This is a genomic window from Pontibacter sp. E15-1 (genome assembly GCF_022601975.1).
In the GTDB taxonomy this organism is placed as follows: domain Bacteria; phylum Bacteroidota; class Bacteroidia; order Cytophagales; family Hymenobacteraceae; genus Pontibacter.
Genome location: NZ_JAKVIR010000010.1, coordinates 115,344 through 167,315 on the forward strand (window position 1 = coordinate 115,344; position 51,972 = coordinate 167,315).

The following is a 51,972-nucleotide window of genomic DNA, read 5'->3' on the forward strand; positions in this document are numbered from 1 at the left end:
TTGTAGTGAAATCCTATATAGAAAGCAAAAATACTTCTCCCCAAAATATGAACCCATGAATGTGGATAATGTGGATAAGTGGGGTGGATAACCATAATTTATCCACAAAGTGGTAAAAAGTGGTAGATTGTGGTTGATGGATTTTGCTGAATCGCTACATTTGTACAGTCCGAAATCCATACGGTCTAAACCTCTAAGCCTATGAACTTCCTCTCTGGCGAGTATGAGTGCAAGATTGACCCTAAAGGAAGATTGGTTTTACCTGCAAAGATAAAAACCAATCTGCCGGAGGAGTCTGGCAATCATGTGGTGCTGATGAGGGGGTTTGAGCCGTGTCTGGTACTGTACCCGAAGGCGGAATGGAAAGTGATTTACGACAAGGTGGCCGGGCTGAATGAGTTTAACGAGGAATACCGCCACTTTCAGCGGAACTTCTTCCGGGGGAACACCGAGATTGAGCTGGATGGGACCGGGCGTTTTATCGTGCCCAAAACCATGGCGCGTTTCGCCTCGCTGGAGAAAGAGGCCATTGTGGTGGGGCTGGGCAACCGCGTCGAAATCTGGAACCCAGAGCAGTACGAGGACTTCCTGATCAAGGACCAGCAGAATTTCTCACAACTCGCCCAGAAGTTTCTGGGCGATAAACCGGCTGAAGAGCCTTTGATTTAAGCATGGAATACCACCGTCCTGTCATGTTGGAGGAGTCTGTAGCGGCGCTGGCTATCAAGCCGGACGGGGTATACGTGGACGTGACCTTTGGCGGCGGCGGGCACTCGGCGCTTATCGCCAGCAAGCTCACCACCGGCAAGCTGTATGGCCTGGACCAGGACCGCGACGCGGAGGAAGAGTCGAAGAAGCTGGACAGCGGAACTTTTCAGTTTGTGCGCGCCAACTTCCGGGACCTGAAGAAATACCTGCGGCTATACCGGGTAACAGCGGTAGACGGCGTGCTGGCCGACCTGGGCGTGTCGTCGCATCAGTTTGATGTGCCGGAACGCGGCTTTTCCACCCGTTTCGATGGCCCTTTGGACATGCGCATGAACCCGGAAGCGGGCATCACCGCCCGGGAGGTGCTGGAAACCTACTCTGAGGAGCAGTTGCACCGCATTTTCGGGATATACGGCGAGGTGAAAAACGCAAAGACGCTGGCCCGCACCGTGGTGGAGAACAGAAACAGGCTGCCGCTGCACACGATCAGCGAGTTTAAACAAGCGATACGCTCCTGCACGCCCAAGGGCAAGGAGAATAAATACCTGGCGCAGGTCTTCCAGGCGCTCCGCATCGAAGTGAACGATGAGATGAAAGCGCTGGAGGAATTGCTGGAGCAGGCCACCGAGCTGCTGAAGCCCGGTGGGCGGCTGTCCGTCATTTCCTACCACTCGCTGGAAGACAGGCTGGTGAAGAACTTCATTGCCAAGGGCAAGTTTTTCGGGGAAGTGGAGAAAGACCTTTTCGGCAACGAGATAAAGCCGCTGGAGGCGGTGCACCGCAAACCGATAACACCAACGGAGGCCGAGCTGTTGCAGAACAGCCGCTCCAGGAGCGCAAAGCTAAGGGTGGCAGAGAAGAAGGAGGAGAGCGAAAGAAAGTAAACCTACGATTAGCTAACGAAAACATAGCACTATGGCTTCAAATGTATTAACGAAGAAGAAAGCAGACGCACCCAAGGGCAACCTGGCGCGTGTGAAGCCACAGCCTGAGAAGACGCCAAAGGCCAAGAAAGGCAGGAGCTTCAGTATTTTTGCCCTGCTAGACAAATACGCAAACGTAGATGCCCTGTTCGAGCACGGCGTGCCGCTCAAGTTCATGCCGCACGTGCTTTTCCTGACAGGCATCACCCTTTTCTATATCGGCAACACCCACTTTGCCGAGAAAACCATCCGCAGGATAGACAAGATTAAGGTAGAGACAGAAGACCTTCGCGCAGATTTCACGACGCTCAAGTCCGAATATATGGAGGCCAGCAAGCAATCGGAGGTGGCGCGCAACGTGGCGCCCCTTGGCCTGATCGAAAGCTCATCTCCGCCTTATCAAGTAATTGTGCCTGCCGATGAATATTAAGAAATCCATACTGGTGCGGGTGCGGGTGGCCTTTCTGGTCATCTGCCTTTTTGCGTGCGCGATCCTGTATAAGATCGTGCAGATTCAGTTTATGGACGGGCAGAAGTGGAAGAGCATCTCCAAGGAGCGCCGCATCTACTACAAGCCCGTGGCCGCCACGCGCGGAAATATCTTCTCCGACAACGGCAGTATCCTGGCCACCTCGCTTCCGTTCTACCGCGTGGCCATCGACCCTACTGTGGCGAAGGCAGAAGTGTTCAACAGCGGCGTGGACTCGCTGGCAGTAATGCTCGCGAAATTCTACGGCGACCGGTCCGTGGACTACTACAAGCGCAAGATCAAGAACGCGCGGCACTCCGACCGCCAGTACATCCGCCTCAACAGCCGCCAGATTAATTACCAGGAAAAGAAGATGATGGCCAAGTGGCCGATTTTCCGGGAAGGCAAGGGCCGTGGCGGCGTGATTTTCGAGAAGGTGGAGAAGCGCTTCAAGCCGTTCGGCATCCTGGCCGACCGCACCATCGGCTTCATCAACGAAGACAAGAACGGGGCGGGCCTGGAGTACAGCTTTAACCCCAACCTGGCAGGCACAGACGGTGAGGCACTGTTCGAGCGTATCGCAGGCGGCAGCAAACCCATCTACGACGGCACCGACGTGAAGCCGCAGCACGGCTACGACATCAAAACCACCATTGATATCAACTTGCAGGACGTGGCGGAGAACGCACTGTACAAGGCGCTGGAGAAAACCAACGCGGAGTATGGCTGTGTGATTATGATGGAGGTGAAAACCGGAGAAATCAAAGCCATTGCGAACCTGGGTAAAACCAAGGGCGGATATATAGAAGATTACAATTACGCGGTCGGAAACCAGGGGCGCACCGAGCCCGGCTCCACGTTTAAGCTGGCCTCGATGATGGCGCTGTTCGAGCACTCCCCGCACATCAACCTGACCGATACGATTGACACGGGCAATGGCCGCTACCGCATCAAGAACACCTACATGACCGATGCCAAAATCAATGGGTATGGCAAGCTGACGGTGCAGCAGGTGTTTGAGAAATCGTCGAACATCGGCGTGGCCAAACTAATGGAGGCGAACTTCAGCCAGGACCAGCAGGCCTATATAGATTACCTGCACAAGTTCGGCCTCAGCAGCACGCTTGGTTTCCAGATGGATGGGGAAGCTCGCCCCTACATGAAGAGCCCGCAGGACAAGAATTGGTATGGCACCACGCTTACGTCCATGGCCATTGGGTATGAGCTGAAGCTTTCTCCCCTCCAGACGCTGGCGCTATACAATGCGGTGGCCAACGACGGCGTGAAGATCCAGCCAATCATCGTGAAGGAAATCCGGAAGGCAGACAATGTGATCCAGTCGTTCAGCACACGGGTGCTGAACGAGAAGGTATGCTCCGACGAGACCCTGAAGAAATTGAAGGCCATGCTGGAAGGCGTGGTGGAACATGGCACGGCCAAAAACATCCATAGCAACGACTACAAAGTGGCCGGCAAGACTGGCACGGCGCGCAAAGTGAAAGACGGGCGCTACGTACGCGAGTACTCTACTTCCTTCGCAGGCTACTTCCCGGCAGACGACCCCAAGTACTCCTGCATCGTGATCATAGACAGTCCGCATGGCGTGAACGTGTATGGCGGCGATGTGGCAGCGCCCGTGTTCAAGGAACTGGCCGACAAGGCCTATGCCCGCGACCTGGCCATGCACAAGCCCATGCAGGCGCGCGTGGTGCCGAACAAAGACAGCCTGCCGCCGGTGTACACGGGCAATTTTGACGATCTGTCGGTAATCCTGAACAGGATCGGCATCAGCAACCACGGCGCTGTGGGCGCAGACGAAGAGTGGGTGAAGGTAGAGCAGCAACGCCGCTCCCTCAACTTCACGGCAAACCCGATGCTGGAAGGCAAGATTCCGGACGTGACGGGCATGACGCTCCGCGATGCCCTGTTTATACTGGGCAACCAGCACCTGGAAGTGCGTGTGGAAGGATCGGGCAAGCGGGTGCAGAAGCAGTCTGTCGCGCCTGGCACGGATATCATCAAAGACAAAAACATAACCATTACCCTTAGCTGATGCAGGTACTGCAAACCATACTCCGAGAGGTAGAAGTGTTGAGCACCCACGGTTCGCTGGAGGTGCCGGTTGCTGGCATTACGTTCGACTCGCGCCAGGTGCGTGAGGGCGTGGTGTTTGTGGCGGTACGCGGAGTGCAGACAGACGGGCACGACTATATAGCCAAGGCAGCGGAGGCCGGGGCGGTGGCCATTGTGTGCGAGGAACTGCCCGCCACTGTGCCGCAGGGTATACCCTTTGCGGTAGTGCAGAACACTGCGCAGGCTCTGGGGCAGATGGCCTCCGCTTTCTACGGCAACCCATCTGCCAAACTGAAGCTGGTAGGTATAACCGGCACCAACGGCAAAACCACTTCTGTCACACTATTGCACAAGTTGTTCCGGGAGCTGGGCTATCACGTGGGGCTGCTCTCCACCGTGCAAAACCAGATAGACGAGACGGTTATACCTGCCACCCATACCACCCCGGACGCGATGAAACTGAACGAGCTGTTGGCGCAAATGGTGAAAGCCGGATGCACCCACTGCTTTATGGAGGTGAGCTCGCATGCCATGGTGCAGCAGCGCGTGGCAGGCCTTACGTTTGCGGGCGGCGTGTTCACCAACATTACCCACGACCACCTCGACTACCACGGCACCTTCGATGAGTACATCAAAGCCAAGAAATCCTTTTTTGACATGCTGCCGAAAGGGGCCTTCGCGCTGATAAACGCAGACGACAAACGCGGGCCTGTGATGGTGCAGAACACCAAAGCCGACGTCCGCTACTTTGCCTTGCGCAAGGCCGTGGACTTTAAGGCCCGCATCATCGACAACACTCTGCAAGGGCTGCACCTGGAGGTGGACGGCCAGGAGATCTGGTGCAAGCTGATCGGGGCCTTTAATGCCTACAACCTGCTGAGTGCCTACGGCGTGGCGGTGCTGCTGGATGAAGACCCGGTGGAGGCGCTCACCGTACTCTCGAGCCTCGACTCCGCCGCGGGCCGTTTCGACTACCTCGTGTCGGAGGGCCAGATAACCGGCATCGTGGACTACGCCCATACCCCTGACGCGCTGGAGAACGTGCTGACCACCATTCAGCAAATCCGCAACCCGACGCAGCAGGTGATCACGCTGGTGGGCTGCGGCGGCAACCGCGATGCGGCGAAGCGCCCGATAATGGCCGACATCGCCTGCCGCTACAGCGACAAGGTGATCCTGACCTCCGATAACCCGCGCTTTGAGGAGCCACAGGCCATACTGGAAGAAATGCAGAAGGGCGTAAAGCCTCTCGACTATAAAAAGACCCTGACGGTGGTGGACCGCCGCGAGGCGATTAAAACCGCCTGTATGCTCGCCGAGCCGAACGACATTATCCTGGTGGCAGGCAAGGGCCACGAGACTTATCAGGAGGTAAAGGGCGTGCGGTATGATTTTGACGACAAGCAAGTGCTCAGGCAAATGCTTGCGCAGCTAGGGAAATAAACAGGAAGCCAGCATAAAAACTAAGCAATAGAAACCGAACACGATTAAATGCTCTACTACCTCTTCACATACCTCGACCGCGAATACGATTTTTTCGGAGCAGGTGTATTCCAATACATCTCTTTCCGGGCGGGTATGGCTACGCTGGTGTCGCTGCTGATTGCGATGATTTTTGGCGGGAAACTGATAAAAGTCCTGCAGCGCAAGCAGGTGGGGGAGAGCATCCGTGACCTTGGCCTGGAAGGGCAGTTGGAGAAGCGCGGTACCCCGACCATGGGCGGCCTCATCATCCTGTTTGCCATCCTGGTGCCGACGCTGCTTTTCGCAAGGCTCGATAATATCTACATTCTCCTGATGCTGGTGTCCACCGTCTGGTTGGGGCTGATCGGGTTTCTGGATGATTATATCAAGGTGTTCAAGAAGAACAAGGAGGGGCTAGCCGGGCGTTTCAAGATTCTGGGGCAGGTCGGCCTCGGGCTGATCGTGGGCCTGACGCTGTACTTCAGCGACGACGTAACGGTGCGGCAGTACGTGTTCTCCGACGGCTCGACCTCGGCGGTAAACGCAACCAGCAAGTTTATGGACGTCAAGTCGATGATCACCACCATCCCGTTCCGGAAGAACAACGAGCTGGACTACTGCAACCTGTTTGCGTTCGCAGGGCCGCTCTTTCAGGATTGGTCCTGTTATTTATACATCCCTTTCGTGATCCTGATCATCACGGCGGTATCGAACGGAGCCAACATCACCGACGGCATCGACGGCCTGGCGGCAGGCACCTCGGCCATTATCGGCATGACGCTGGCAATCTTCACCTACGTGTCGGGTAACACCATTTTCGCGGACTACCTCGACATCATGTTTATACCCAACTCCGGCGAGCTGGCCATTTTCTGTCTCGCCTTTGTGGGGGCCTGCGTGGGTTTCCTGTGGTATAACACCTATCCGGCCCAGGTATTTATGGGCGACACAGGCAGCCTGGCCATCGGGGGCATTATCGCCGTGCTGGCTCTGATCGTGCGGAAAGAACTGCTGATTCCGATCCTGTGCGGCATCTTCCTGGTAGAAAACCTGTCGGTGATGCTGCAGGTGAGTTACTTCAAGTACACGCGCAAGAAATACGGCGAGGGCCGGCGGATATTCAAAATGTCGCCGCTGCACCACCATTACCAGAAATCGGGCTATCACGAGTCGAAGATCGTGGGGCGCTTCTGGATCGTGGGCATCATGCTGGCCATCCTGACCTTGGCGACTTTGAAACTGCGATAAGCGTGGTGTTTCGTTTTTCGGAATTCGTTTTTAGATAAAACTCAAGTTTGAGCTATGGTGAATTTTACTGAATTGGATGTATGGAAAAAAAGCCGCGAATTGGCCAATGACATCTACAGTATTACGAAATCATTTCCTAAAGAAGAGTTATTCGGTTTGACGAATCAGATGAGGCGAGCAGCTGTATCGGTAGTGTCAAACATAGCAGAGGGCTGTGGGAGACAGCATACGAAAGATGCGATACAGTTCTTTTACATTGCCAGAGGCTCTGCTTTTGAACTGGAAGCTCAGGTGCTGATTGCTTATGACCAAAAATACCTGGCAGAAAGTATACTGGAGTCGACTCTGGAGCAGCTAGCTAAATGCAAGCAATTGCTAAACGGCTTCATTAATTACTACAAGAATCGTTCAGCGAAAAACGATACACGAAACACGAACAACGAACAATGAGAATAGCGATACTAGGAGCAGGAGAGAGTGGAGTAGGGGCCGCTTTGCTGGCAAAGGCAAAGGGGCTCGATGTGTTTGTGTCGGATATGGGGGAGATAAAGGAGCAGTATAAAGCCAAGCTGGCCACGGCGGCCATACCCTTTGAGGAGGGAACGCATACGCTCGAAAAGATCCTGAGTGCAAAAGAGATCATCAAGAGCCCGGGCATTCCCGACAAGGCTTCGATTATACAGGAGGCGATGAAACGCGACATCCCGATCATCTCGGAGATTGAGTTTGCCGGGAGGTATACCGATGCCAGGTTTATCTGCATCACGGGCACCAACGGCAAAACGACGTCCACGCTCCTGACATACCATTTGCTGAAGAGCGCAGGCATCAACGTGGGTCTGGCCGGTAATATCGGCGAGAGCCTGGCGGAGAAGGTGATCGACAACAAGCACGACTATTACGTGGTGGAGCTGAGCAGCTTCCAGCTGGATAACATGTACCAGTTCAAGGCGCACATCGCCGTGCTCACCAACATCACCCCCGACCACCTTGACCGCTATGAGTATAGTATGGAGAAGTATGCCGCGTCTAAAATGCGTGTGGCGCAAAACATGACCGGTGCCGACTTCTTCCTCTACAATGCCGACGACGAGAACATCGCCAGGGCGTTTGATGGCGCGTCGTTTGCCGGCACAGCGGTGCCCTTCACCTTAAAAGGCGCCGACAAAGGCAAAGTATACCTCGAGGGGCAAAATATAAAAGTGGATGTGAAGTTTTATGAGGGGACGGTAGACACGTCTAAATCAAGCCTGATCGGGAAGCACAACCAGTACAACACCATGGCTGCCGTTGCCGTGGCCAAACTGCTGAAAGTGGAGGATGCTGTGATTGCGCAGGCCCTCGAGACCTTCCAGAACGCAGACCACCGCTTGCAGGAGGTTGGCGTTGCAAAGGAAGTGACCTATATAAACGACTCGAAAGCCACCAACGTGGAGGCAGTGTGGTACGCGCTGGAAGGCATTAAGCAGCCCATCATCTGGATTGCGGGCGGCGTGGACAAAGGCAACGACTACAGCAGCCTGGTAGAACTGGCCCGTGAGAAAGTGAAAGTGCTCGTGTGCCTGGGCAAAGACAACCAGAAGTTGAAAGAGGCCTTCGGGAGAGTGGTGCCGATTATTGCGGAAACCACCTCCATCGACTACGCCGTGCGCCTGAGCCGCTCGCTGGCAACGCCCGGAGACGTGGTGCTGCTGTCGCCGGCCTGCGCCAGCTTCGATTTGTTCGACAATTACGAGCACCGCGGGCAGCGTTTTAAGGAGGCCGTGGAAAAAATAGTGCTGAAGAAATAAGGTATACATAGCCAAAGCCAAAGGTTTATGATAAAGCAGTTGTTGCAGAAGAACATGAAGGGGGATGCCGTGTTATGGGGCATCGTGATCATCTTTTCGCTGATCAGCGTGGCCGTGGTGTATTCTGCGACGGGTACCCTGGCCTACAAGAAGATGGAGGGCAACACCGAGTATTTCCTCTTCAAGCACTCCTTTCTGATCATCGTTGGGCTTGCCTTTATGTGGGCCGCCCACAAAATCAACTACCGCTATTACTCGAAGCTGTCGTTACTGGCCCTGATTTTATCGGCCCCCTTGCTGATCATCACCTACTTCTATGGCTCGAACATCAACGAGGCCTCCCGCTGGATCACGATTCCGGTGATCAACCAGACATTCCAGCCATCGGATTTGGCCAAACTGGCGCTTATCTCATACCTGGCCAGCATGCTGTCGAAGCGGCAGCAGGTGCTGCACGACTTTAAGGGAACCCTGATGCCTATCTTTGGCTGGACCGTTTTCATTTGCGCCTTTATCGCGCTTACCAACACCTCTACCGCTGTTTTGCTTTTTGCCACGTGCCTGTTGCTGATGTTCATTGGCCGTGTGCCAATAAAGTTTCTGGCCGGCGTGGTAGTGGTAGGTATCGTAGCGGGAGGCATCGGTTTGGCGGTCGGGCAGCGTATGGACACGGCCATTAGCCGCGTGCAGGATTTCATGGACCCGAATGAGGTGCCCTTCCAGCTGGAGCAGTCCTATATAGCCATCGCCACAGGCGGCGTGGTGGGCAAGGGGCCCGGCAACAGCGACCAGCGCGACATCCTGCCCCACCCATACTCCGACTTTATCTACTCCATCATTCTGGAGGAATACGGCCTGATAGGCGGTGTGACTGTCCTGTTTATGTACCTCGCGCTCCTCTACCGCGGCCTCGTGACCGTGAGCAAGAGCAATGGCGCGTTCGGCGGACTCCTGTCTGCCGGGCTTAGCTTTAGCCTGGTACTGCAGGGGATGGTGAACATGGCCGTGGCCGTGGGCCTGGGTCCGATCACGGGTCTGCCACTGCCCTTGCTGAGTATGGGCGGTACCTCGCTGATCTTTACCGGTATCTCCATCGGGATTATCCTGAGTGTGAGCCGCAGCGAGGACGACCTGGAGCGCAACGCCATGGCCACTACCGTGAACAAACCGCTAAACGCACCCGTGAATGCCTAAGCCGAACCGACCATATCGCATCATCATCAGCGGGGGCGGCACCGGCGGGCACATCTACCCGGCCGTGGCCATCGCTAACCAGCTGAGAGCCGTGAACCCGGATGCAGACATTCTGTTTGTCGGGGCCAAGGGGCGCATGGAAATGACCCGGGTGCCGGAGGCAGGCTATAAGATCGTGGGACTCTGGATCAGTGGGCTGCAGCGCCGTCTCACTTTGGATAACCTGTCTTTTCCGCTGAAGGTGTTTTCCAGTGTGCGTGCAGCGCATAAAATCATACAGGAGTTTAAGCCCGACGCTGTGGTGGGTATGGGCGGCTATGCCAGCGGTCCGCTGCTGTATGCCGCTACGGCCCGAAACATACCCGCCCTTATTCAGGAGCAGAATTCGTATGCGGGCATAACCAACAAGCTGCTGGCCAGGCGTGTGGACCGGGTCTGTGTGGCCTATCCGAACATGCAGCGGTTTTTCCCCGCCGAAAAGCTGGTGCTGACCGGTAACCCGGTGCGCAGCGACATCATGGACAGCCAGCAGAAGCGGCAGGAGGCCTTGCAGCACTTTGGCCTGGTGGGCACGAAGAAAACGATCCTGGTGATTGGCGGGAGCCTGGGCGCCCGAACCATCAACCATAGCATTGCGGCCGGGCTGCAGCAGATACTGGAGGCAGGCCACCAGCTGATCTGGCAAACCGGCAAAGCCTATATAGCCGAGGCGCAGGCGCTGGAGGAGAAACACAAAGCACAGGACGTACGCGCCTTCGACTTTATCCGGCGCATGGACCTGGCCTATGCCGCCGCTGACGTCGTGATCTCGCGTGCGGGGGCGCTTTCTATCTCGGAGCTGTGCCTGGCAGGCAAACCCGCGGTGCTGGTGCCCTCGCCCAATGTGGCAGAAGACCACCAGACGAAAAACGCCATGGCCCTGGTAGAGCAGCACGCGGCCCTGCTGGTGCGCGATGCCGAGGCGGCAGAGAAACTGATCCCGACGGCACTGGAGCTAACCGGGGACGAGCAGGAGCAAAAGCGCCTTCAGGCCAATATCCTGAAAATGGGGCGCCCCAATGCAGCTGTAGAAATTGTGAACGAGCTTTTGAAACTGATCAAATGAAACTGGAGGACTATTCATACATCTACTTCCTGGGCATCGGCGGCATCGGTATGAGCGCCATTGCCCGCTGGTTCAACGCCAAGGGCTACCCGGTGTGGGGGTATGACAAGACGCGCACCGCCCTGACCGAGACCCTGGAACAGGAGGGAATCGGCGTGCATTATACCGATGATGTGAGCCTGCTGCCGCGCGAGGTGCTCCAGCACAAAGCAGAGACCCTGGTCGTGCTGACACCAGCCATACCGGCCAACCACACGGAATGGGCCTACCTGAAAGCCGAAGGCTATACCATCAAAAAGCGTTCGGAGGTGTTGGGCATCATCACGGCTTCGGCCTATACCGTGGCAGTGGCCGGCACGCATGGCAAAACCACCACCTCCTCCATCGTGACGCACCTGCTGCACCACGCTGGCGTAGACTGCTCGGCCTTTCTGGGCGGCATTGCCACCAACCTCAACTCCAACTTGCTGATAGGCAGCGGCGACACAGCGCAGGAAGTGATTGTGGTGGAGGCCGATGAGTATGACCGGTCTTTCCTAACGCTCTTCCCGGATGTGGCCATCGTAACCTCCGCAGACCCGGACCATCTGGACATATATGGCGACAAGGAGGAACTGATCCGCACTTTCCAGCGGTTCGTGAGCCAGATAAAGCCCGGCGGCTACCTGTTTATACACCACAGCGTGGATGCGCGCCTGACGGATACGGTACAGCAAGGGGTACGGGTGGTAACGTATGGTTTAGACAGCGGGGAAGCGCACTTGCAACAGCTGCAGATCAACGGCCGCTGGTTCGAGTTTGATGCCGTGAGCCCTTTCGGGAACGTCACGGGGTTGCGCCTCGGTGTGCCTGGCTTCCACAACGCGGAGAACACCCTGGCTGCCCTGCTGGCGGCGCAGGTATTGCAGGTGCCGGGGCAGGAAATCCGGAGTGGCGTGGAGTCGTTTACGGGTGTGAAGCGCCGCTTCGAGTTTGTGTACGAATCCAAGAAAAAAGTATACATTGACGATTACGCACACCACCCCAAAGAGATCGACGCATTCATGACTTCGCTGCGTGCGCTCTACCAAAACAAGAGAATTTTAGTGATATTTCAGCCCCACCTTTTCAGCCGCACGCGCGACTTTGCAGACGAGTTCGCAGAGAGCCTGAGCAAGGCTGATAAACTGATATTGCTGGATATATACCCCGCACGGGAAAATCCCATCCCGGGAGTGACTTCAGACATGATTTTGGCGAAGGTACAGTGCCCCGAAAAAATGCTGTTGCGCAAAGAGGAAGTGTTGGAAAAACTGTCCAAAAACACGGATTTCGATGTTTTAGCAACTATTGGCGCAGGAGACATCGACATGCTAGTCAGGCCATTAAGAATTTTTTTAGAAAATAACGGAGATGGGCTTGAATAGTAAGATAAAATCTTTAATTTTTGCAGGTTGTAGCGTGGCTACAATGGGTGCTTTGGCGGCATTTGCGTCTTCGCGGCAGAATGAAAAGATATGTGAAAAAGTGTCAATTTCTATTGATAATGAGTACAATAATTACTTTATTAGCGATAAGGAGGTTCGGGATTTGCTCACGCGTGAAGGCGAGCGGAAACTGGAGGGCCTATCGAACCGGGACATCGATCTGAAAAACCTGGAAAAACGCATCGAGACAAACAAGTTTGTGAAAGAAGCGGAGGTTTCCAGGGGATTAGACGGTAACGTGCATGTGCAGGTAAAGCAGACAAGGCCTATAGCAAGAATTATACGACCAAACCAACAGGATGTCTACATAGACGCAGAGGGCGGCATACTGCCCTTGTCCGACAGATACACCGCTCGTGTAATCCCCATTACAAAGTCAACACTTATTAAGGCATCTGACAGTGGATTCTTTCAGGATTCCACAGGCCAGTCTTACCTTTCTTTGTTGGAGTTTATTGAGCAGGACGCGTTTTGGAAAGCGCAGCTTGCCCAAATGCACATCAACGGTGCGGGCGAGGTGTCGTTTTTGCCCCAGGTGGGCGAGCACACCATCGAGTTTGGCAAGCCCGTCAGGGTGGAGCAGAAATTTAAAAAGTTAATGATCTTCTATAAGGAAGTGCTGCCCTCGATGGGCTGGGACCGATACAAGAGAGTTAACGTGGAGTACGAAGATCAGATTATTTGCGAATAACACATAAAGATATGCAGAACGACAAAATAGTAGTAGGCTTGGATATTGGCACAACCAAAGTTTGCGCACTTGTAGGTCGTAAAAACGAGTTTGGCAAGCTGGAGATATTAGGGATGGGAAAGGCTGCCTCAGAAGGGGTAGTTCGTGGCATAGTAAGCAATATCGACAAAACAGTAGAAGCCATCCGGAAAGCGATTAGACAGGCTGAGGAGCAGTCGGGGATTAACATTGGCGTGGTGAACGTGGGCATAGCAGGGCAGCATATCAAGAGCCTGCAGCACAACGGCAGCATCACCCGCCAGGTAACCGACCATGAGATTACAGTGGATGACGTGAACCGCCTCACCAACGACATGTACCGCCTCGTGACGCCTCCCGGCAGCGAGATCATACATGTGATGCCGCAGGAGTACAAGGTAGACTATGAAGAGGGTATCGTGGACCCGGTGGGGATGTCGGGCGTGCGCCTGGAGGGGAACTTCCACATCATCACCGCGCAATCGAATGCCATCAACAACATCAACAAGTGCGTGACGCGCGCAGGACTGGAAGTGGACCAGTTGATCCTGGAACCCCTGGCCTCCAGCATGTCGGTGCTGAGCGACGAGGAGAAGGAAGCAGGCGTGGCACTGGTGGACATCGGCGGGGGCACAACGGATTTAGCAATCTTCAAAGACAATATAATTCGCCATACGGCAGTTTTACCTTTTGGAGGAAATATCATAACTTCGGACATTAAACAAGGCTGCCTGGTGATGCAAAACCAGGCAGAGCAGTTGAAGGTGAAGTTCGGAAGAGCCATTGCCGATGAGGCCTCTGAGAATGAGATCGTCTCTATCCCGGGATTGCGCGACCGTACGCCAAAAGAGATATCACTCAAAAACCTGGCCTATATCATCGAAGCCAGGATGGAGGAAATTGTTGAGTTGGTGTATGCGGAAATAGTGCGCTCCGGGTATGGAAACAGCCTGGCAGGAGGCATCGTGGTAACGGGAGGGGGCTCCCAGTTACAGAACCTTGTGCAGCTAGTGGAGTACATCACAGGGATGGACACACGAATCGGGTATCCGAACGAGCACTTGGGAAGGTCGAAGATCGATGCCGTGAAAAGCCCGATGTATGCGACGAGTGTCGGGTTGGTGCTGGCCGGCTATCAGCCGCTGGACCAACGCGTGGAGCGGTATTCCGGTGCCGACGAGCAGCCGGTGTACCAGAAGCCGCACACAGAGCCGAAGGGCGCAACAGGCGGTGGCAACACGGGCGGAGGAGGCCTGCTTCAGAAACTGAAGGGCTTTTTATCCGACGACATCGACAACAAACAAAGTTATTAACCCATTTAGAGCAGGAGAAATTAGCATGAGTTCAATGTATACGTTTGACTTGCCAGCCAACGGCAAGTCTATCATAAAAGTAATTGGCGTGGGGGGTGGCGGCAGTAATGCCGTGAACCACATGTATAGCCAAGGCATCAAAGACGTTGAGTTTATCATCTGTAACACCGACGCGCAGGCCCTGAAAAGCAGCAGCGTGCCCAACAAGCTCGCCATCGGCCAGAACCTGACCGAAGGACTTGGCGCGGGTGCCAACCCCGAGAAGGGCAAGCACGCCGCCCTGGAGAGCAAGGAGGAGATACGCGAGATGCTGAGCGCCGATACCAAGATGGTCTTTATCACGGCGGGTATGGGCGGTGGAACCGGTACAGGTGCCGCGCCCGTGATTGCCAAGGTAGCCAAAGAACTCGGCATCCTGACGGTGGGCATCGTTACGGCTCCTTTCGCCTTCGAAGGCAAAAAGAAGAAAACAGCTGCCGAGAACGGGGTGAAGGAACTGAGCGAGAACTGCGACACGATCCTGGTGATCCTGAACGACAAGCTGCGCGAGATGTTCGGCAACCTGACCATCCGCGAGGCATTCGCCAAGGCCGACAACGTCCTGACAACAGCGGCAAAGTCTATCGCTGAGATCATCACGGTGACAGCCGAGGTGAACGTGGACTTTGAAGACGTGAAAACAGTAATGAAAGACTCTGGTGCTGCAGTGATGGGTTCTGCAACCACAGAGGGCGAGGGCCGTGCCCTGCGTGCCGCCGAAGAGGCGCTTTCATCTCCTTTGCTCAATAACACCGATATCCACGGTGCCCAAAAAATCCTGCTCTCTATCATGTCTGGCGAGCAGGCCGAACTGGAAATGGATGAGTTGACAGAAATCACAGAGTATATTCAGGATAAAGCTGGCCAGGAGGCTGAGGTGATCTTCGGGCACGGTATAGACTCTTCGCTTGGGCAGAGCATTCGGGTAACGGTTATCGCAACCGGTTTCGCCAGCGATGCCGAGAGCATCATCGAGCCAAAGAAAACGGTCTTTGATCTGGAGAGCCAAAAAAAAATTGAAACAGTAGAGGCCGCTAGGCCGGAGCCTGAGGTAGCCGCGTTTGTGTCGCGCCCGGTGGCACCGTCGCCTGTTGCGCCAACCACTCCGCCACAGCAGTCGCAAAGCCCGTCTCAGCCAACGTTTGAGCAACCTGCCAGACGCCCTGAGCCACATCCAGTGCAGCCGCAGCCAATTGTGTTCGAACTGGATGGGAATGTGCACAACAACGCTGCCTCATCAGGCAAGCAGGACGAAGAAAGCGCCGACACGCGTGAGCGCGAGGCTACCCGACGCCAGTCCGAAGACCGAGAAGTGATGAAGCGGCACGCAGAAGAGCGCCGTGAGCGCTTGCGCATGCTCAGCTCTGAGATAACGTCTGAGGCAATCAAGGAAAAGCTGGACACGCCTGCTTACCTGCGTCGCAATGTGGCCCTGGATCGGGTGTCCCATTCGTCAGAGCGCAACATTTCCCGTTTCAACCTCAACGACGATAACGAGATATTAGGTGATAATCGTTTTCTACACGATAATGTAGACTAGTGCTTTGCCAAATTAAAAATTAGAAATTAAGAATTAGAAATGAGGTATAAAAGCCGTTCTATTCATAATAAAAGCAAACGCTAATTCTGGTAATCAAATTGGTCGAGTACTAATCAGAAAAAAGCTTAACGGTATAAAAAAGCGCCTGCACACATTGTGCAGGCGCTTTTGCTTTTAACCTATACCCAAACCTATCCCTCTCTCATACCATTGCCAAATATATAGTACACATTCGAAAGGGATAGTGCGGTAGTAGCAAACAATAGCCTACCCTTGCCTCTTCCAAGAAGGGAATTTTAATTGCTTATAAATGAGTGTTAAGCGTGATTATCTATTGGTATCAAGTATACATTATGCACTAATCAGCTGAAAATAGTCTAAAACTGAATAAGCTGCGCGACATGTTGCTCCAGCAGCTCGTTATACAGCTCATTTGTGATCAGTTTCCCGTCGAAGTTTTGCTCTATGTGGGCGAGTTTCAGCTTGGTGGCCATAATGTGCATCCCTAGGTAGTTCAGGATATCCGTGAGGTGACTCAGGGCGAGGCCGCTGCCCTGCATGCCCGACGACAGCCCGATCAAAGCCCCCTTCTTGTTCTGGAAAGGGCAGGGGTAGCTCAGCGCGTCTATAAAAGCCTTCAGCACACCCGGGAAGGAAGAGTTATACTCGGGCACCACAAACACGAACTTGTCTCCTGATGTGATAAGTTCGGTGAGCCTATTGAACTGCTCGTTCTGGCCACAATTCGCATACATCGCTGAGACAATAAAATCATCTGGTAGCTCGGTCAGGTCGAGTATCTGGTATGGTTCTCCCTTTGCTTCGAGCAGGGTGGCATATAAATCTACGATTGCTCTGGACCTGGAGGCGGTTCTGTTTGTGCCTGATATCAGTGTGATCATGATTACTGGTTTTTCTTCATCTTTAACAGCCTGAAGCACCAATGGTTCAGCGGCATTAGGTCGGGTCAGGGAGGCGTATGTATGGGTATAAAAAACAAAAGGGCGAGTGCAGTTCCCTGCACTCGCCCTTTCCTATGCTAAAGCATGGCTTATGCTAGGTTCTCGGAGGTTGCTTTGGCTGAGATAAACTCTCTTCGCATCATGTTGATGTTCTCGAGCGAGATACCCACCGGGCACTCGGCGGCACAAGCCCCAGTGTTGGTGCAGGACCCAAACCCTTCGATATCCATCTGGGCCACCATATTCTCCACACGGGTTTTGCGCTCTGTCTTGCCCTGCGGCAACATAGACATCTGGGAAACCTTGGCACTGACAAACAGTATGGCCGACGCGTTTTTACAGGCGGCCACACAGGCGCCGCACCCGATACAGGTTGCCGCATCAAACGCTTTGTCTGCGATAATTTTCGGGATCGGAATCTCGTTGGCATCTGGCACGCCACCCGTGTTCACGGATATATAACCGCCCGCCTGCTGGATACGGTCAAAGGCCGAGCGGTCTACCACCAGATCCTTGTGCACCGGGAAGGCGGCTGCTCTCCATGGCTCGATGGTGATGGTGTCGCCGTCATTGAAGTGGCGCATGTGCAACTGGCAGGTGGTGGTGCCACGCTCCGGGCCATGCGCACGGCCGTTGATGAACAGACTGCACATGCCACAGATACCCTCACGGCAATCATGGTCAAACGCGATAGGCTCTTCGCCGCGTACGCTCAGATCGTCGTTCAGCACATCCAGCATCTCCAGAAACGACATATCCGGGGATATGCCTTTCATAGGATATGTTACCAGCTGACCTGCGGTCTCTCTATTTTTTTGGCGCCAAACCTTTAGAGTCAGGTCCATCGGTTTAGCATTTGGATTGCTTCCAGCCATTTCTTTTAAATTACGAATTATGAATTACGCATTACGAATTAGTTAAAGGAGCACTACATACTCAACATTCATTTCTAATTCATAATCTCTAATTTTTAATTTACTATTTGTAGCTGCGTTGTGTCAGCTTCACGTTCTCGAACTCCAGGTCTTCCTTGTGCAGGATCGCCTCGTTGCCAACACCCGTAAACTCCCAGGCCGCCACGTACGCATAGTTCTCATCGTCGCGCAGGGCCTCGTTCTCTGGTGTTTGCGACTCCTCGCGGAAGTGGCCGCCACACGACTCGTTTCTGTTCAGGGCATCGTCCACCATCAACTCGCCCAGCTCGAAGAAGTCAGCCACGCGGTTTGCGCGCTCCAGTGTCTGGTTTAGCTCTTCACCCACGCCGGTCACCTTCACGTTGCGCCAGAACTCGTCGCGCAGCTTGCGGATTTCCTGTTTGGCATGCGTCAGGCCTTCCGCGTTGCGGGCCATACCACAGTAGTCCCACATAATCAAGCCAAGCTCCTTGTGGAATTCGTCTACGGTGCGGGTTCCGTTGATGGAAAGCAGTTTGTTGTTTTTAGCGGCAACGGCCTGCTCTGCCTCCAGGAAGGCAGGGTGATTTGTCGGCACTTTGTCTGAAGGCATCTTTGCCAGGTAGTCGCCGATGGTGTAGGGCAGCACGAAGTATCCGTCTGCCAGCCCCTGCATCAGAGCCGAGGCACCGAGTCGGTTTGCACCGTGGTCAGAGAAGTTGCACTCGCCGGCGGCATACAAGCCAGGCACGGTGGTCATCAGGTTATAGTCCACCCAAAGCCCGCCCATGGTATAGTGCACGGCAGGGTAGATGCGCATTGGTCGTGCGTATGGGTTTTCGTCCGTGATTTTGGCATACATCTCGAAGAGGTTGCCATACTTGGCTGCGATAGCCGGCTGTCCTTCGCGCTTGATCGCGTCGGCGAAGTCGAGGTATACCGCCAGTCCGGAAGAACCCACGCCACGGCCTTCGTCGCATACCAGCTTGGCGTTGCGGGAGGCCACGTCGCGCGGCACCAGGTTACCGAAGGCAGGGTACTTTCGCTCCAGGTAATAGTCGCGGTCTTCCTCTGCGATGTCGTTCACCGTGATCTCGCCTTTGCGCAAGCGCTGCGCGATCTCCACTGTCTTCGGCACCCAAACGCGGCCGTCGTTTCGCAGCGACTCCGACATCAGGGTCAGCTTAGACTGGTACTCGCCGGAAACCGGGATGCAGGTCGGGTGGATCTGGGTGAAGCAAGGGTTCGCGAACAGGGCACCTTTCTTGTGCGCGCGCCAGGCCGCCGTAACATTGGAGCCCATGGCGTTGGTAGAAAGGAAGAACACGTTGCCATACCCTCCTGTGGCCAATACCACCGCGTGTGCGCTGTGCGACTCGATCTGGCCAGTGATGAGGTTACGCACGACGATACCGCGCGCTTTGCCATCTACCACTACCAGGTCCAGCATCTCGGTGCGCGGGAACATCTTCACTTTGCCGTAGGCGATCTGGCGGTTCAGGGCAGAGTAAGCACCCAGTAACAACTGCTGTCCGGTCTGGCCGCGGGCGTAGAACGTACGCGATACCTGCGCGCCACCAAACGAGCGGTTTGCCAATAGCCCGCCATAGTCGCGGGCGAAAGGCACACCCTGCGCCACGCACTGGTCGATGATGTTCACAGACACCTGCGCGAGCCGGTACACGTTCGCCTCGCGGGAGCGGTAGTCGCCGCCTTTCACGGTGTCATAAAAGAGACGGAAAACAGAGTCGCCGTCGTTCTGATAGTTTTTGGCGGCATTTATACCTCCCTGCGCGGCAATGGAGTGCGCGCGCCGCGGGGAGTCCTGAAAGCAGAACGCCTTCACGTTGTAGCCAAGCTCGCCAAGCGTGGCGGCGGCCGAGGCTCCGGCCAGTCCGGTGCCCACCACTATTATTTCGTATTTACGCTTGTTGGCCGGGTTCACCAGCTTCACATCAAATTTATGCTTGTCCCACTTTTCAGCTATAGGGCCTTCCGGGATTTTGGAATCTAATATCATAGCAACTATATCGAGTTAGTTATTATCTAAAGAAGAAGAAGAAGTATAGCGGGATGATGGCGAAGCCGAAGCACACAATCACGGAGAAAGCGTAACCGAACATCTGGATAAAAGGCGTATACTTCTTATGGTCGAGGCCCAGGGTCTGGAAGGCGCTCTGGAAACCGTGGATCAGGTGATAGGCAAGCGCGAACATGGCCACCACGTAAATTGCCACGTACCACCATACCTGAAACGATTCCACAACCCGCAGGTATAAGTTCTCATACTCCACGTCGTCGATCACGACACCCTCCAGGCCACCGAAACGGGCAGGCACGAAGAAATTCCACAGGTGAATGATCAGGAACACGAGGATGACAGTGCCGAGCAGGCCCATGTTGCGCGAAGACCAGGTGCTGTTTTGCTCGGGGTGGTTGTTGGCGTAGCCGATCGGGCGGGCAGCCTTGTTGCGGCGCGTCAGCACCAGCGCATCGTATATATGGAAGGCAAAGCCAGCCAGAAGCACGAATTCCATGGTGCGGATAATCGGGTTGGTGCCCATGAAGCGGGAGTAGATGTTGAAGGCTTCCCCGCCGTCGTTGTTAAAGAGCTGAAGGTTACCAATGAGGTGTACTACCAGGAAAGAGCACAGAAAAAGGCCCGTGATCGACATCACGATCTTGCGCCCCATCGTACTGGAAAACGTTTTAGTAAACCAATTCATCTGTATTAGTTATGGGTTAAGTTGACAAGCTTTTTAATTCTCAAAGGTACATGAGGACCCTATATAAACCAATATTAATATCATATTTTGAATCAATCTAAATTGCTACGCGTACCACAAAGTGCTACTATAAAGTAACCTACTAAACTTCTATTTGTTGATAATAAAATCAAAAATCGGGAGTTTTAATTAAGACCTATATTTACCGCAAAACCCAAGTTGTATGCCAGAGAGTTTACGCGTAAGGTATTTGCTGCGCGGCAGTCTGTTGTTTCTGCTGTTCTTGGTGTGGGGCTGTTTTGCCGAAGTGCAGGCCACACACATACGGGCAGGAGACATTACCGCACAGCGAGACACCACCCCCAACCCCAACCCGCGCCGCTTCTTCTTCACAATGATTATTTATACCGACCACGCGTCCAACGCCGAGGACCCCATCGTGTTCATGAACATGGGCGGAGGGGTGATCCTGGAGGTGGCGCGCGGGCCCGTGACAGACATCGGCAACGATGTGGACCGCGAGGAATACAAGTGGGAGTATACCTTCCCGACAGACGGCACGCACCGGGTGTCCTGGGTTGGGGTAAACCGTAACAACGACATCCTGAACATGGCGCCGCCCTCTGACCAGCGCTCGTTTTACATCGAGACGGTCATCAACATCAACGCGCTGCGGGGCTTCAACAGCACACCCGTCCTGACGGTGGCACCGATAGATATTGCCGCCGTGGGTCGCAAGTTTGTGCACAACCCCGGTGCCTACGATGCCGACGGCGACAGCCTCTCTTTCAAACTGATCGTGCCCCGCTACGAGGACGCCCAGGGGCGCATTACCGTAGTGCCGGGCTACAGCCTGCCGCACCTCACCTTCCGGAACGCCAATTGCACCACCTCCGACGGCTCTGGCCCCGCCACCCTGACACTGGACCGCCTGACGGGCCAGCTCACCTGGGACTCGCCCTGCGTGAAAGGGGAGTATAATGTGGCCTTTGTGGTGGAGGAATGGCGCGTGTCTGCCAATGGAGGCGCTGTGAAGCTCGGGGAAGTGGTGCGCGACATGCAGATTCTGGTGAAGGAAACACCTAACCGCCCGCCCGTGCTGGTGCCGCGCGACACCTGTATTGTGGCCGGCACACTGCTGCGCGGCACGGTGGTCGCCACAGACCCCGACAACGACCTGATCAATATCACAGTGGCTGGCTCGGGTATCGTGCCCCCGGCCACTTTCTCACAGACTGTTAACGCCCCCGGACAGGCGGCTGGCCTGCTCTCGTGGCAGACCAAATGCAACGATGTGCGGGAACGCCCTTACCAGGTGATCTTCCGGGCGGAAGACGTGCGGCCACCCGGCGAGACGCGTCTGACCGACCTGCAACCCTGGAACATCACGGTAGTGGGGCCTCCTCCACAGAACCTAGCCGCCAATGAGGCCTCGCAGGGGACCGTGGCCGTTACCTGGGACCCCTACACCTGCACCAATGCCACCACCATGCGTGTGTATCGGCGCGAGGGGCCTTCGGGCTTCGTGCCAGGCCCATGCGAAACCGGCGTGCCAGCCTCCACAGGCTATGTGCTGATCGGGGAGGTGCCGGCCGGCTCAACGAGGTTTGACGACAACACCGTGCAGGCAGGTGTGGAGTATTGCTATATCATCTATGCCGTGTTCCCTTCTCCGGGCCGGGGCGAGAGCCTTGCCTCCAACGAGGCCTGTATCGGCGTAGACCAGGACATCCCATACCTCACCAACGTGACGGTAGACCAAACCGATGCCACAACCGGGCAGATCACAGTGAAGTGGACGCAGCCAGAGGTAAACTCACCCGCCGAGGTGCTGGAGTACCGACTGTCGCGCAAAGTAGGGCAGGGCACTGGCACAGACTTCGTGGAAGTGTCCCGAAGCCGCCGATTAACCGATACCACCTTTGTGGACACGGGCCTGAACACGCTGGAGCAAAGCTATAGGTATAAACTGGATCTTTACCAGGTGCCGGCATCCGGCGGCGGACAGCCTACCGAGGTGCGGGCCACCACCGAAGCCTCAAGCGTGCGGCTGGAGGTATCGCCTGCCGCAGACGATGCCCTGGCATTTGTGCTGGCCTGGACATACCAGGTGCCCTGGGACAACAGCACCCTGCCCGACCGCATTTTCAGGCGTGAGGCAAACGGTGCGCTGGAACTGCTCGATAGCGTGACGGGCAGTACGACAGGCGGCACCTATACCGACAACAGCAACACCCTGCAGCGAGGCGTAGACTACTGTTATGTGGTCGAGACAGCCGGCGCCTACACGGTGGTCGGGTTGCCTTCGCCGCTGCTGAACAAAAGCCAGGAGGCCTGTGCCCAGCTTCCGCTGGAGATATGTGCCCCTGAACTGAGCATCGACCCGCTGGACTGTGCCGCCTTTACCCGCTCGCCACAGTTGCCGCCATACCAGAACGTACTGACCTGGGTGCCGCAGATTACCGGAAACTGCACCGATCAGATTGACTTTTACACGGTATACTTCCGGACCAGCCTCGAAGGCGAATACACCATGCTTGGCACCACCGAGGAAACCACCTTCACGCATTCCGGGCTCGAGTCGTTTGCGGGCTGCTACGTGGTGACGGCCACGGATACCGCCGGGCGCGAGAGCGTCTTCAGCAACGAGGTGTGCAAAGACAACTGTATCTTCTTCAAGCTTCCGAACATCATTACCCCCAACGGCGATAACAGGAACGATGTGTTCCGGCCAGAGCCAGGAACCGCCTTTATCCGCAGCATGAAGTTTAAGGTGTTTAACCGATGGGGCGTGAAGGTGTATGAACGCAACGCGCAAAGCGGCGGCGATGCCCTTTACATCAACTGGGGCGGGGTAGACAACGACGGCAACCGACTTACGGACGGCACTTATTACTATGAAGCCGAAGTAGAATTCCATACCCTGGACCCAAGCAAGGCGAAGGCCACCTACAAGGGTTGGGTTGAGATTGTGAGGTAATGGAGAGCAAAGACACGGATCAACTGCGGGGAAAGCCTGTCGTTTTCTACGACGGAACCTGTGGCTTCTGCCAGGCGAGCGTGCAGCTAGTTTTGAAGTACAACGGGCGGCGCGATTTATACTTCGCGCCGCTGCAGTCCGAAGCGTTTGCGGCCATTGTGCCAGCCGCGCAACGGCCTGAGCCGCTGCCCGATTCTGTGGTTTTTTATGAGCACGGCCAGGTATACACCGAGTCGGAGGCGGTGTTGCGCATTGCCCGCCATCTCGATTTTCCCGTTCGCGCGCTTTACTATTTTCGTTTTATTCCTTTATCTTTCCGCAACATTTTATACCGCTTTATAGCCAGGCACCGCTATAAAATTGCCGGACGGGAAGACGCTTGCCTGCTGCCAAGTCCGGCAGACCGCGCCCGGTTCGTAGCCTAAATTACAGCGTGGTTTATTAGGTATAGCAGTTGTTGCCAACAGGCCGGCTACTGCTCGAAATTAAAGCGGAGAACGAAAAACGAAATTCGAAAAACGATTAACGAATGAAGAAAGCATATATTTTCCCTGGCCAGGGTTCGCAGTTTGTGGGTATGGGCAAAGACCTTTATACCCAGCACGAAGAAGTGAAACAGCTGTTCGATAAGGCCAACGAGATCCTGGGTTTTAACATCACCGAGATCATGTTCAGTGGCACCGATGAGGAGCTGAAGCAAACCAAGGTTACGCAACCCGCCATTTTCCTGCACTCTGTGGCGCAGGCTGCCGTAGCCAAAGACTTTGCCCCGGACATGGTGGCGGGTCACTCGCTGGGAGAGTTCTCAGCACTGGTAGCCAGCAAGGTGCTGAGCTTTGAAGACGGCTTGCGTCTGGTGTCGAAGCGTGCGCTGGCCATGCAGGCGGCCTGCGAGGCGAACCCCTCCACAATGGCGGCCATATTGGGCCTGGAAGATGCGAAAGTGGAAGAAGTGTGTGCCTCGATTGACGAGGTGGTAGTGGCCGCCAATTACAATTGCCCCGGCCAGTTGGTTATCTCCGGCTCCAACAAAGGCATTGAGATTGCCTGCGAGAAAATGAAAGAGGCTGGTGCCAAGCGTGCCTTGCCGCTTCCGGTTGGCGGCGCCTTCCACTCGCCCCTGATGAAGCCGGCTGAGGAGGAACTAGCGAAGGCCATCGAGGAGACTACTTTCTCAGCGGGCATCTGCCCGATCTACCAGAACGTAGACGCCCTGCCCCATACCGACCCATCTGAGATCAAGCAGAACCTGATCAGGCAACTGACTGCCCCGGTGCGTTGGACACAGTCTGTGCAGCAGATGCTGGCTGACGGCGCCACCCATTTCGTGGAGTGCGGCCCAGGCAAGGTGTTGCAGGGTTTGGTAAAGAAAATTGAGAGAACTGCTGAGGTAAGCTCTGCGGAGTAAACTGTAGGAGGTATAAAGTAAAAAGTCCCTCTTTGGCCAGGTGCCAGAGAGGGACTTCTTTTTAGGAGGCCTGTGCATGGTATAAATGTGATGCCAGCAAGACTTAAGCTATGAGAGAGGTGGCGTTATTGATCCCATCAACACTAATTTATTACAGACTTTGCTGGTATAGCATCAGATCTTCGTCATCCGAAGGTAGCCTGACCAGTTTAGTATACACGAGACCCAGCTTTTCCAGCAGCCTTTGGGAGGCCGTATTCTCTTTTGCAGTGATGGCGTAGATTTGCTTGATGCCAAAACAATCCGAAGCAGCCGATTTTATCTTGCTGGCCGCCTCAAACGCGTATCCTTGCCCTGCGAATTGCGGCAAAAAGGCAAAGCCAATGTCAATGCCATCCAACCCTTCCCGGTCATGCAGCCCACACGTTCCCAGCTTTGCACCATCTGCTTTCCGGATGACGGTATAATTGCCATATCCCAACCGCCCTAACTGAGACATCAACTTATTTTTGATATACCCCTTCGCGTCTTCAACAGACCTTACATTTCGGTCGCCGATGAACTGCAGCCATTGTGGCGTGTTCAGGAGCTCAAAAATAAAGGCAGCGTCTTCATACGAAGTGGGCCTTAGTATGAGTCGCTCTGTTTCGAAGGATGTATAGATGGGCAAGTTTTTAAGTGATTAATTAGTGGGGGAGATAGGGTATAGGTCTTTTGCATAATAAAGGTGAGCCATAGCCGAAGCCTGTGTTATGCACCTTGTTGGGCGAAAACATTCTTTATTTTTTTAGCAACTGTATTGTGAATTAAAAGCCCACCAGTAAAAGGGTGTAAACAGAATTGAAATTATGGCTAATGTCAGAGGGATTTTAATTCCGAAGTAAGTATCTATCCCTTTGTTCGTGAATAGATGCACCAATAGGAACACTGACCAAATAACAAGATTTACAAGTGTAGAATATTTAAAAGTTGTCCAGAATCTGTTTTTGTGTGCACAGATGTCTCTTGCCAATATCTTTCCCGCAAACTAAAGAGTAAAGGAGAATGCAATCAACAATCCCAACGTTGCAAATCCATTTGTAAAGAACCATCCAAATAGAAACAAGCTTTCTCCTGTCATAATAACACTGTACAAGGCAAAAAGTACCATTGCACCAATTCCTATAGGCAGGCCTAAGGATAAGGAAGCTTTTGCTCCTGTGATTTCAATGCTTTCCTGTTTTCTCATTATAATTTTTTATACTCCTAACTACTATATAAAAGCCACTATGACGGTTACCCGTACAATCTGGGAAGGCTGCTTTACACCTTTCGAAAAATCAGTAAAATCTCACCCATCAAATCCCCATACCTCCAATTCATCCGGGCAATCCTTCAATAGTTGGTCCACGCTTTTCCCAAGCACCGGGTGCGCCAGATCAGGCGCTATCTCGGCTAGCGGCAGCAGCGTGAAGCGGCGGAGGTGCAACTGTGGGTGCGGGATGGTGAGGCGCTGGGTCTGCAACACCAGTTGGTCATAAAACAGGATGTCGATGTCGATGACGCGGGCGCCCCAATGCTCCTGCCGCACCCGGCCCAGTTCCTGCTCGATCTGGTTGATGGTATGGAGCACCTGCTCCGGAGCGAGTTCGGTTTGCACTTCCAGCACCTGATTCAGGAAATTGGGTTGGTCGGTTTTTCCCCAGGCGGCGGTTTCGTACAGTTTTGAGGCGGTGGTTATACCCCCCACTTGTGCGGCAATGCTTTCACGGGCCTGACGGAGGTATGCGGTGCGGTCGCCGAGGTTGCCGCCCAGCAGCAGGTATAGCTTAGGCATGTTTCCGGAAGAAGGCGATAGTCAGGTCGGCGGCCTGCAGCGCGGGGGCGGGCAGGCCGCTTTCGGTATAAGGGTGTTGTCCGCCAAAGGAGTGATTGGTGTCGGGCAGAAAATGAAGCTCTGCGTCCGGTTTCCAGCTCTTGAGGTCGAGGGCCATTTGGGTAGGCAGGGTTTCGTCCTGCTCGCCGTGCAGCAGGAGCAGGGGTTGCGTCATGCGTTTCACCACGGTTGGGATGTCGAGGCGGTACTTGTTTACGAGGTAGTCCTCCACAATCTGGTAGTAGAGGGGCATCTGCTGGCCGGTGCGGCCGTTCAGCACATACTGCACGCCCTTTTCTTTCCACTGGCCCATGTGCAGCTCGTCCCAGTGGTTGTCGTAGCGGTTCACGGCGGCCCAGGTGGCCACGGCTTTTACACGCGGTTCTTCCGCTGCCTCCAGTATAACGGCCCCACCGCCCCGGCTGTGCCCGATCAGGTAAATCCGGCTCAGGTCCAGTTCCTGGGCCTGCAGCGGCGGGTTGTCGGTGTGCAGCAGCTCGATCAGGGCACGCATGTCGTCCAGTTCCAGGCTGAAGTTGTTTTGCCCGAACGCCTCCAGGTCGTGCATGTCGCTGTAATCCTCCACAGTGGTGCCGTTGTAGGCGAAGTTAAACTTCAGGAACACGAAATCATTCTCGGCAAAATGCCGCGCCAGCAGGTTAAAGTGGCCCCAGTCTTTAAAACCCTTAAAACCATGGGCGAAAATAACAACGGGCTTGGGCTGGCCGTCCTGCCGGTAGGTGGCGTCGGCGGTAAAAGGGCGGCCGTGGTCAGGGTATACTACAAAGTCTACTTTCATTTTTTCTGAGCGCTTATAGGCTAATTTGTTGAACGGTTGAATTTTTTTGCCGCTTGTGTAGGGTATGGATCGCGACGCTTTTGTATTGCGCAGCCATACATGCACCAGTATTTTTTACGATCAGCAGGCACATGCAGCTACAGGCAAGCGACAACCGGCACTTGCATGGGGCGCCAATCTAACAATTTAACCTTGCAGCAATTTAACAATTAAATGCCGTTTTGCCAGCACGGGTTTGGAAACCACTCTGTGAGGTAGTAATATTGCGGTCTTAACACATGAGCATTAGCCTAAAGGAAATACAAGCGCCCATAGCGCCGGAAATGCAGCTTTTCGAAAAGAAGTTCAGAACCTCGATGAAGTCGAAGGTGCTGCTTCTGGACCGGATCATGAGCTACATCGTGAAGCGCAAGGGCAAGCAGATGCGGCCGATGTTCGTGTTCTTCACGGCCAAGCTTTTCAGCCCCAGCATCAGCGAGGCAACCTACCGCGGGGCCGCCCTGATCGAGCTGCTCCACACAGCCACCCTGGTGCACGATGATGTGGTGGACGACGCCAACTACCGTCGTGGTTTTTTCTCCGTAAACGCCCTCTGGAAGAACAAGATAGCCGTGCTGGTGGGCGACTACCTGCTCTCGAAGGGCCTGCTGCTCTCACTGCAAAACGACGATTACGAACTGCTCAAGATCGTGTCGAACGCGGTAAAGGAGATGAGCGAGGGCGAGCTGCTGCAGATAGAGAAAGCCCGCCGCCTCGACATCAACGAAGACGTGTATTTCGACATCATCCGCCAGAAAACCGCCTCCCTGATTGCTTCGTGCTGCGCGGTGGGGGCCGCCTCGGCGGGTGCCTGCAAAGAGGAGATTGAGAAGGCCCGCCTGTTTGGGGAAAAGGTGGGCATCGCCTTCCAGATAAAGGACGACCTGTTCGACTACGGCACCGCCGAGATCGGAAAGCCGGTGGGCATCGACATCAAAGAGAAGAAAATGACGCTGCCCCTGATCCACGCTCTCCGCCACGCCGACTGGCTGACCAAGCGCCGGATGATCTACAACGTGAAAAACAACAACGGTGACAGCAAGCGGGTGCAGCAGGTGATCGAATTCGTGAAGCAGTCTGGTGGCATCGAATACACCGTGCAGCGCATGAACCAGTACCATGCCGAGGCGCTAGCCATCCTGAACACGTTCCCCGCCTCCCCATCCCGAACCTCGCTGGAGCAACTCATCGCTTATACCATCGAGCGAGAGAAATAGCCGTTATTTCCCGGTTTACACCGCATACGTTTTTTAACACGTGTCACTACGTCACTTAAAGGGGTATGCGGAAGCTTTTGGAGGTATAAAAAGTGCCTTGGGAGCACTGAGAAAGCATATGGGCTAGGTCGAGAATAAAAATTGAAACCTTTTCAATGTGTTTGGAGTAGCAGTTGTATTGTGCCGTAGACCGATCCTTTGAATTTCACTTTTTGCTTCGCCCCCTATGCTAACCATGCGTAAGACCCTGCTTCTGTTTAGCACCCTGCTGTTGCTGTTTTCCCCTGATCTGCTGGCTCAGGACCACGAGCCTAAGTTTGTGCACGAAAAATACAGACACCCCACCCAACTGATTGCCGAGAACATGCTGCCGGATGTGTACGAACTGACGAAGCTGTGCGTAAACTCCGTCACCTTTGTGCGCTTTGTTGTAGGGGCTGACGGAAAAGTAAAGAACGTGGCCTGCACCCAGAACACCCCGGCCGTTATAGCGAAGTCGCTGAAGCAGACGGTGCTGACCACCAGCGGGCATTGGTTGCCAAAGGAAGTGAACGGGAAGCCGGTAGAGAGCAAGCCATACCTGCTTCCCGTGATGTTTGATGTGAACTACGGCTGCCCCAAATCCGACAAGAGCACCAACAAATACGAAGAGGCGATGCGCCTCGTGCTGGTGTTCGACGACGGAAACGCGGCAGACGCGATGGAATGCACCATGCTGCCCCCCATGGTGCAGCGTTACGTGAAGCGATAACACAGCGCGCCAGCCCCTGTATACCCTTCAGAGATTTTTGTACCGATCGGAGGTATAACAGCAGTTAAATACGCTGTTACTATAAAAGGCATACTTTCCAAACCACAGTTATGGGGATCAGCAGCGCCACCTGGAACCGCTTTCGCTATACCGTTTACCTGCCCTTATACGATCTGGTGGCAGACCGTGTCTTCCGGCCCTACCGACGGCGGTCTATCGCGCTGCTGCAGGCAGCGCCCACCGATGCCATTCTGCTCTTGGGGGCAGGCACCGGCCTGGATTTGCCATACCTCCGGGGTTATACCCACCTCACCGCCATCGACATTACCCCCGGCATGATCCGGAAACTCTTGAAACGCGCGCAGCGGCTGCACATACCCGTCCGGGCCGAGGTAATGGACGGGGAACGGCTGCGGTTTGCCGACGCGTCTTTCGATGCCGTTATCCTGCACCTTATCCTGGCCGTGATCCCGGACCCGGTGGCCTGTCTTCGGGAGGTGGAGCGGGTGCTGAAGCCTGGCGGCGCCGTGATGGTGTTCGATAAGTTCCTGCCCGACGGCGTGCAGCCCTCGCTCGTCCGCCGCCTGCTCAACCCTGTCACCCGCCTTCTTTTCTCCGACATCAACCGCAGCATGGGCCGCATCCGCTCCCATACCACATTGGTGCAGGAACTGAATGAGCCAGCGGCCCTGGGCGGCGCTTTCCGGGTCATCCGGCTGCGCAAAGCGCCTCTCAGTCTTCAGGGCACAGGCGTATCATGCTGAGCCAGTATGGGTTGGAGGGTTAGAAAAAATGAATAATCATTTGGAGAAATAAAATAATTGACTACCTTCATGACTCTCAAAGGTGATTGATTAATCACTGGAACTAGACCAAGCAACAGACTTTTCGGCTTAACCAATGGAAAATTCACAGTTTATATCACTACCGCAATCGATTCCAGTGCAATGAAACGCATTGTTTTTAAAGAGGACGCAACGCGAAATATTGGCCAAATGCTCTATATAAAAGGATATATCTTGATCTTTATGTCTACAGCACAGATAAAATTTGACAGCCGTGTTCACCAATTGGAGACTGGGTATGATACACAACTTCAAGCTAACTTTATATGCAATCGATTCCAAAAATGCTTTTCATGTGTTTTTTGTCACTCCTGAAGCACCTGGATAAGGCGTGACCCCGAAGGGATTCTTCAAAAAAACCAGGCTAACCATTCATTTCTCATATACCTAATAAATTATCGCTTATGGCAATTTGTACCAGATTATCTTTTGTAATGGCTGTGCTCTGCCTTACAGAGGTTTCATCGAAGGCAGCGATGCTGCCCCCGGCGGCAGACGCTGCGCCCGGCATCAGCTTGCGCAGGGCAGACGTGGTTGTGCAGGGCAAGGTCACTTCGGGCAAGGGGGAACCGCTGCCGGGGGTAACCGTGGTTGTGAAAGGCACCTCCAACGGGGCCACCACCGGGATAGATGGCACCTACTCCCTGCGTATGGCGCAAGCCTCGGGCACGTTGGTGTTCTCCTACATTGGCTTCCTGACGAAGGAGGTTCCGCTGACGGGGCAAACCACCGTGAACGTTGTGCTGACAGAGGACATGAAAGCGCTTGAGGAAGTGGTGGTGGTGGGGTATGGCACCCAGAAGAAAAGCGATATAACCGGTGCCGTGGGCTCGGTGAAGGCAGAAGAGATACAGGAAGTGCCCGTGACAAGCGCTGCACAGGCATTGCAGGGCCGTGTGGCCGGTGTAAACGTGACCATGGCCGGAACCAAGCCCGGTGCGGGCGTCACGGTACGGGTGCGCGGTAACCGCTCCTTTTCCGCCAACAACGACCCCCTGTACGTGCTGGACGGAATTCCGATCACAGGCGGCATCAACGATATCGCCCCGCAGGACATCTCCTCCATCGAGGTGCTGAAAGATGCCTCGGCCACGGCCATATATGGCTCGCGGGGTGCGAACGGCGTGGTGCTCGTGACCACCAAGCGGGGTACGGTGGGCAAGCCGCAGGTGTCTTACGACACGTATGTCGGGTTCTCGAAGGCGTTGGGCAAGGTAGACATGATGAATGGTGCCGAGTTTGCCGAGTACAAGCGTGAGTCGCGGAGGGCCACGGGCAACTACAACGATAACGACCCTGAGGCAGCAGATAAAGCCCTGTTCGAGCCTGTGGAGCTGGAGTCTATCCGGTTGGGCCGGTCGACAGACTACCAGGAGGAAATGCTGCGCACCGGTATGATCCAGAATCACCAGCTAGGCGTGAATGGCGGCACGGAGAACACCCGCTACGCCGTTTCGCTGAACTACTTCAAGGACGAGGGCATCATCAAAATCCAGGACATGTCGCGCTATACTCTCCGCGTGAACCTGGACCAGAAGATCGGGGATCGGATTAAGTTCGGCGTTTCCTCGCTGATCAGCAAGAGCGTGCTGAACGGACTGAACCTCAACCCCTATGACGATGCGCTGGCAGAGAACCCGTTGGGCGTGCCCTATGATGAGCAAGGCAACCTGATTTTCCTGCCCACCAACGACGGCCTGCGCTCAAACCCGCTGAGCGAGCTGCAGAAGGGCGCGCTGATAAACCGGGAAGACCGTTTCCGGGTTTTCAGCAGCCTGTACGGCGAGGTGCAGCTGGCCGAGGGGCTCAGCTACCGCCTGAACTTCGGCCCTGACCTGATCCAGAGCCGGACGGGCAACTTCACCGGCCGCTTTACCAACGCCCGCCGCGGCAATGCGCCCACTGCGCGCACCGACGAGAACCAGGTGTTCAACTATACCCTCGAGAACATCGTCAACTACAACAAAACCTTCGCTGAGAAGCATAGCCTCAATTTCACGGGCCTCTACAGTGTGCAGCAGCGGCAGGAGGAAGCATCGAACGTCGATGTGTTCGGCGTGCCGGCCGAAAGCATGGAATACTACAACCTGGGGTCCGCCGCCAAGGTGACCGGGGTGGGCTCCTTCTATCAGAAATGGAATATCCTCTCGTATATGGCCCGGGTGAACTACGGGTATGACAGCCGCTACCTGCTGACGCTCACCGGGCGGGCCGACGGTTCCTCCCGATTTGCGGATGGCAAGAAATGGGGCTTCTTCCCGTCGGTGGCGCTGGGCTGGAACATCAGCAACGAAGCGTTCCTGCAGGACATCACCTGGCTCACGACGCTGCGTCTGCGCGGCAGCTACGGCGAAACCGGCAACACAGGCATCGACCCCTACCAGACACAGGGCTCTCTGGCCCGCACCACCTATTCCTTTGGCAACACCGGCCTGTTCGGCTTTCGCCCGGGCGCTATACCTAACGATAACCTCCGCTGGGAAACGACAAGCTCCTACAACATCGGGATGGATTACGGGCTCTGGAACAACCGCATATCTGGTAGCGTGGAGTTTTACCGCCAGAACACCCGGGACTTGCTGCTGCAGCGCCAGTTGCCCTATACCAGTGGGTTCGGGAATGTGCTGGAGAACATCGGAAGCACCCAAAACACAGGCGTAGAGTTTGCCCTTTCGGCCGTGGTCATCCCCGGAAACGACTTTAACTGGTCGGTGGACCTGAACGCATTTGCCAACAAGGAGAAGATTGTGGAGCTGTACGGGGGCAAGACCGACGACGTGGGCAGCCAGTGGTTCATCGGCCAGCCGATCAACGTGTTCTACGACTATGAGAAAATTGGCATATGGCAGACAGATGAGGCGGAGCAGGCGAAGGTATACGGCCAGAAACCAGGCGAGATCAAGGTGCGGGATGTGAACCAGGACAACCAGATCACGGCCGATGACCGTGTGCTGCTCGGCACGCCGCGGCCTGACTGGCAGGGTGGTATGACGCACCGCTTCTCCTACAAGAACTTCGATTTGTCTGTCTTTGTCTTCGGGCAGTTCGGCAACGAGATCATCAGCAACCTGCACGAGGGCGGCCCGATCAACCTGTTTGGCCGTTACAACAGCCTGGACGTGGACTACTGGACGCCGACCAACCTGACCAACGCCTACCCACGGCCTAATCAGAACCAGGAACGCCCTGTATATGCCAGCACGCTGCGCTATTTCGACGGTTCTTTCGTGAAAATCCGGAACATCAACCTCGGCTACAATCTCCCGACGGCCCTGACAGACAAGATAAAGCTGGGATCGGTGCGGATATACGCCACGGCGCAGCAGCCGTTTATCTTCTCCTCCTACGTGGACGACTACAAAGGCATCGACCCGGAGTTCCCGCGCCAGGATACCCCGTCCTACTCGCAGTACCTGTTAGGGCTTAACGTTAAATTTTAGAACCTATACCTGAATTTTATGAAACGACATATATATAGCCTGCTGATCATCTCCTGCCTCTCCACCTCGTGCAACCACCTGCTGGAGGAGGACTTGCGCACCGACCTGACGGAGCCCTTTATCAACACAAGCGACGGCCTGGAGGCCGCGGTGGTGGCCGCGTACCAGCCCCTGCGCCAGTACTACGGCGTGGAGCGCGGCATGACCACCACCGTGTTCGGCACCGACATTTACATGCAGGGTTCGGATGGCAGTTTCAAGTTTTTCGACACCTACTCGTCTCAGCTGGACGCCCGGAACGACTACAGCCGGGAAATCTGGAACAACTTCTACGTGGGTATAAACACTGCCAACGCCGTGATCGGGCGGGCGCCCCAGATCACGGACATGAACGAGGTGACCCGCAACATCCGCATCGGCGAGGCAAAGTTCCTGCGGGCGCACCACTACTTCATCCTGGTGCAGACCTACGGGCCGGTACACATCACGCTGGAGGAGACAAAGGTTGTGGAGACTGCCTCCAGCCGGTCTAGCGTGAAGGATGTGTACGACGTGATTGTGGCGGACCTGGAGGCGGCCATCGCGCAGCTGCCGGCCAGCTCCAATGATTGGGGGAGAGCCACTAAGCCTGCCGCCGAGCACTTGCTGGCCAGGGTGCTGCTGACGCGCGCCAGTTCCACCGCGGCGCAGCCAACCGACTACGAGCGCGCCGCGGCACTCGCCAAAACCGTTATCAACGACTACAGCTACCGGCTGCTGCCGGATGTGGCGAACGTGTTTGCGCAGGGCAACGAGCAGAACGACGAGGTGATTTTTGCCGCCCAGTACATCAACGAACTGATCTACAACGGCGACGGCCCCAACAACGCCAGTCGCTTTGTGCTGATGCAGTATGACATTGAGCCGGGCATGAAGCGCGACCTGACGAATGGCACTCCCTGGAAGCGCTTCCGGCCAACCGACTTCCTGCTGAACGAGGTATACGCCGACCGTGAGAACGATGCCCGGTATGACAAGTTCTTCAAGAAGGTTTTCTACGCAAACAACGCCACCACCATCCCGAAGGTGAACGGGGCAGCGGCCTATAGCGTGGGCGACACCGCCATCTGGCTGCCGGGCGTGGAACTGCCTGCCAGCGTGGTGGCCAGCAAGCCATACCAGGTCGTGCTGCCAAGCCAGTATACCCCTAAAAAATACCCCTCGCTCAGGAAGTTTGAGGATGCCCTGCGGCCCGACAACCAGGCTGCCGGCGTGCGCGACTTCCCGATGATGCGCCTGGCGGAAACATACCTGATCGCGGCGGAGGCGCTGATGATGAGCGGCAAGGCCGAGGAGGCGGCCCAGTACATCAACACACTCCGGAAAAGGGCCGCAAAGGTAGGGGCCACGCCCGAGGAGACGGAGCGGCACCTGCAAGCCATGGTCGTGTCGCCGGGCCAGCTCGACATCGACTTTATCCTGAATGAAAGAGCGCGGGAACTGGTGGGCGAGATGTTCCGCTGGTTTGACCTGGTGCGGACAGGGAAGCTGGTGGAGCGCGTGAAGGCCTACAACCCATATGGGGCCGCCAACATAGAGGCACACCATGTGCTTCGCCCCATACCCCAGGACCAGATCGACCGGACCAGCTCCGAGTTCGCTCAGAACCCCGGTTACTAAGCGGCAGCGCTCACCCGGCTCAGGCAGGTTTATACCTGAGCCGGGTGAGCGCCTGTTCGCTCGCTCGGATATCCCTTTGAAAGCTGCTCGTTTGCCGTGGCGCATGCCAAGGCTGCCATATCAAATGTAAAATGACTATATTACTACCTGAGCGGGCCTGTTGGCACAGAAGCAGGATGCAGCAGGATGTCAAGCTCATATAAAAAACAGAATTTACAACAACCACACACATACCATGAAAAAAAGCCATTTGCCACTTTTGCTTATGCCATTGCTTATCGCCGGTGTCCAGTCCGGGTGCTCAACCAATCATAATGAGACCGTGCAAAATTCCGAAAACATACAAGAGGCCGGCTGGACGGAGCTGTTCAACGGCAAGGACCTGACGGGCTGGAAACAGATCAACGGTAAAGCCAGCTACAAGGTAGAGGATGGGGCCATCGTGGGAACCACCGTGATGGACTCACCCAACAGCTTCCTGGCCGCCGATAAGGAGTATGGCGACTTTATACTGGAATTTGAGGTGATGCTCAACAACGACATCAACAGCGGCGTGCAGTTCCGCAGCATCTCGGATCCCGCCGTGATGGAGGGCCGCGTGCATGGCTACCAGTTTGAGCTGGACCCATCCGACCGGAAATGGACGGGTGGTATCTACGACGAGGCCCGGCGCGGCTGGCTATACCCCCTGTCGCTGAACCCCGACGCCCAGTCGGCCTTTAAGAAGGGAGAGTGGAACAAAGCCCGTATCGAAGCCATCGGCAATAAGATCAAAACCTGGATAAACGACGTGCCCGTGGCCTCGGTGGTAGACGACATGACGCCGAAAGGCGTGCTTGCCCTGCAGGTGCATTCCATCGGCAACGCCGCCGATGCCGGGAAAGAAATCAAGTGGCGCAACATCCGCATCAAAACCACAGACCTGACCCCGCGCGAGGGGCACGATGCCTACGTGGTGAACCTGGTGCCCAACACCCTGACCGACGAGGAGAAGGCCCAGGGCTGGAGCCTGCTTTGGGACGGCAAAACGACCAACGGCTGGCGCGGTGCCTACCAGGATAAGTTCCCGGAGGGCGGCTGGAAGCTGCAGAACGGCGAGCTGCAGGTGCTGGAGTCGGGCGGCGCCGAGTCGGTGAACGGCGGCGACATCGTGACGGAGAAGGAGTACGGTGCGTTTGAGCTGCAGGTGCAGTTTAAGCTGACGGAAGGCGCCAACAGCGGCATCAAATACTTCGTGACCGAGAAAGAGAAAGTAGGCAAGGGCTCGGCGATCGGGCTGGAGTACCAGGTGCTGGATGATGAGAAGCACCCGGACGCCAAGATGGGCCGCGACGGCAACCGCACCATCGCCTCGCTGTATGACCTGAAGACTTCCGAGAAGAACCCGCGCTTTATCAAGCCCGTGGGCGAGTGGAACCTGGCGCGCCTGGTCGTGAAGCCCGACAACACCGTGGAGCACTGGCTCAATGGCATCAAGGTGCTGGAGTACAAGCGTGGCTCGCAGGAGTTCCGCGACCTGGTGAAGATCAGCAAGTACAAAGACTGGGAGAACTTCGGGGAGGCGGAGAAAGGACACATCCTGCTGCAGGACCACGGCAACAACGTCGCTTTCAGAAGCATCAAAATCAAAGAGTTGTAACACGGCTCAAAGGGTAGATTGGTTTTTTTCAGGCGCCGATTTCCGGGGGAGAAGGCGTAAGGGTATGGCGCCCGGCTAAGCTTACGGCAGCCAGAAGCGAGGCATTAACTTCAAAAATTTACAAGAGATGAAAGAAGGTATAGAGCATCAACAGCAAAACGCACGGCGCGACTTTATCAGGAAGGCGGCCATCGGCACGCTGGGTTTTTCGGTGATGGGCTTCAGCGCCAAAAGCTACGGTAGGATACTGGGGGCCAACGACCGGGTGCGGGTAGGCATCGTCGGGTTTTCTGATCGGTTCAGGCACTCCCTCTACCCGGCCTTTATGGACCACGCGAAAGCGATGAACTTCGAGTTTGTGGGCGTGTCCGACATCTGGAACCGCCGCCGCGACGAGGCTGAGGCCTACGCGAAGGAAAAGCACGGCATCAAGCTGAAAAAATACCGCAACAACGACGAGCTATACAGCAAGAAGGACGTTGACGCAGTGATCATCAGCACCGCCGACTTCCAGCACGCGCTGATGGGCGTGGAGGCTGTGCGCAACGGCAAGGACGTGTACCTGGAGAAGCCAATGGCGGAGACCATGGAAGATGCCCGCGCGATTCTGAAGGCGGTAAACGAGACGGGCAAGATCGTGCAGATCGGGTCGCAGCGCCGCAGCGCACCCAACTACATCGCGGCCAACGAGTACATCAAGTCCGGCAAGTTCGGCGACATCAAGATGGTGGAGATGACCTGGAACGTGAACCAGCCGGGGCGCTGGAGACGGCCGGAGCTGGTGAGCCAGATCCGGAAAGAAGACACCGACTGGGACCGCTTCCTGATGAACCGCCCGAAAGTGGCCTGGGACCCCCGCAAGTACCTGGAGTACCGCCTGTTCTGGCCATACTCCTCCGGTATACCGGGCCAGTGGATGTCGCACCAGATAGACACCGTGCACTGGTTCACGGACCTGGAGCACCCGCGCAGCGTGTCGGCCAACGGCGGCATCTATATGTGGGCAGATGGCCGCGAGAACCCGGACACCATGACAGCCGTGTTTGACTACGGCCCCGGAAGCGAGCCCGGCAAAGGCTTTCAGGTGGTATACTCGTCACGGTTCAGCAACTCGGCTGGCGGCGTGAAGGAACTGTATTACTCCAACGGCGGCATGCTGAACCTCGACACGAACATGATCACCTCCGAGGGAGGCCTGACCCAGAACATGGCGGACCAAATGGGGATGCAGGCGAACCTGCTGCCGGACTATACCCTGCCCAGCGACGCGAAGGTTTCGACGGACGCCAACACGGGCGGCGACCCGATGACCTCGCTGCACATGCGCAACTGGATGGAGTGCGTGCGCAGCCGCGAAACGCCGCACGCCTCGGTAAAGGCGGGCTACAACCACTCGGTTGCCAACATCATGACCCGAACTGCCCTGCAAACGGGCAAGCGCGTGACTTTTGACAAAGCGAAGCAGGAGATTATCGCCAGCTAAATGTCCTTTGAGGGAGCCATACGGGTGCAGAACGGGCAACGGAATTCCCGCTGCTGAATACAGGCCATACCATAGGTATGGCCACTGACAAAACTTGATCGAACAGGTATGAGACAAAATTGGAGATGGGGGCTGGCTGTGCTTGGCGTTTGGCTGGCCTGCGCTTTGGGCGGGAATTTTATGGCGATGGGCCAGGCGAAAACCAACCGCATCCAGCTGACAGTAAACAGAAAGGCCAAGCGGGTGGATGTCACCATCGACGGCAAGCCCTTCACGTCCTATGTATACCCTGAGGAGGTAAAGAAGCCGGTTTTATACCCTATCCGCACAGCCAAAGGCACTGTGGTTACCCGGGGCTGGCCACTGGAACCAAGGCCTGGCGAGCGTGTGGACCATCCGCACCATGTGGGGCTCTGGTTCAATTACGGCGACGTGAACGGGCACGACTTCTGGAACAACTCCAACGATACCGGCGACCACAAGGGCCCTTTCGGCACCATCCGGCACCGCCGTGTGGACAAGATGACCAGTGGCAACGACCAGGCCTCGCTGGAGGTGAGCGCCGAATGGCAAAAGCCTGACGGCACGCCCTTGCTGGTGGAAACCACCCGCTTCGTTTTCCGGGGCGACGGCGACACCCGCACCATCGACCGGATCACCACCCTCACGGCGCAGAAAGAGGATGTGCTGTTTAAGGACAACAAAGAAGGCCTGATCGCTTTGCGGGTGGCACGTGAACTGGAACACCCGTCCACCAAACCCGAGGTGTTCACGGATGCCAGCGGAAAGGCCACCGCGGTGCCCCAACTGAACAACGAGGGCGTGACAGGGCTGTACCACAGCAGCAAGGGTATAACCGGCGATGCGGTATGGGGAACCCGCGCCGAGTGGGTAAGCCTGAACGGGAAAATAGGCAAGGAGCCCATCGCAGTCGTGATCATGGACAACCCGCAGAACGTGGGCTTCCCGACCTACTGGCATGCGCGTGGCTATGGCCTGTTTGCGGCCAACCCGCTGGGCCAGCAGGCAATGAGCGAGGGCAAGGAAGAACTCAATTTCAAACTCCCGGCCGGCGAGTCGGTCACTTTCCGGCATCGCGTGCTCATTCACTCCGGGGCAGACTTCAACACCGGGCAGGCAGAAACGGCGTACCAGCGCTTCATCCAGAAGCAGAGCGGCGTGTCAAAAGGAAAATAAAGCCGATAGTTTTGCGTGGATGCCTCCGCAGGGTGTACGTTTGATTGTGAGCCGGATGTAGGGCATTTGGGTATAAAACAGGTGTTTTGCGCACGTTCTATACCCCGGCTCTACTCAGAAATTAGTATATTTAACTCCAAAAAGAAGTACCGCTTGCACAGGCAGCACACCCATGACGAAACAGCCTCAGAACAGGTTAAAAGATATCGCCCAAGAACTTGGCTTGGCCACCTCTACCGTTTCAAGAGCCCTCAGCGATCATCCGCACGTGAGCCAGGAAACGAAAGAGCGGGTGCGGCAGGCTGTCGAGAAGTCGGGTTACCAGCTGAACGCCATGGCCTCCAGCCTCCGCAAAAGCAAGTCGAACATCATCGGCCTGATCGTTCCCCGGATCTCGATGTACTTCCAGTCGGCGGTGATCACGGCCATCCAGAACGAGCTGCAGAAATGCGACTACAACCTGATGATTTTCCAGTCGAACGAGTCGCCGGCCCTGGAAAAGCAGCTGGTGAGCGTGCTGCACGCCCTGCGCGTGGAAGGGCTGATTGTCTCGTCCACGCTCTACACCGAGGATTTCTCGCCCTTCGATGTCTTCCGGAAAGCCAACGTGCCGCTGGTGTTTTATGACCGCGTGCCCAAGGGATACTCCGCCCACAAAATTCAGGGCGACGACTACCAGGGAGGGTATAAATCAACGCTGCACCTGCTGGAGCAGGGCTGCCGCCGGATCGCGCACATCAGCGGCCCGCTTACCTGCAGCCTGTATAACGAGCGCTACGCCGGCTACCAGGAGGCCCTAAGGAAATACAACGTGCCGTTGGATGAGCGCCTGGTGTTTTTCCATGAGCTGACCTATGAAAACGCCATTAAAACCTGCGATGAGTTGTTTGGCCAGGAGCCATACCCGGACGCCGTTTTCACCTGCAACGACACAACGGCCATTGCCGTGCTGGATTATGCCAAGCAGCTGAAACTGGACATTCCGGGAGCACTAAAACTGGCGGGCTACTCCAACGACCCGCGGGTGCGGATCATTCAGCCCACGATCACGTCGGTAGAGCAGTTCCCCTACGAGATGGGGGAGCAGGCCGCCAAGCTGATTCTGGACCTGGTGCAACAGAAGCTCACGCCGGGCAAGAGCTTTATCTCGCTCACCACCCCTGTGGAGGTGATCCGGCGCGAATCAAGTGGCGAATAAGTTTGTGACTTGGATAATTTGCCCTAACTTATAAAGGATTTTAGAAAAGATATATTTTTTACCTTTCACTGCAATCGATTGCTATTTGAAATCGGCTCTGGCACACCAAAAGGTTCCAGCGCAAAGCAGCAGAAAACGCAGGCCTCGCAGCGCAAATGCCTGGCAAGAGTACCCAACTAAACGAAACAACAACCCATGAGTGGATTAGAGCAGTTTTCATTGGCAGGCAAAGTCATCGTGATGACCGGGGCCACCGGTATTTTAGGCGAGGCCATGTCGCTTGCCATCGGCAAGGCAGGGGCTAAAGTGGCCATCCTCGGGCGCAACCAGGAGCGGGCCGAGGCACGCGTAGCCGCCATCCGCGCGGCGGGCGGTGAGGCCATCGCGGTGCTGGGCGATGTGCTGGACGAAGTACAGATGCACACGGCCAAAGAGCGGGTGCTGGCGGAGTGGGGCACGATAGACGGCCTGGTGAACGCGGCCGGCGGCAACATCCCCGGGGCCACCGTCATGCCCGACCAGGATTTGTTTGACACCAGCATAGAAGACACCCGGAAAGCCGTGGACCTGAACCTGTTCGGCACCATCATCCCGACGCAGGTCTTCGGCCGTGTGATCGCAGAGAAAGGCAAGGGAACCATCGTGAACATCTCGTCGCTGACGGCGCAACGGCCCCTGACCCGGGTGCTGGGCTATACCATGGCTAAGAAGGCGGTGGAGGCCTATACGCAGTGGATGGCTGTGGAGCTGGCCCTGCGTTATGGCGACGGCGTGCGGGTGAACGCCATCGCCCCCGGTGTGTTCCTGACAGAGCAAAACCGCAGCCTGCTGCTGCAACCTGACGGAAGCTATACAGACAGGGCGCAGAAGTTTATCACCAACACCCCCTTCCGAAGACTGGGCGACCCCGAGGAACTGACCGGGACGCTAATTTACCTGCTGAGCGACGCCTCCAGGTTTGTGAGCGGCGAAACGGTGCTGGTAGACGGTGGTTTTAACGCCTACAGTGGGGTATAGCAACAACAAAGGCACAAAAAGACCATGAAAGTAAGGTATAGCAAATGCTGCGGTGGTCCTGTTGCGTCGTGCCCAGGATCATCTGATATCATATAGCCGACATCTAAACAAAACGATATGCCACTGATACAAAGCTGGAGATGGTACGGGCCAAAGGAACCGGTTTCGCTGCAGGATATCCGCCAGGCCGGAGCCACCGACATCGTGACGGCGCTGCACCATATCCCCAACGGGGAGGTATGGCCCGTCGGGGAAATTCAGCGGCGCATAGCCGAGGTGGAAAGCGCCGGGCTGGTATGGAGCGTGGTGGAGAGCGTGCCGGTGCACGAGGCCATCAAAACCCAGACCGGCCACTTCAAAACATACATCGACAACTACAAGCAGTCGCTCCGCAACCTGGCTGCCTGCGGCATCCGCACCGTCACCTACAACTTCATGCCCGTGCTGGACTGGACCCGTACGGATCTGAGCTACGAGATGTCCGACGGGTCGAAGGCGCTGCGCTTCGAGAAAGCCGCTTTTATCGCTTTTGACGTGCACATGCTGCAACGCGCGGGCGCAGAAAACGACTATACCGCCGCGGAGTTGGAAAGAGCCCGGCAACGCTTTGCGGAGATGCACGAAGACGAAAAGCTGCTGCTGCAGCGCAACATCATCGCGGGGTTGCCCGGAAGCGAGGAGAGTTTCACGCTGGCGCAGTTCCAGCAGGCCCTGGATGCCTACGCAGGTATAAACGCCGACAAATTGCGACAGCATTTGATACACTTTTTACAGCAGGTGATACCGGTTGCCGAAGAGGTGGGCGTGAAAATGGTGATCCACCCCGACGACCCGCCCTACCCCATTCTGGGGCTGCCCCGGGTGGTAAGCACCGCCGCCGATGTGGAAGCGCTGGTGCAGGCGGTGCCCTCGCCCAGCAATGCCCTCTGCTTCTGCACCGGTTCCTTCGGCGTGCGGGCCGACAACGACCTGCCCCATATGGTGCGGCAGTTTGGCGACCGCATCCATTTTGTGCACCTGCGCAGCACGCAGCGCAACGCCGAGGGCGATTTTTACGAGGCAAACCACCTGGAGGGCGACGTGGACATGTATGCGGTGATGCGGGAGTTAGTCCTGCTCAACGCGACCCGGAAAGCGCCCCTCCCATACCGCCCCGACCACGGCCATCAGATGCTCGACGACCTGCGCAAAGTCACCAACCCCGGCTACTCGGCCATTGGCAGGCTGCGCGGCCTGGCAGAGCTGCGCGGCCTGGAGATGGGTATAGAAAAATCAATGAACAGTTAACGCGAACCTCTCATGAAAGACCATACCTTACTGGCGCCCCCGGCCTCCAACCACATGCTGGAACAGCCTAAAAACAGTTTCCTGACCGAGGATTTTCTGCTGCAGACGGAAACGGCGAGGCGTTTATACCACGAGTTCGCCAAAGACCAGCCCATCATCGACTACCACTGCCACCTGTCGCCGGAGGCAATTGCCCGGAATGAGCACTATCCGGACATGTCCAGCATCTGGCTGGCAGGCGATCATTATAAGTGGCGTGCGATGCGCACCCTGGGCGTGGAGGAAAGCTACATCACGGGAGATGCCAGCAACGCCGAAAAGTTTACCGCCTGGGCCAGGGCCATGCCCTATACCATGCGCAACCCCCTGTACCACTGGGCGCAAATGGAGCTGAAAAACCCGTTTGGCGTGACAGAGCTGCTGACCGAGCACAACGCGGCGGAAATATACAGCCATTGCAACATGCTGCTGCAGCAACCGGCGTTTACGCCGCAGGGCCTGCTCACGGGGTATGGCGTGGAGATGGTGGGCACCACCGACGACCCAACCGACGACCTGCACTACCACCAGCAACTGGCAGCCTCCGGGTTCGGGGTGAAAGTGCTGCCGTCTTTCCGCCCCGACAAGGTGCTGAACCTGGCGGGAGGGGATACCTACAGGGCTTACCTCCGGAAACTAGCGGACGCCAGCCAGGTGAAGATCGTCAGTGTGGACACGCTGCTGGAAGCGCTGCAAAACCGGGTGGAGTTTTTCCATGCCAACGGGTGCCGGGTTTCGGACCATGGCTTGTCGTACCTGCCTTTTGGCCGCGCGCGAAGTAAAAAGATGGACGAGGTGTTTGCCGCCGTGCTGGCCGGGAACGACAACGAGGCCAGCGCCCTGGAGCAGGACTTTGCCGGCGTTATCCTGGCGGAGCTATGCAAACTATACCACCAGCGGGGATGGGTGCAGCAGTTCCACCTGGGCGCGCTGCGCAACAACAACTCCCGCATGCTGCAAGTGAACGGCCCGGACACAGGGTATGACTCGATCGGTGATTTCGCGCAGGCGTCCAGCATGTCGACCTTCTTTAACGCGCTGGAGCAGCAGGACAGCCTGGCCAAAACCATCCTCTACAACCTGAACCCGGCCGACAACGCAACCTTCGCCGCCATGACGGGCAACTTCCAGCAGGCAGGCATCAAAGGCAAGATACAGTTTGGCTCTGCCTGGTGGTTCCTCGATCAGCTGGACGGGATGAAAGACCAGATGAACGCTTTGTCGAACATGGGCCTGATCAGTTGCTTCGTGGGTATGCTCACCGATTCCCGCTCGTTCCTGTCGTACTCACGGCACGAGTATTTCAGGAGGCTGCTGTGCAACATGTTCGGCGACGATGTGGAACAGGGCCTGCTGCCAGCCGACATTCCCTGGATCGGGAAAATGGTGCAGGACATCTGCTACCGCAACGCCAAAGACTACTTCCCTTTCGGGGAATAACAAATTTTGCTGTCCGCGCAGTGGCGGCAGCGCTAGCTACATAAAACGTTTTTATCTTATGGAAAAGAAAGTTGTGCGTGCGGGTATAGTGGGTTCCGGTTTCGCCGCTAAATTTCACTACGATGCCTTGCAACGGGTTTTCAGCACGAAAGTGGAGCTTGTCGGGGCCTATTCTCCCTCATCGGAGCGCCTGCAGGCCTTTACAGGAGAGCGAAGCCTGACCGCGTTCGGCAGCCTCGAAGAACTGCTGGAAAGCTGTGATGTGCTGCACGTCTGCACCCCGCCCGTTACCCACGAGCCGATTGTGGTGGAGGCCCTGAAACGAAACAAGCACGTGATCGTGGAGAAGCCCTTCACCGGCTACTTCGGCGACGGGAGCGCAGATTTCAACGGCGACACCTTCTCCCGGGAGAAAGGGCTGGAGGAAACCCTGCAGAGCATCAGTCGGATGCTGGCTGCCGAACAGCAAAGCGAGGGTGTGATCATGTATGCCGAGAACTGGGTATACGCCCCCGCCATTCAGAAAGAGCGGGAAATGCTGGAGAAAACCGGGGCGCAGATCCTCTGGATGCACGGCGAGGAGTCGCACTCGGGCTCGCACTCGCTGGCCTACGGGCAGTGGAAGCTCTCCGGCGGCGGCTCCATGATCGGGAAAGGCTGCCACCCATTGTCGGCGGCCATATACCTGAAGCATGTGGAAGGCCGCGCCCGCAACGGGAAGGCCATCCGGCCAAAGACCATCTCCGCCCGCACGCACGCCATTACGCGCATGCCTACTTTCCAGGACGAAGGCCACCTCCGGACGACCTATAAAGACATTGAGGACTTTGCCATGCTGCACGTGGTGTTTGAAGACGGCACCATCGCCGACGTGTTTGCCAGCGAGCTGGTGCTGGGCGGTGTGCACAACTGGATCGAGGTGAACACCAGCAACCACCGCACCATCTGCAACATCAACCCCAACACAGCCATGCAGGCCTATACCCCCTCCGAGGCATATTTTAAGGATGTGTACGTGGTGGAGAAAACGGAAACGAAGCAGGGCTGGTCGTCGATCTCCCCGGACGAAGGATGGTTTGCCGGTTACCAGCACGAGATGGATGCCTTTTACCGGACAGCGGCCTATGGCGAGCCGGTGGAGAGCAACAGCAGCCTGGCCGCCGACGTGATCGCGACCATCTACGCCGGGTATGTTTCCGCAGAGAGAACAGGAGCCGAAGTGCCCATCACGATCATAGGGTAAAATACCCGGGTGCTAGGGGCACATAAGCATTAATCTGCTAAAACGAATTATCCACCCCTGCCTTTTTTGGGAGGGGTATACATCACACTTGTAGAGATTTCCCTCCTTGGAGGGGCAGGGGTGGGATACACTTGCACATGCATTCAGGGGCTGGCAGCTTAAAACCGCATCCAAAAAATCATACCGGCTATCATCCGTGAGGCCATTTTAACAGAAACCAGTTCATCGTTATGACGGAAAAAACTAAAATAAACCAGCACGACACCACGGCAACTGCCAAAGTGGGGAATTACCGTTGGGTGATATGCGCCCTGCTTTTCTTCGCCACCACCATCAACTACATCGACAGGCAGGTGATCGGGTTGCTCAAACCCACCCTGGAGGCAGAGTTCAACTGGTCGGAGCTGGATTATGGATATATCATCATGTTTTTCTCCGCCTCCTATGCGCTGGGCTATATTGTGTTCGGGAGCATTATCGACAAGATAGGCACGAAGCTGGGCTACTCTATCTCCGTGACGGTATGGAGCGTGGCGGCGATGCTGCATGCAGCGGTGCGCACCACGATGGGCTTCGGGCTGGTGCGGGGGCTTTTGGGCCTGGCGGAGTCGGGCAACTTTCCGGCTGCCGTGAAGGCGGTGGCAGAGTGGTTCCCCAAGAAGGAGCGCGCCCTGGCCACCGGAATCTTCAACTCCGGCACCAGCATTGGCGCGGTGGCGGCCCCGCTTCTCGTTCCCTGGATTCTGGGGGCCTACGGATGGCATGAAGCGTTTCTGATCACGGGTGCGTTGGGTTTTGTGTGGCTGATTTTCTGGTGGTTGCTGTATGAGGTTCCCTCGCGCCACAAAAAGCTGACCGCCGAGGAGTATGCCTTTATACATATCGACAACGAGCCCGCCCTGACCGAAACCTCCGGCTCTATCAAGTGGAGCAAGTTGCTGCGTATCCGGCAAACGTGGGTTTTTATCATTGGCAAAGTGCTGACCGACCCGATCTGGTGGTTTTTCCTGTTCTGGCTGCCGTCTTACTTCGCCACCACCTTCAACCTCGACCTGACGAAACCAAGCCTGCCGCTGGCGGTTGTATATACAGCCACCACGTTTGGCAGCATCGGCGGCGGCTACCTGTCGTCGGCCCTGATCAAGCGCGGCTGGCCGGTGCTGAAAGCCCGGAAAACGACCCTGCTGATCGTGGCGCTGGTGGTGCTGCCTATCATGACGGCACGGTATGCCACCGACATCTGGACGGCGGTGGCCATCATCAGTCTGGCGGCTGCGGCGCACCAGGCCTGGAGCACGAACATCTTCACGATCGTGTCGGACATCGTGCCTAAGAAAGCCGTGAGCTCGGTGGTGGGCATCGGCGGCATGACGGGCTCCATCGCCTCCACGCTGTTCCCGCTGCTGGTGGGCACGCTGCTGCAGTACTACGAAAGCGCCGGAAACATCGGGGCAGGGTATAACATCCTGTTCATCATCTGCGGCTTTGCCTACATTCTGGCCTGGGCAATCATACACCTGCTTACCAGACGCATGAAGCCGGTAGAGCTATAATGCCCCACGCGGTATTTCGTTTACATTCAAGAAGATTAGCATTTAACCATGAAAAACACACGTTATCCACTACTCCTGCTCTTTCTCTCCTGCGGCCTTTTCTATTGCCAGAAGAGCGGCAGTACCCTTGCGCAGCAAGGGGCGGGCGCTCCCGAAAAAGAAGGCAAAGCCGAACCTGTAACCTATAACCTTGAAGAGGCCCCGGTGGTATCGCCGGAAAAGTCGATCAAACTGATGCAGGTGGAAGAGGGGTTTGCGGTGCAACTGGTGGCGGCCGAGCCCTTGGTGAACACGCCCGTGGCCATGACCTTCGACCACAAAGGGCGCATCTGGGTGGTGGAGATGGAAGGCTACATGCCCGACACGCTGGGCACCGGAGAGGATGTCCCGAATGGGAAAGTGGTGATTCTGGAAGACACGGACCAGGACGGCGTGGCCGACAACCGGAAAGTCTTCCTCGATTCGCTGGTGTTGCCGCGGGCCATCTGCCTGGTGGATGAGGGTATTCTGGTGGCCGAGCCGCCCATGCTATGGTACTATGAGATAAACGGCGACAAGCCCGGAAAACGGACGCTGGTGGATGCGGCCTATGCCGAGGGCGGCAACGTGGAGCACCAGCCCAACGGCCTTCTGCGCGCCATGGACAACTGGATATACAACGCCAAGTCAGCGAAGCGCTACCGGAAAGTAGGGGAGAAATGGGTGATTGAGCCAACCCATTTCCGGGGCCAGTGGGGAATCGCCCAGGACAACAACGGTCGCCTATACTATAACACCAACTCCGAGAACCTGCTCGGTGATTACTTTACGCCGGGTTTTGGGGCAACCAACAAAAACCAGCGCGGCGTTGCCGGCTTCAACGAGAAAATAGTGGCCGACAACAAGGTATATCCCATGCGGCCAACGCCCGGCGTGAACCGCGGGTATATGGAAGGGGTATTAGACGACAGCCTGCGCCTCGTGAACTTTACCGCCGCCAGCGGGCCTGTGGTATACCGGGGCGATCTGTTTGGGAAAGCCTATACCGGCGATGCTTTTGTGGCGGAGCCCTCGGCTAACCTGATCAAACGCAACACCCTGAACGAAAACGGGAATATGACGGAAGGGAAGCAGGCGTATACCGGCAAGGAGTTTCTGGCCAGTGTAGACGAGCGCTTCAGGCCAGTGAGTCTGTATAATGCCCCGGATGGCGCGCTGTATATCGTGGACATGTACCGCGGCATCATCCAGCACAAGACTTACCTGACCACATACCTCAAAAACCAGATCGGCAGCCGCAGCCTGTCTCAGCCGATAGGGTATGGCCGCATCTACAGAGTCGTTCCGCAAAACAAAGCCGCCCGGATGGTGCGCCTCCCCGAGGAGCCTGCGCAGCTGGTTGCCCTGCTGGGCCACGAAAACGGCTGGGTGCGCGATAATGCGCAGCAACTGCTCATCGACCGGAACATGACGCAGGCCATACCTGCCTTGCGGCAGGCGATAACGGAAACGGGCAAGCCCCTGCAGGTGATGCACGCCCTCTGGACGCTGGAGGGATTGGGCGCCCTGAAGGCGGAGGAAGTGATAACCCTGCTGCAGCAACCCGCCTGGCCCATCCGGATGCAGGCGCTGAGTGCGGTGCCTTCGGTAATAAGCAAGTCGAATTACAGGCAGTTTATACCGGTGCTCGAGCAGCTCGGAAGCGACGTGACCGCCGCCCCCTATGTCGCTTTTCTGGCGCATTCTGTCCAGCCTTTCGACCAGAAAGCGGCTGATGCGCTGCTGCAACAAGTAGTGAAAAGCCATCCTTCAGACAAATTCGTGGCCGATGCCGTGATCAGTGCCTTGCAGAACCGGGAAGCGGATTTTCAGGCCAGTATCAATTCCGTTTTGCCGGATGCCACGCTTGGGTTTAACAAGCGGCTACAGCAGGTGGTGGCGCAAACAAACAGCGCCCGGGCCAATCGGAGCCCGAAAGCCCTGCTGAAGGAGTACCCGAAAGGGGCGGCCATGTTCGCCTCCTCGTGCCAGACCTGCCACGGCGCAGACGGAAACGGCGTGAAATCGCTGGCCCCGCCGCTGAACCAGTCGGAGTGGGTGACGGGCAACAAAGGCAAGCTGACCGCCATCGTGCTGTATGGCCTGACGGGCCCGGTAACCGTGAACGGACACGTGTACAAAGCCCCCGAAATCAACGGCGACATGCCCGGCATCGGCTACGACGAGAAATTGTCGAATGAGGATGTGGCGCAGCTGCTTAGTTATATCCGGAAGTCGTGGCGCAACAACGCCGATGCGGTGAGTGCCGAAGAAGTGACACAGGTGCGCCAATACCTGAAAGGCCGGCAAAAAGCCTTCACCGCCGCAGAGCTGGAAGCTTTTCAGTAAGAGTTGTTTTATAGAGATTGAGTAGATTCGAGAGCCAATTCCGTTTAGCTGCCTGAATTTTGGGTGGTTAAAAGGAATTGGCTTTGTTTAGGTATAAACTGTAGCCAATTAGGAAAATGAAAATACCAAAAATTAAAGGGATTATAGACCGCAGAATTCTTATCAATTATCAAGTTGACAAAGAGGTCTTGCAGGACTATTTACCAGAACCCTTTACGCCTAAATTGGTGAATGGGAAAGGTATTGCAGGAGTTTGTCTGATTCGACTTAAAGAAATTCGACCAGTCGGATTTCCCAGGCAAATTGGAATATCCTCTGAAAATGGTGCTCACAGGATTGCTGTAGAGTGGACTGAAGGTGAAGAACTAAGAGAAGGTGTATTTATACCGCGAAGAGACACTTCCTCGAAACTGAACTCATTAGCTGGAGGAAGCATATTTCCTGGAGTTCATCATTTAGCAGAGTTTACAGTAAAAGAGTCTCAAGGGAATTACGAAGTGAGTTTCATTAGTGAAGATAACACAACCCTTTCGATTTCAGCAAAGGAGACAAGTGAATGGAATAATGAAAGTGTTTTTGATAATTTAGAGTGCTTATCAGATTTCTTTAAAAATGGAGCTGTTGGCTACTCACCAGACCAGAATGATTTTGACGGACTTGAATTAAGGACTAAAAATTGGGAAGTGTCTCTTTTGGAGGTGCAATCGGTGCAATCAAGTTTCTTTGATGATAAAAGTATATTCCCAGAAGGCTCGGTTAAATTCGATAATGCATTATTAATGAAGGGTATAGAACACGAATGGATTGGACTGAAAAAAATAAAAAAATCCACTAAGCAGTAGCACATACATAAAGAGTTATAAAGAGTAGTATTTGGATTTATTCGTATATTATTTTAAAGTTGAGATATGGAAGCTATAAAAGAGGAGCTACACAAACTGATTGATACAACTAATGATGAAAAATTATTAGAAGATATCTTCATGATTCTTACTGGTAGGAGGGACTATAAAGAAGGAAGCTTATGGAATGGCCTGTCTGAAGAACAGAAGCAGGAGGTATTAGCAAGTGAGAACGAAATTGGTGATGAATCTGCATGGACATCGCATGAAGAAATGAAAAGAAGAAATTCTAAATGGCTCAAATAATTTGGAATAAGCGGGCCAGCAAACAATTAGCCGCCTTACAAAAGTATCTACAGGAAGAGTTTGGAGAGAAGACGGCGCAGATATGCACAGTACGGATATTTGAATTTCTAGAATTACTGCTCAAATATCCTCAAATAGGGAGTGTAGAGAATACAGAGAAAGGCGTTAGAGGCTTTTTACTACACAGGCATACTACCATTCTTTATAAGCAGAAGCAAGAAAATATCTATATCCTCGCTGTCTTTGATAATTGGCAACACCCTGACAAAAAGAATATTTAAAAATTATATGTGCTAACCAAACCTATGGTGAACAAACACACTCTAATAAATGATATTACGATAAATTTTATAGGGGGTATGAGATGAACAAAAGCGGTGTCAACCAAGCTTAAAGGAATATGCAAGTTCCAGATTTAAGCCAAGCCAACTACCGCTTCATGCTCAGTTTAACGTCTTTAAAGGTAGAGGAGTTTTTCGAGCTGTTGTCTTATTTTGCCCCCTTGTGGGAGCGCTACCACCGCCACTATGACCTGCAAGGCAGGCCAAGGCGGATAGCCAAGTACTCCGAGCACGCCTCGATGAGCCTGCGGGGCAGCGCCAGGAAGCTCTTTTTTGTGCTTGTCTGCCTGAAGCAAAATGCCCTGCAGTGCTATCACGCCATGGGCTTTGCCATGAGCCAGGGCAAAGTGAGCCAGTGGCTCAAGGTGCTGCTGCCCTTGCTGGAGGAGGCCCTGCGGCGGATGC

44 protein-coding genes are annotated in these 51,972 nt (G+C 55.5%); 36 read left to right on the forward strand and 8 right to left on the reverse strand.

The window, feature by feature from the left end:
* The first annotated feature begins 201 nt into the window (after nucleotides 1-201).
* From mraZ to ftsZ, 14 genes are all read left to right on the forward strand, one after another.
* The gene (mraZ, locus tag MKJ04_RS08760; protein WP_241641218.1) at nucleotides 202-669 is read left to right on the forward strand and encodes a division/cell wall cluster transcriptional repressor MraZ; all 468 of its coding nucleotides are present in this window, start codon (nucleotides 202-204) and stop codon (nucleotides 667-669) included.
* A gap of 2 nt (nucleotides 670-671) precedes the next feature.
* Entirely contained in the window at nucleotides 672-1,592 is a 921-nt protein-coding gene (gene rsmH / locus MKJ04_RS08765) for a 16S rRNA (cytosine(1402)-N(4))-methyltransferase RsmH (RefSeq protein ID WP_241641219.1), read from the forward strand.
* 31 nt (nucleotides 1,593-1,623) lie between these two features.
* A complete protein-coding gene (locus tag MKJ04_RS08770; RefSeq protein WP_241641220.1) occupies nucleotides 1,624-2,061 on the forward strand; it encodes an FtsL-like putative cell division protein in 438 nt (145 codons plus the stop codon).
* Nucleotides 2,051-4,153, forward strand: coding sequence for a penicillin-binding protein (locus MKJ04_RS08775; RefSeq protein ID WP_241641221.1), 2,103 nt, complete (start codon nucleotides 2,051-2,053; stop codon nucleotides 4,151-4,153). The genes MKJ04_RS08770 and MKJ04_RS08775 overlap by 11 nt, the downstream gene beginning before the upstream one ends.
* Nucleotides 4,153-5,616 carry a UDP-N-acetylmuramoyl-L-alanyl-D-glutamate--2,6-diaminopimelate ligase gene (locus MKJ04_RS08780; protein WP_241641222.1) on the forward strand — a complete coding sequence of 488 codons (1,464 nt, stop codon included), beginning with the start codon at nucleotides 4,153-4,155 and terminating at the stop codon, nucleotides 5,614-5,616. The genes MKJ04_RS08775 and MKJ04_RS08780 overlap by 1 nt, the downstream gene beginning before the upstream one ends.
* A 48-nt stretch (nucleotides 5,617-5,664) precedes the next feature.
* A complete protein-coding gene (gene mraY / locus MKJ04_RS08785) occupies nucleotides 5,665-6,885 on the forward strand; it encodes a phospho-N-acetylmuramoyl-pentapeptide-transferase (protein WP_241641223.1) in 1,221 nt (406 codons plus the stop codon).
* Between the two features lie 54 nt (nucleotides 6,886-6,939).
* On the forward strand, nucleotides 6,940-7,335 hold the full coding sequence (locus MKJ04_RS08790; RefSeq protein WP_241641224.1) for a four helix bundle protein: 396 nt from the start codon (nucleotides 6,940-6,942) through the stop codon (nucleotides 7,333-7,335).
* Nucleotides 7,332-8,675: a UDP-N-acetylmuramoyl-L-alanine--D-glutamate ligase gene (gene murD, locus MKJ04_RS08795; protein WP_241641225.1), complete on the forward strand. Its 1,344-nt coding sequence runs from the start codon at nucleotides 7,332-7,334 to the stop codon at nucleotides 8,673-8,675. Before MKJ04_RS08790 ends, murD begins: the two co-directional genes overlap by 4 nt.
* Before the next feature lie 27 nt (nucleotides 8,676-8,702).
* Complete coding sequence (locus MKJ04_RS08800; RefSeq protein WP_241641226.1) at nucleotides 8,703-9,869, forward strand: FtsW/RodA/SpoVE family cell cycle protein; 1,167 nt, start codon at nucleotides 8,703-8,705, stop codon at nucleotides 9,867-9,869.
* Nucleotides 9,862-10,974: an undecaprenyldiphospho-muramoylpentapeptide beta-N-acetylglucosaminyltransferase gene (murG, locus tag MKJ04_RS08805; RefSeq protein WP_241641227.1), complete on the forward strand. Its 1,113-nt coding sequence runs from the start codon at nucleotides 9,862-9,864 to the stop codon at nucleotides 10,972-10,974. Before MKJ04_RS08800 ends, murG begins: the two co-directional genes overlap by 8 nt.
* Nucleotides 10,971-12,380 carry a UDP-N-acetylmuramate--L-alanine ligase gene (gene murC, locus MKJ04_RS08810; protein ID WP_241641228.1) on the forward strand — a complete coding sequence of 470 codons (1,410 nt, stop codon included), beginning with the start codon at nucleotides 10,971-10,973 and terminating at the stop codon, nucleotides 12,378-12,380. The genes murG and murC overlap by 4 nt, the downstream gene beginning before the upstream one ends.
* A gap of 100 nt (nucleotides 12,381-12,480) precedes the next feature.
* Nucleotides 12,481-13,131 carry a cell division protein FtsQ/DivIB gene (locus tag MKJ04_RS08815; RefSeq protein ID WP_241641230.1) on the forward strand — a complete coding sequence of 217 codons (651 nt, stop codon included), beginning with the start codon at nucleotides 12,481-12,483 and terminating at the stop codon, nucleotides 13,129-13,131.
* Between the two features lie 11 nt (nucleotides 13,132-13,142).
* The gene (gene ftsA, locus MKJ04_RS08820) at nucleotides 13,143-14,462 is read left to right on the forward strand and encodes a cell division protein FtsA (RefSeq protein ID WP_241641232.1); all 1,320 of its coding nucleotides are present in this window, start codon (nucleotides 13,143-13,145) and stop codon (nucleotides 14,460-14,462) included.
* Nucleotides 14,463-14,487: 25 nt separating this feature from the next.
* A complete protein-coding gene (ftsZ, locus tag MKJ04_RS08825) occupies nucleotides 14,488-16,041 on the forward strand; it encodes a cell division protein FtsZ (protein ID WP_241641234.1) in 1,554 nt (517 codons plus the stop codon).
* Nucleotides 16,042-16,418: 377 nt separating this feature from the next.
* Here the strand turns inward: ftsZ and MKJ04_RS08830 are convergent, their stop codons facing one another.
* From MKJ04_RS08830 to MKJ04_RS08845, 4 genes are all read right to left on the reverse strand, one after another.
* On the reverse strand, nucleotides 16,419-16,943 hold the full coding sequence (locus tag MKJ04_RS08830) for an NADPH-dependent FMN reductase (protein ID WP_241641235.1): 525 nt from the start codon (nucleotides 16,941-16,943) through the stop codon (nucleotides 16,419-16,421).
* A 149-nt stretch (nucleotides 16,944-17,092) separates the two neighbouring features.
* Nucleotides 17,093-17,848, reverse strand: a complete 756-nt coding sequence (locus tag MKJ04_RS08835; RefSeq protein ID WP_241641237.1) for a succinate dehydrogenase/fumarate reductase iron-sulfur subunit — start codon at nucleotides 17,846-17,848, stop codon at nucleotides 17,093-17,095.
* A 133-nt stretch (nucleotides 17,849-17,981) separates the two neighbouring features.
* A complete protein-coding gene (locus MKJ04_RS08840) occupies nucleotides 17,982-19,916 on the reverse strand; it encodes a fumarate reductase/succinate dehydrogenase flavoprotein subunit (RefSeq protein WP_241641238.1) in 1,935 nt (644 codons plus the stop codon).
* A 22-nt stretch (nucleotides 19,917-19,938) separates the two neighbouring features.
* On the reverse strand, nucleotides 19,939-20,622 hold the full coding sequence (locus MKJ04_RS08845; RefSeq protein WP_241641239.1) for a succinate dehydrogenase cytochrome b subunit: 684 nt from the start codon (nucleotides 20,620-20,622) through the stop codon (nucleotides 19,939-19,941).
* 223 nt (nucleotides 20,623-20,845) lie between these two features.
* Between MKJ04_RS08845 and MKJ04_RS08850 the strand changes: the two genes are divergently transcribed.
* The 3 genes from MKJ04_RS08850 to fabD all read left to right on the forward strand — a co-directional run bounded on the left by MKJ04_RS08850 (nucleotide 20,846) and on the right by fabD (nucleotide 25,010).
* Nucleotides 20,846-23,602: a gliding motility-associated C-terminal domain-containing protein gene (locus MKJ04_RS08850; protein ID WP_241641240.1), complete on the forward strand. Its 2,757-nt coding sequence runs from the start codon at nucleotides 20,846-20,848 to the stop codon at nucleotides 23,600-23,602.
* Nucleotides 23,602-24,027, forward strand: a complete 426-nt coding sequence (locus MKJ04_RS08855; RefSeq protein ID WP_241641241.1) for a thiol-disulfide oxidoreductase DCC family protein — start codon at nucleotides 23,602-23,604, stop codon at nucleotides 24,025-24,027. Before MKJ04_RS08850 ends, MKJ04_RS08855 begins: the two co-directional genes overlap by 1 nt.
* Nucleotides 24,028-24,131: 104 nt before the next feature.
* Nucleotides 24,132-25,010, forward strand: a complete 879-nt coding sequence (gene fabD / locus MKJ04_RS08860) for an ACP S-malonyltransferase (protein ID WP_241641242.1) — start codon at nucleotides 24,132-24,134, stop codon at nucleotides 25,008-25,010.
* A gap of 151 nt (nucleotides 25,011-25,161) precedes the next feature.
* Here fabD and MKJ04_RS08865 read toward each other — a convergent pair whose 3' ends face one another.
* The 4 genes from MKJ04_RS08865 to MKJ04_RS08880 form a co-directional block, all read right to left on the reverse strand.
* Nucleotides 25,162-25,680 (reverse strand): GNAT family N-acetyltransferase, encoded by a 519-nt coding sequence (locus tag MKJ04_RS08865; RefSeq protein ID WP_241641243.1) that lies wholly within the window; start codon nucleotides 25,678-25,680, stop codon nucleotides 25,162-25,164.
* Nucleotides 25,681-26,037: 357 nt separating this feature from the next.
* Entirely contained in the window at nucleotides 26,038-26,238 is a 201-nt protein-coding gene (locus tag MKJ04_RS08870) for a hypothetical protein (protein WP_241641244.1), read from the reverse strand.
* 102 nt (nucleotides 26,239-26,340) lie between these two features.
* Nucleotides 26,341-26,826, reverse strand: coding sequence for a 2-amino-4-hydroxy-6-hydroxymethyldihydropteridine diphosphokinase (gene folK / locus MKJ04_RS08875; protein WP_241641245.1), 486 nt, complete (start codon nucleotides 26,824-26,826; stop codon nucleotides 26,341-26,343).
* Nucleotides 26,819-27,664 (reverse strand): alpha/beta hydrolase family protein, encoded by an 846-nt coding sequence (locus MKJ04_RS08880; protein WP_241641246.1) that lies wholly within the window; start codon nucleotides 27,662-27,664, stop codon nucleotides 26,819-26,821. Before MKJ04_RS08880 ends, folK begins: the two co-directional genes overlap by 8 nt.
* Nucleotides 27,665-27,942: 278 nt before the next feature.
* Between MKJ04_RS08880 and MKJ04_RS08885 the strand changes: the two genes are divergently transcribed.
* From MKJ04_RS08885 to MKJ04_RS08975, 19 genes are all read left to right on the forward strand, one after another.
* The gene (locus tag MKJ04_RS08885; protein WP_241641247.1) at nucleotides 27,943-28,920 is read left to right on the forward strand and encodes a polyprenyl synthetase family protein; all 978 of its coding nucleotides are present in this window, start codon (nucleotides 27,943-27,945) and stop codon (nucleotides 28,918-28,920) included.
* Between the two features lie 235 nt (nucleotides 28,921-29,155).
* The gene (locus MKJ04_RS08890) at nucleotides 29,156-29,671 is read left to right on the forward strand and encodes an energy transducer TonB (RefSeq protein WP_241641248.1); all 516 of its coding nucleotides are present in this window, start codon (nucleotides 29,156-29,158) and stop codon (nucleotides 29,669-29,671) included.
* Nucleotides 29,672-29,781: 110 nt separating this feature from the next.
* Complete coding sequence (locus tag MKJ04_RS08895; RefSeq protein WP_241641249.1) at nucleotides 29,782-30,435, forward strand: class I SAM-dependent methyltransferase; 654 nt, start codon at nucleotides 29,782-29,784, stop codon at nucleotides 30,433-30,435.
* Nucleotides 30,436-30,920: 485 nt separating this feature from the next.
* Complete coding sequence (locus tag MKJ04_RS08900; RefSeq protein WP_241641250.1) at nucleotides 30,921-33,956, forward strand: SusC/RagA family TonB-linked outer membrane protein; 3,036 nt, start codon at nucleotides 30,921-30,923, stop codon at nucleotides 33,954-33,956.
* 18 nt (nucleotides 33,957-33,974) lie between these two features.
* Entirely contained in the window at nucleotides 33,975-35,615 is a 1,641-nt protein-coding gene (locus tag MKJ04_RS08905) for a RagB/SusD family nutrient uptake outer membrane protein (RefSeq protein ID WP_241641251.1), read from the forward strand.
* 322 nt (nucleotides 35,616-35,937) lie between these two features.
* Nucleotides 35,938-37,254: a DUF1080 domain-containing protein gene (locus MKJ04_RS08910; protein WP_241641253.1), complete on the forward strand. Its 1,317-nt coding sequence runs from the start codon at nucleotides 35,938-35,940 to the stop codon at nucleotides 37,252-37,254.
* A gap of 127 nt (nucleotides 37,255-37,381) precedes the next feature.
* A complete protein-coding gene (locus MKJ04_RS08915; RefSeq protein ID WP_241641254.1) occupies nucleotides 37,382-38,737 on the forward strand; it encodes a Gfo/Idh/MocA family oxidoreductase in 1,356 nt (451 codons plus the stop codon).
* 180 nt (nucleotides 38,738-38,917) lie between these two features.
* Nucleotides 38,918-39,934 carry a PmoA family protein gene (locus MKJ04_RS08920; protein ID WP_241641268.1) on the forward strand — a complete coding sequence of 339 codons (1,017 nt, stop codon included), beginning with the start codon at nucleotides 38,918-38,920 and terminating at the stop codon, nucleotides 39,932-39,934.
* Nucleotides 39,935-40,106: 172 nt separating this feature from the next.
* The gene (locus tag MKJ04_RS08925) at nucleotides 40,107-41,132 is read left to right on the forward strand and encodes a LacI family DNA-binding transcriptional regulator (RefSeq protein WP_241641255.1); all 1,026 of its coding nucleotides are present in this window, start codon (nucleotides 40,107-40,109) and stop codon (nucleotides 41,130-41,132) included.
* A gap of 195 nt (nucleotides 41,133-41,327) precedes the next feature.
* A complete protein-coding gene (locus MKJ04_RS08930) occupies nucleotides 41,328-42,149 on the forward strand; it encodes an SDR family oxidoreductase (RefSeq protein ID WP_241641257.1) in 822 nt (273 codons plus the stop codon).
* Nucleotides 42,150-42,266: 117 nt separating this feature from the next.
* Nucleotides 42,267-43,436 (forward strand): mannonate dehydratase, encoded by a 1,170-nt coding sequence (uxuA, locus tag MKJ04_RS08935; RefSeq protein ID WP_241641258.1) that lies wholly within the window; start codon nucleotides 42,267-42,269, stop codon nucleotides 43,434-43,436.
* A gap of 12 nt (nucleotides 43,437-43,448) precedes the next feature.
* Nucleotides 43,449-44,915, forward strand: coding sequence for a glucuronate isomerase (gene uxaC, locus MKJ04_RS08940; protein WP_410896815.1), 1,467 nt, complete (start codon nucleotides 43,449-43,451; stop codon nucleotides 44,913-44,915).
* 58 nt (nucleotides 44,916-44,973) lie between these two features.
* The gene (locus tag MKJ04_RS08945; RefSeq protein ID WP_241641260.1) at nucleotides 44,974-46,158 is read left to right on the forward strand and encodes a Gfo/Idh/MocA family protein; all 1,185 of its coding nucleotides are present in this window, start codon (nucleotides 44,974-44,976) and stop codon (nucleotides 46,156-46,158) included.
* A 230-nt stretch (nucleotides 46,159-46,388) separates the two neighbouring features.
* Nucleotides 46,389-47,711, forward strand: coding sequence for an MFS transporter (locus tag MKJ04_RS08950; RefSeq protein WP_241641261.1), 1,323 nt, complete (start codon nucleotides 46,389-46,391; stop codon nucleotides 47,709-47,711).
* A gap of 48 nt (nucleotides 47,712-47,759) precedes the next feature.
* Complete coding sequence (locus tag MKJ04_RS08955; protein ID WP_241641262.1) at nucleotides 47,760-50,078, forward strand: c-type cytochrome; 2,319 nt, start codon at nucleotides 47,760-47,762, stop codon at nucleotides 50,076-50,078.
* 116 nt (nucleotides 50,079-50,194) lie between these two features.
* Nucleotides 50,195-50,920: a DUF2071 domain-containing protein gene (locus tag MKJ04_RS08960; RefSeq protein ID WP_241641263.1), complete on the forward strand. Its 726-nt coding sequence runs from the start codon at nucleotides 50,195-50,197 to the stop codon at nucleotides 50,918-50,920.
* A 66-nt stretch (nucleotides 50,921-50,986) separates the two neighbouring features.
* On the forward strand, nucleotides 50,987-51,226 hold the full coding sequence (locus tag MKJ04_RS08965; RefSeq protein WP_241641265.1) for a hypothetical protein: 240 nt from the start codon (nucleotides 50,987-50,989) through the stop codon (nucleotides 51,224-51,226).
* Nucleotides 51,214-51,507, forward strand: coding sequence for a type II toxin-antitoxin system RelE/ParE family toxin (locus MKJ04_RS08970; protein ID WP_241641266.1), 294 nt, complete (start codon nucleotides 51,214-51,216; stop codon nucleotides 51,505-51,507). The genes MKJ04_RS08965 and MKJ04_RS08970 overlap by 13 nt, the downstream gene beginning before the upstream one ends.
* Nucleotides 51,508-51,626: 119 nt before the next feature.
* Nucleotides 51,627-51,972 (forward strand): hypothetical protein (locus MKJ04_RS08975; protein WP_241641267.1); only part of this gene is annotated, 346 nt, incomplete at its 3' end.

Bases quoted from the DNA above. Each gene is read 5' to 3' on its own strand.
- mraZ (WP_241641218.1), top strand. From the start codon at position 202: ATGAACTTCCTCTCTGGCGAGTATGAGTGCAAGATTGACCCTAAAGGA.
- rsmH (WP_241641219.1), top strand. From the start codon at position 672: ATGGAATACCACCGTCCTGTCATGTTGGAGGAGTCTGTAGCGGCGCTG.
- MKJ04_RS08770 (WP_241641220.1), top strand. From the start codon at position 1,624: ATGGCTTCAAATGTATTAACGAAGAAGAAAGCAGACGCACCCAAGGGC.
- MKJ04_RS08775 (WP_241641221.1), top strand. From the start codon at position 2,051: ATGAATATTAAGAAATCCATACTGGTGCGGGTGCGGGTGGCCTTTCTG.
- MKJ04_RS08780 (WP_241641222.1), top strand. From the start codon at position 4,153: ATGCAGGTACTGCAAACCATACTCCGAGAGGTAGAAGTGTTGAGCACC.
- mraY (WP_241641223.1), top strand. From the start codon at position 5,665: ATGCTCTACTACCTCTTCACATACCTCGACCGCGAATACGATTTTTTC.
- MKJ04_RS08790 (WP_241641224.1), top strand. From the start codon at position 6,940: ATGGTGAATTTTACTGAATTGGATGTATGGAAAAAAAGCCGCGAATTG.
- murD (WP_241641225.1), top strand. From the start codon at position 7,332: ATGAGAATAGCGATACTAGGAGCAGGAGAGAGTGGAGTAGGGGCCGCT.
- MKJ04_RS08800 (WP_241641226.1), top strand. From the start codon at position 8,703: ATGATAAAGCAGTTGTTGCAGAAGAACATGAAGGGGGATGCCGTGTTA.
- murG (WP_241641227.1), top strand. From the start codon at position 9,862: ATGCCTAAGCCGAACCGACCATATCGCATCATCATCAGCGGGGGCGGC.
- murC (WP_241641228.1), top strand. From the start codon at position 10,971: ATGAAACTGGAGGACTATTCATACATCTACTTCCTGGGCATCGGCGGC.
- ftsA (WP_241641232.1), top strand. From the start codon at position 13,143: ATGCAGAACGACAAAATAGTAGTAGGCTTGGATATTGGCACAACCAAA.
- ftsZ (WP_241641234.1), top strand. From the start codon at position 14,488: ATGAGTTCAATGTATACGTTTGACTTGCCAGCCAACGGCAAGTCTATC.
- MKJ04_RS08830 (WP_241641235.1), bottom strand. From the start codon at position 16,943: ATGATCACACTGATATCAGGCACAAACAGAACCGCCTCCAGGTCCAGA.
- MKJ04_RS08835 (WP_241641237.1), bottom strand. From the start codon at position 17,848: ATGGACCTGACTCTAAAGGTTTGGCGCCAAAAAAATAGAGAGACCGCA.
- MKJ04_RS08840 (WP_241641238.1), bottom strand. From the start codon at position 19,916: ATGATATTAGATTCCAAAATCCCGGAAGGCCCTATAGCTGAAAAGTGG.
- MKJ04_RS08845 (WP_241641239.1), bottom strand. From the start codon at position 20,622: ATGAATTGGTTTACTAAAACGTTTTCCAGTACGATGGGGCGCAAGATC.
- MKJ04_RS08850 (WP_241641240.1), top strand. From the start codon at position 20,846: ATGCCAGAGAGTTTACGCGTAAGGTATTTGCTGCGCGGCAGTCTGTTG.
- MKJ04_RS08855 (WP_241641241.1), top strand. From the start codon at position 23,602: ATGGAGAGCAAAGACACGGATCAACTGCGGGGAAAGCCTGTCGTTTTC.
- fabD (WP_241641242.1), top strand. From the start codon at position 24,132: ATGAAGAAAGCATATATTTTCCCTGGCCAGGGTTCGCAGTTTGTGGGT.
- MKJ04_RS08870 (WP_241641244.1), bottom strand. From the start codon at position 26,238: ATGAGAAAACAGGAAAGCATTGAAATCACAGGAGCAAAAGCTTCCTTA.
- folK (WP_241641245.1), bottom strand. From the start codon at position 26,826: ATGCCTAAGCTATACCTGCTGCTGGGCGGCAACCTCGGCGACCGCACC.
- MKJ04_RS08880 (WP_241641246.1), bottom strand. From the start codon at position 27,664: ATGAAAGTAGACTTTGTAGTATACCCTGACCACGGCCGCCCTTTTACC.
- MKJ04_RS08885 (WP_241641247.1), top strand. From the start codon at position 27,943: ATGAGCATTAGCCTAAAGGAAATACAAGCGCCCATAGCGCCGGAAATG.
- MKJ04_RS08890 (WP_241641248.1), top strand. From the start codon at position 29,156: ATGCGTAAGACCCTGCTTCTGTTTAGCACCCTGCTGTTGCTGTTTTCC.
- MKJ04_RS08895 (WP_241641249.1), top strand. From the start codon at position 29,782: ATGGGGATCAGCAGCGCCACCTGGAACCGCTTTCGCTATACCGTTTAC.
- MKJ04_RS08900 (WP_241641250.1), top strand. From the start codon at position 30,921: ATGGCAATTTGTACCAGATTATCTTTTGTAATGGCTGTGCTCTGCCTT.
- MKJ04_RS08905 (WP_241641251.1), top strand. From the start codon at position 33,975: ATGAAACGACATATATATAGCCTGCTGATCATCTCCTGCCTCTCCACC.
- MKJ04_RS08915 (WP_241641254.1), top strand. From the start codon at position 37,382: ATGAAAGAAGGTATAGAGCATCAACAGCAAAACGCACGGCGCGACTTT.
- MKJ04_RS08920 (WP_241641268.1), top strand. From the start codon at position 38,918: ATGGCGATGGGCCAGGCGAAAACCAACCGCATCCAGCTGACAGTAAAC.
- MKJ04_RS08925 (WP_241641255.1), top strand. From the start codon at position 40,107: ATGACGAAACAGCCTCAGAACAGGTTAAAAGATATCGCCCAAGAACTT.
- MKJ04_RS08930 (WP_241641257.1), top strand. From the start codon at position 41,328: ATGAGTGGATTAGAGCAGTTTTCATTGGCAGGCAAAGTCATCGTGATG.
- uxuA (WP_241641258.1), top strand. From the start codon at position 42,267: ATGCCACTGATACAAAGCTGGAGATGGTACGGGCCAAAGGAACCGGTT.
- uxaC (WP_410896815.1), top strand. From the start codon at position 43,449: ATGAAAGACCATACCTTACTGGCGCCCCCGGCCTCCAACCACATGCTG.
- MKJ04_RS08945 (WP_241641260.1), top strand. From the start codon at position 44,974: ATGGAAAAGAAAGTTGTGCGTGCGGGTATAGTGGGTTCCGGTTTCGCC.
- MKJ04_RS08950 (WP_241641261.1), top strand. From the start codon at position 46,389: ATGACGGAAAAAACTAAAATAAACCAGCACGACACCACGGCAACTGCC.
- MKJ04_RS08955 (WP_241641262.1), top strand. From the start codon at position 47,760: ATGAAAAACACACGTTATCCACTACTCCTGCTCTTTCTCTCCTGCGGC.
- MKJ04_RS08960 (WP_241641263.1), top strand. From the start codon at position 50,195: ATGAAAATACCAAAAATTAAAGGGATTATAGACCGCAGAATTCTTATC.
- MKJ04_RS08965 (WP_241641265.1), top strand. From the start codon at position 50,987: ATGGAAGCTATAAAAGAGGAGCTACACAAACTGATTGATACAACTAAT.
- MKJ04_RS08970 (WP_241641266.1), top strand. From the start codon at position 51,214: ATGGCTCAAATAATTTGGAATAAGCGGGCCAGCAAACAATTAGCCGCC.